This is a genomic window from Streptomyces sp. NPDC001889, from assembly GCF_053594535.1.
In genome coordinates this window covers 1-56,992 of record NZ_JBSFER010000016.1, presented here as the reverse complement: position 1 = coordinate 56,992, position 56,992 = coordinate 1, and the positions used below count along the sequence as shown (strand labels likewise).

Below are 56,992 nucleotides of genomic sequence, written 5' to 3'. Positions count from 1 at the left end.
GACTGGTTCGACACCGGTACCCTCCGGCGCGAGGTCTTCGGCCCGCTGGAGCCGGATGGCAGTGGTCTGGTCCTGCCCGACCTCCGGGACCCCCTGACCGACCGGGCGACCCGCAGCGCACGGGTGGCCCTGCCGGCCGGCGGTGTGCTGCTGCTGTACGGGCCGTTTCTGCTGGGCCAGTGGTTCCCCTTCGACCTGACCGTGCGGATACGGCTGTCGGAGGGGGCGCTGCGGCGCCGCACGGCGGCGGAGGAGCAGTGGACCCTGCCCGCGTTCCGGCGGTACGAGGAGGAAGTGCCGCCGGAGGGAGCGGTGGACGCCCTGGTCCGGGCGGACGACCCGCGCCATCCGGCGTGGAGCGGCTTTCACTGAACGGGCCGGTCGGTGAGGTCCTGGAGGTCCTGGCGGGGCAGGCCGCCGCTCGGCGGCGCGGCGGGCCCGTCGGGCCTGCCGCCGATCACCCTGACCGACTCCGCCCCCGCCCTGCACCCCTCGGCCGCCGCGGCCGGCGCGTCCGCGCCCCGGAGCCGGGCGGTCAGGAAGGCACCGGTGAAGGCGTCCCCGGCACCCGTGGTGTCCACCGCCAGGGACGTGGGCGCCAGCACCCGGGCGCTGAGCCCGCCGGAGTCCGCCACCAGCGCGCCCTCCGCGCCCAGGGTGACGACGGCCAGCGGGAACCTCCTGCTCAGGGCCGTGACAGCCGCGGCGGGGTCGGAGAGCCCGGTGAGACTGCGCGCCTCGCCGGCATTGGGAAGCAGGACATCCACCCCGTCGTAGGCGGACAGCAGCCGGTCCGCGCCGAGGGCCTCGATGAAGCCCGTGGACGCGGGGTCGACACTCACCGGGATGCCGAGCGAGCGGGCCGACCGCACGGCGAGCCGCGCCAGCTGGCGTCCGGTGCCGGAGAAGAACAGATACCCGGAGAGATGGAGATGGCCGACCCCCTCCAGCAGCGCGGGTGACCAGTCGGCGGGGGAGAAGCGCAGCACCGTGCCGCTGTCCGTGAGGAAGGTGGGCTCGGCGTTCGCGTCGACCAGCACGATCACGGTCGTGGTCGGGGCGGTGTCGTCGGGGATGAGCCGCGGGCGGACTCCGGCGGACCGCAGCCGCTCCTCGTGCCACCCGGCGTCCTCCCGGCCGACGCGACCCAGCAGCCGTACATCGGACAGGCCCCAGTGGGCGGCCCAGCAGGCCACATTGGCCCCGGCGCCACCGGGGAGGATGCGGATGCGGGCGGGGGTGTCGGTGCCCGGGGCCAGCGGCTCCGGATGCCGGGCGAGGATATCGGTCACCACATCGCCGATGACGAGCAGCGCGGGTGCTCCACCGGCCCTCCCCGCCACCGGGGCGTCCCCGGTCACAGCTCCGCCGCACGGCATAAGGCCGGGGTCTCGCCGAGGCCCCGGCCGCCGGGGGCGGTGACGGTCGCGGGGGCGCTGCCCCGGGAGCGCGTACGCCCCTCCGGCTCGACCGCCACGGCCCGTTCGGGCGGGCGGGGCGGACCCTGGGGGACGATCGTCGCCTCAGCGGCCGCAACGGGCCGGTGGGCGGCGAGTGTCTCCCGTACTTCCTCGGACACCTCGGTGCACAGCATGTCCCATCCCTGGCACACGGGCGAGCCGCCCAAACCCCCGATCCGGACGCCTGTTCCCGCACCCGCGCGGAAATCCCGTCACGGACTCCCGGGGCCCGGCCCGCGGACCGCCCGGCGGACCGCCAGGGCGGCCATCGGCAGCAGGAGCAGGGCGCCGGCCAGATTGAGCCAGTCGTACCCCGCCCTGGCGACGATCAGCCCGGCCAGCACACCGCTGACACCCGCCGCCGTGTTCATCGCGAGATCGGACACCCCCTGGGCCGCCGCGCGCGCGGGCTGCGGCACGGAGTCCGTGAGCAGCGCCGATCCGGCCACCATCCCCGCCGACCAGCCGAGTCCGAGCAGGAACAGCCCGAGGGCGACCCGGGTGTGGCTGGGGCCCGCCGTACCGGCGAAGAGGGCCGCGGCGGCCAGGAACCCCGCCGCGAGTCCCACCACGGTGAGCCGGCCGAACCGGTCCGCCAGCCATCCCATCACCGGCGAGAAGGCGTACATCCCCGCGATATGGCCGCTGATGACCAGGCCGATCAGCTCGATGTCCGCGCCGTGCCCGCTGAGCGCCAGCGGGGTCATCGACATGATCGCCACCATCGCGGCGTGCGAGACGGCCAGGGTGATCAGGGCCAGCCGGGCCATCGGTGACTCCCCGACCGCCCTGATTCCGGCCCGCAGCGAGCGTCCCCCGGGCGTGTGGTCGCCGGGGGAGAGGGCCCGCGCGGTGATCAGCGGATCGGGGCGCATCAGCGACTGCACCAGCACGGCGGCCAGCAGGAACACTCCGGCCGCCCAGACGAACGGCCCGGCCTCGGGCGGAATGCCCAGACCGGAGACGGTGCGGCCCGCCGGGGCCGTGAGGTTGGGCCCGAGCACCGCACCGAACGTGGTCGCCCAGACGACCAGGGAGATCGCCCGCCCACGCCGTTCGGGTACGGCCAGATCGGCGGCGGCGAACCGCGCCTGGAGGTTCGCCGAGGAGCCGGCACCGAACGCGGCCATGCCGATGAGCAGCAGGGGAAAGCTCTCCACGGCGGCCCCGATGACCACCACCGCCGCGCCGAGCGCGCCGATCGTGTAGGCGAGGACCAGCCCGGGCCGCCGGCCCCGGGCGGTCATCAGCGCGGCCAGTGGCACGGAGAGCAGCGCCGTGCCGGTGACGGTGGCCGTCGGCGCCAGCCCCGAGAGCGCGGCCCTGCCGCTGACCTCCTCGGCCAGCAGGGCGGCCGGTGCGATCCCGGTGGCGACGCCGAGCCCGCCGAGAATCTGACTCAGCACGAGGACGGCGGTGGTCCGGCGGCGCAGCGCGGGCAGCCCGCCCTCCGGCAGCGGCCCGCCCGCCGGGGTCCGGCCCGGGCCGGGCGGCATCGGGGCCGCCGGGGGGCCCGGTTCTCCGGAACCGGATATGTCAGATGTGTCAGGTCTGATGCTCACTCGCGCAGTGTGCCAGCCGCCGTGACAGCACCGAAACCCCGCGCCGGAGCTGTCCGGGTCGTGGTCTGCCAGAGGTCTGGCTGAGGTCTCCCGGAGGGATCTCGGAGGGATCTCTGAGGTCTCTCAGAACAGCGGTCGCGGCAGCACCCCTTCCAGCGCGAGCAGTTGCCGCTTGGTCTCCACCCCGCCGCCGAAGCCGCCCAGCTTTCCGTCCGTCTCCACCACCCGGTGGCAGGGCACCACCAGCGGGAGCGGATTGGAGCCCATCGCGGCCCCCACGGCCTGCGCCGCACCCGGCTGACCGACCCGCGCGGCCAGTTCGCCGTACCCCACGACGGCACCGAAGGGGACACCGGAGGCCAGCTCCCGCAGCACCTGCCGGTTGAAGCCGCCCGACAGCGACCAGTCGAGCGGCAGCGAGAATTCCCGCAGCTCGCCCCGGAAGTAGGCCGAGAACTGCCGTATCGGCTCGGCGAGCAGGCCCGAGGCGGACTCGGTGCCCTCGCTCCCGAGCCGGGCCGACAGCCGGCGCAGCGCCTGCTCCCGGACCGTCCCCTCGGAGTGGAAGGCCACACAGACCAGGCCCTGACCGGTCGCGGCGAGGAACAGGGGTCCGATGTCGCTGCTCACCACGGTCCACTCGAAGCTGTTCATGGAACCACCGTACGGCCGGGCACTGACAGTGCCCGGCCGCACCGGCGCCGTGCGGGGGTTCCCGGGCGGCGGACCGCCGCTCAGCCCACGGCGTCCCGCACGATGTCGGGGTTGTTGGTGATGATTCCGTCGACCCCGAAGCCGTCGGCGCGCACCGCCCCCGCCGCGTCGTTCACGGTCCAGGTGTGCACCTGGAGCCGCTTCCCGTGCGGTCCCTTGAGGCGGTGCGCCGCGGCGACCCAGTCGGCGGTGATCGTGGTGTGCGACGGGTTGATCTGGTCGGCGAAGGCCGCGTACGACGGCAGGTCGGCGACCGCGGGCGTCCCCAGGAACCCGGTGACGACATCGGGGCGCTGCCGGTGCACGGCCTCGACCGTGGCCGCCCCGAAGCTCTGGATCACCAGCTTCCGTTTGACGTGGGAGCGGTCGAGCCAGCCCTCCTCGCCCAGGACCCGCAGGGTGTCCCCCTCGATGCCCGGGTACAGCTCGGGCCGCTTGATCTCCAGCAGCAGCTTCTGATGGTTGCGGTCGACCCGCCGCAGATACTGCGTGAGGGTGGGCACCCGGGCCCCGGCCCACTGCTCGCCGAACCAGCTGCCCGCGTCCAGCGTGGCGATCTCGGCCGCGGTGAAGTCCTTGACCTTCCAGGGCGCGCGCCCCGGGAAGCGCTGCTCCACATCCGTGGTGCGGGTCAGCGAGTCGTCGTGCAGGACGACCAGTTCGCCGTCCCTGGTGCGCTGGACGTCGTTCTCGACCCAGGCGAAACCCATCCGGTCGGCGAGGTCGACGGCGGCGAGCGTGTTCTCGGGCGCGTAGGCGGAGGCGCCCCGGTGGGCGATCACCAGGGGGTCCCCGTGCCGGGCGGTGGCCGGCCCCGGTGCGCCGGCCCGGTCGGCGGCGCTCTGGGCCGCGTGGGCCCGGGCCGGCTGGTTCTGTGCGACGGGGCTCGGGGCGGCGGGGGGCCGGGCGGCGGCCCGGGCCGAGGGGGCCGACACCAGGACCGCGCCCGCGCCGAGAGCGGCGGCGGCCGTTGCTGCGATGAGACGTGCGTACACCGTGACTCCTCAGGGCGTGCGGTGGGCAACGGGGTGAGAGTGACATCCACGGGCCAACGAGGAACAGGCGAAGTGTGGCCAAAACGTGAACAGATCATCCCAGACCGCCGCAGCTGATGGTTTCTCCGGAGATAGAGCGCCATACAAATGTTTGACAAATGGTCTTTAGGTCGTACTGTCGCCCTCTGAAAAGACGTTCCGCCAGCGGCCACAGGGACCACCGCGAGGGAACCGCCGGACCACGGGAGCGAAGGAAACAGCGCATGCAAGGAACCCTCGACGGCTTCACCTATGGCCTTGTCACCCCGGTGGTGGCGTTTGTGATGGCCTGTCTGGGCGGAGCACTCGGGCTCCGCTGTACGACGAGATCGGTACGGACCGAGGGTTCCTTCCGACCCGGCTGGCTCGCCCTGGGCGCCGTCTCCATCGGCTCCGGCATCTGGACCATGCACTTCATCGCCATGATGGGCTTCAGTATCGACGAGGCCCCCATCACCTACGACCGGCCGATCACCTTCGCCAGCCTCGGCGTCGCCATCGTCATGGTCGGCATCGGGATCTTCATCGTCGGATACCGCGGTGCCACCGTGATGGCGCTCGGCACCGGCGGCACGATCATGGGCCTCGGGGTCGCCACCATGCACTACCTCGGCATGGCCGGAATGCGGTTCCAGGGCCGTGTCGACTACAGCACGCCGATCGTCGTCCTCTCCGTGGTGATCGCCGTCGTCGCCGCGACCGCCGCCCTCTGGGCCGCCGTCTCGGTCCACGGCTTCCTCGCCAGCCTCGGCGCGAGTCTGGTGATGGGCGTCGCGGTGACCGGAATGCACTACACGGGAATGGCCTCGGTCAGCGTCCATCTGCACGGAAGCTTCGGCTCCGCCGGAACCGGCGACTCACCGACCTCCCTCCTGGCGCCCATGCTGCTCGGACCGGTGGTCTTCCTGCTGCTCGCCGGAGTGATCGTGATGTTCGACCCGCTGCTGGTGATGGGGGAGCCCGGCTGGGAGAAGTCCCGCGGCGCCACCGCCCCCGGCGTCCCGGCCGGGCGACCGGTGGCCCAGCCCTCCGCCCAGCGGACCGGCACCCCGGACCGGCCCTTCGCGCAGCGGCCCGGGAGCCAGGACCCGTACGCGGCGGCACCCCCCTTCGTGCAGCCCCCCGCGGGCCGGCCCGCCGAGGGCTTCCCGCGCCGTGACCAGCCGTACTCCGACGGCTGGTAACCCCGCTCCGTACCCCTGCTGACCAGGCCCGATGCCCTCCGGCACCGGGCCTGGACCGGTCTGCGCGCCGGGCGCCGCACATCGCTCGGCCCCCGGTTGTCAGTGCGGGGTCGTACGGTGGATTCATGCGGCCCGTTTCCAAGATCGAACGTACGGTGGCGCCCTTCGAGGTCGTCAGCTCCTACCAGCCCAGCGGCGACCAGCCCACGGCCATCGCCGACCTGGAGCGGCGCGTCCGCGCCGGCGAGAAGGATGTCGTCCTGCTCGGTGCGACCGGCACCGGAAAGTCGGCCACCACCGCCTGGATGATCGAGAAGCTCCAGCGCCCCACCCTGGTGATGGCGCCGAACAAGACCCTGGCCGCGCAGCTCGCCAACGAATTCCGCGAGCTGCTGCCCAACAACGCCGTCGAGTACTTCGTCTCGTACTACGACTACTACCAGCCCGAGGCGTACGTCCCCCAGTCGGACACCTACATCGAGAAGGACTCCTCGATCAACGAGGAGGTCGAGCGGCTCCGCCACTCCGCGACCAACTCGCTGCTCACCCGGCGCGATGTGATCGTGGTCGCCTCCGTCTCCTGCATCTACGGCCTGGGCACCCCGCAGGAGTACGTCGACCGGATGGTGCAGCTCAAGGTCGGCGAGGAGATCGACCGGGACCAGCTGCTGCGCCGGTTCGTCGACATCCAGTACACGCGCAACGACACGGCGTTCGCCCGCGGCACCTTCCGGGTGCGCGGCGACACCATCGAGATCTTCCCGGTCTACGAGGAGCTGGCCGTCCGGATCGAGATGTTCGGGGACGAGATCGAGGCGCTCTCCACCCTCCACCCCCTCACCGGCGAGATCCTCAGCGAGGACCAGTCGCTCTACATCTTCCCCGCCACCCACTACGTGGCCGGCCCCGAGCGCCTGGAGAAGGCGGTCAACGGCATCGAGAAGGAGCTGGAGCAGCGCCTCGCCGAGCTGGACAAGCAGGGCAAGCTCCTGGAGTCCCAGCGGCTGCGCATGCGCACCACCTACGACCTGGAGATGATGCGCCAGATCGGCTCCTGCTCCGGTATCGAGAACTACTCGATGCACTTCGACGACCGCGGCCCCGGCACCCCCCCCAACACGCTCCTCGACTACTTCCCCGAGGACTTCCTGCTGGTCATCGACGAGTCGCATGTCACCGTGCCCCAGATCGGCGCGATGTACGAGGGCGACGCCTCGCGCAAGCGGACCCTGGTCGACCATGGTTTCCGGCTGCCGTCCGCGCTCGACAACCGCCCGCTGAAGTGGGAGGAGTTCACCGAGCGGATCGGGCAGACGGTCTATCTGTCGGCCACTCCCGGCACCTATGAGCTCTCCCGGGGCGACGGCTTCGTGGAGCAGATCATCCGCCCCACCGGCCTGATCGACCCGGAGGTCGTCGTCAAGCCCACCGAGGGGCAGATCGACGACCTGGTGCACGAGATCCGGCTCCGCACCGAGAAGGACGAGCGGGTGCTCGTCACCACGCTGACCAAGAAGATGGCCGAGGACCTCACCGACTACTTCCTCGAACTGGGCATCCAGGTCCGCTATCTCCACAGTGATGTCGACACCCTGCGCCGGGTCGAGCTGCTCCGGGAACTGCGCGCCGGGGAGTACGACGTCCTGGTCGGCATCAACCTGCTGAGGGAGGGGCTCGACCTGCCCGAGGTCTCCCTGGTGGCGATCCTCGACGCGGACAAGGAGGGGTTCCTGCGCTCGGGCACCTCGCTGATCCAGACCATCGGACGAGCGGCGCGCAATGTCTCCGGACAGGTCCATATGTACGCGGACAAGATCACCGCGGCGATGGAGAAGGCCATCGAGGAGACCAACCGCCGCCGGGAGAAGCAGATCGCCTACAACACGGAACGGGGCATCGACCCGCAGCCGCTCCGCAAGAAGATCAACGACATCGTCGCCACCATCGCCCGTGAGGAGGTCGACACCGAGGAGCTGCTCGGCACCGACTACCGCAAGCCCGCGGCGCCGAAGGCCGGCAAGGGCGCCAAGGCACCGGTTCCCGCGCTCGGCGGGAAGGCCAGGGGCGCGGCGAAGGGCGGGAAGAAGGAGCCGGGGGCGCTCACGGACCGGCCCGGTGCCGAGCTGGCCGGAATCATCGAGGAGATGACCGAGCGGATGCGGGCCGCCGCCGCCGATCTCCAATTCGAGGTGGCCGCGCGGCTGCGGGACGAGGTCGGCGAACTGAAGAAGGAGCTCCGGCAGATGAGGGAGGCGGGGGTCGCCTGAGGCCGGCGGCTCCGGGCCCCGGCCCGGGGCCACCGGCCGCCGTCGGTCCCGGGCCGGCACCCGGTCCGTCCCGGGTCTCCCGGCGGCGGGTGGCGGGTCCGCGCCGCACCCGTGGAACCCGGCACACCAGGTGTGTTGCAAGAACGACACGAAAACCAGCCAAGCGTGCCGCACCGATGACGCGACTGCGTAGGGTGCTGGGCAGCCGCCCGTACGGCCGGCGGCGCGTCGGCAGACGCCAGGGAGAAGGGGACACGCGCGTGACGGTCAATATGACCAAGGGCCAGGCCATCAGCCTGCGGAAGAGTGACGGGGCGACGCTCACAGCGGTGCGGATGGGGCTCGGCTGGCAGGCCGCCGCCCGGCGCGGTCTGTTCGGCTCGCGCACCAAGGAGATCGACCTCGACGCCTCGGCCGTGCTCTTCGCCGACAAGCAGCCCGTCGACGTCGTCTTCTTCCAGCACCTCGTCAGCGACGACGGCTCCGTGAAACACACCGGCGACAACCTGGTCGGCGGCGCGGGTTCCGGCGGTGACGACGAGGCGATCCTGGTGGACCTCTCCCGGGTGCCCGTCCACATCGACCAGATCGTCTTCACCGTGAACTCCTTCACGGGCCAGACGTTCCAGGAGGTGAAGAACGCCTTCTGCCGCATCGTCGACGAGACCAACGGCCAGGAGATGGCGCGCTACACCCTCGACGGCGGCGGCCACTACACCGCGCAGATCATGGCGAAGGTGCACCGGGTCAAGGACGGCCGTCCCCAGGGCTACAGCAAGGAGCCCACCCCCGGCGGCTGGCAGATGACCGCCATGGGCAACCCCGCCAACGGGCGCACCTTCCAGGACCTGATTCCGTCCATCCTGCCCCACCTGTAGGCCCGCACCGCACCGCAGGCCCCGTGTCCAGGGGCCCGTCAGGCCCGTCAGGACGACCGCGTCCGGCTCCCGGAGGCAACATGGGCGCCGGGGGCTGTACCACTGATGTGGACCGCGCACCACGACGAGCACACCGAGGGGGACTTGGGGATGACGGCCGAGCTGGTCCGGGGGCAGAACCATCCACTGCCCGGCACCCGTCTGGTGATCAGCGTCTCGGCCGGTCACCCGGTCGTGGTCTGTGCCACCTGTACCGACGAGCGGGGGACCGTCTGCGACGAGGCCGTCGCGCACCCCGGCGCCCCGGCGCTGCCCGGTGTCGAGGTCTCCCGCTCCGCCACCGGCACCTCTCGCTGCACCGTCGACCTGGAGGCGGTCCCGGCCTCCGCGCAGCAGGTCAGCCTGCTGCTCGCGCTGCCCGACGGCACCGGGGGCCCGGACCGCTTCGGTGCCACGGCGGCCCCGTTCGTCGCGGTCCTCGCCCAGGACGGGACCGAGGTCGCGGGCTTCACCATCACGGGGCTGGACACCGAGACCGCGCTGGTCGCGGTCGAGCTCTACCGCCGGCACGGCGCCTGGAAGGTGCGCGCGGTCGGCCAGGGATACGCGGGCGGGCTCGCCCAGCTCCTCGGCGACCAGGGCCTGCCTCGCCCCCGGGAACGGGCCGCCCGCATCCAGGAGGCGGCCGTCCCCCGCCCGTCCCGCGCCGAGCCCGCTCCGCTCCGTAGCGGCACCGCCGCCGACGGCGCCCAGATCTCCTCACCGGGCGGCCCGCCCGCCCCGGGGCGGCCCGCGGCCGGCGGCGACCGGAGCGGCCGTACACCCGCACCCGGGCCGGATGCCGCGATTCCGGAAGGGCTCCGGGGCGGTGGTCCGCCGGCCTCCGGCCCCGTGGACCCGCCGACCGCGCCGGGCGGCCCGATCAGCTACACCCATCCGCGCCGCCGTTCGGCCCCGCCGCCGCCACCCCCGCCGCCGCCGTCCTCCGCACCGGCGCCCGAACCGGGCCGTCCCGCCCGTCCCGTCGCGGGTGACGCCACCGGCTGGTCCATGGAGGAGCGGCTCTACAACCAGATCTGGGCCATGTTCGAGGACCTGGCCCGCTCCGTCGCCGCCTACCGCAGCGCCGTGGACTTCGCCGAGACCCGGCTGGACCGGGAGCTCGACCAGGCTCTGAACGACCCGCGCGGCCGTATCGGCGGGGCCGGGGACACCGCCCGGGAGGCCGCCCGCGCCAAGTGCCAGGAGCTCACCGCACGGGCCCGCCAGGCGCTCGACCGGGACCTGGTCCAGCTCGGCGACGAGTCGGCGGTTGTCGAGCCCGCGCTGCCGCCCGCCCTCGCCCGCTGGGACAACCCCGTCTGGCACGCCTACCGGGTGCCCATGGAGACCCCCATGGCGGTGCGCCTCGGCGACCTCCAGCTCCCCGAGGCCCCGGATCTGCTCATTCCGTTCCTGCTGAGACTGCCGCTGGAGCGCGGTCTGTGGGTGGACAGCGGACGCGCCGGTTCCGAGACCGCCATGACCCTGGACGAGCCCCAGCTGCGGAAGCTCGCCATGGACTGCGCGGTCACCCACGCGGCCCGGCTGCTCGCCGTCCACCCGCCCGGGGACTTCTCGGTCCAGGTGATCGACCCCGCCGGTACGGGGGCGTCCTCGCTCGCCCCCCTGGTCGGCTCGGGGGTGCTGGCCGCTCCGCCCGCCGCCGGTGCCCGGGGCGTCACCGGGACGCTCGACCGGCTCACCCGGCGGGTGGATCTGGTGACCATGGCGGTGCGGGCCGGCGCGGCCGACGCGCTGCCGCCCGATCTGGACACCGGGGAGCAGCTGCTGATCGTCAACGACTTCCCGCACGGCTTCGACGACCGGGCCGTCACCCAGTTGCGCTATCTCGCCGACGAGGGCCCGGCCGTCGGCGTCCATCTGATGATGGTCGCGGACCGTGAGGACGCGAGCGCGTACGGGCCGGTGCTGGACCCGCTGTGGCGGTCGCTGCTGCGGATCACCCCGGTTCCGGACGATCACCTGGCCGATCCCTGGGTGCGCCACGCCTGGACGTATCAGCCGCTTTCGGTGCCGGTTGGCAGCGCCGTTCTGGGGCAGGTGCTCGATCAGGTGGCCGCGGCTCGCCGCGCCTGGGGCCGCTGAGGCCCCGCATCGGCTCTCCAAGACCCCCGAAAGACTCTTTCCAGAGCTTCTGAGAAGCGTCTCTGACCTGCGGATTTGAATCTTCCTTTACCAAGCTCTTTACCTTTGCTTGGAGCCTCCTGTACGCTCCAGTGAGCGGAGGGGAGTATTCCCGGCTGCGGCGTACTCGTCAGTACGGATCACCATTGATCCCGGGGCGCCGGCTCGAGCGGCAAGGACTGCTCGGGTGGAAGAGACCTCCGGCAGCGACGACGCTGATCAGTAGCCGTACGACGCCGGAGGCGCAGTGGACGTTTCATTGACCCTGTGGGTGCTGACCATTCTTGGTCTGAGTGCCCTCATCGGAGCCGACTTCTTCATCGGGCGCAAGCCCCATGATGTTTCGATCAAGGAAGCCGGAATCTGGACCATCGTCTGGATCGTCCTTGCCGTGATCTTCGGCATCGGTCTGGCGATCTTCGGCAACAGCCAGGCCTCGGGCGAGTTCTTCGCCGGCTTCATCACCGAGAAATCCCTCAGCGTCGACAACCTCTTCGTCTTCGTTCTGATCATGGCGAAGTTCTCGGTGCCCTCCCACCTCCAGCAGCGGGTGCTGCTGATCGGTGTGCTCATCGCGCTGGTCCTGCGGGCCATCTTCATCGCGGCCGGCGCGGCGATCATCGCCAACTTCTCGTGGGTCTTCTACATCTTCGGCGCGTTCCTGATCTACACCGCCTGGAAGCTCATCCAGGAGGCGCGCTCCGACGACGAGGAAGAGGACTGGGAGGAGAACCGCCTCCTCAAGTCCATCGAGAAGAAGTTCGGCGTCGCCGACCAGTACCACGGCACGAAGCTGTTCATCCAGAAGAACGGCAAGCGCATCATGACCCCGCTGATGGTGGTCATGCTCGCCATCGGCACCACCGATGTGCTCTTCGCGCTGGACTCGATCCCGGCGATCTTCGGTCTGACCCAGGACCCGTACATCGTCTTCACGGCCAACGCGTTCGCCCTGATGGGTCTGCGTCAGCTGTACTTCCTCATCGGCGGACTGCTCAAGAAGCTGGTCCACCTCAGCTACGGCCTCTCGGCGATCCTCGGCTTCATCGGCGTCAAGCTGGTGTTGCACGCACTCCACGAGAGCGGCGTGCACGTCCCGGAGATCTCGATTCCGTTCTCCCTCACGGTCATCGGCGGTGTGCTCATCATCACCACGATCACCAGCCTCATCGCCTCCAAGAAGCAGCGGGAGCGCGAGCTGGCCGAGGGCGGCGGCAACGACGACGGCCCCGGCGACACCCCGAAGGACAAGAACAGCGTCGAAGCCTGACGCACGGTTCCCGGTGGGGGCGGACGGCCTTGCGGCTGTCCGCCCCCACCGGCGTTTCCGGGTGCCGCCGCCCGGGGAGCCGTCTCAGCCGCCCGCCCCGGTTCCGCGCGGCTGATACGCGCGACAGGCCTTCATGGCCTTCTCCATGGCGGCCCGCCTGCTCTGCTCGCGCTGCTGTCTGAGGGTCAGCCGGCCGTCCACGGGGTCGTCCATGGCTATTCCGTTGCTCCTCATGCACCGGGCGAACCGGAGGCCTCGCTCCTGAGGGTCCGGACTCGGCTCGGCGCTGGGGCCACCGCCCCCGCCCTCTCCCTCGCCGGAAGCGCGGCCGGAGGCTCCTCCGGTGGCTTCCCCCGAGGTCCGGTCGGGGGAGGGCGCCCCGCCCGGTCCGCCGCCGTCCGACCCACAGCCGGTCACGGTCACCGCCAGCACCAGCGGCAGCGCCGCCAGGGCGGTACGGGTGCGTCTTCGCATCGGTTGTCTCCTCGCCCGGGCCGGTGGGACTCCGGCCGCTCGGCTCCGATACAACGCACCGCGCGGTTTCCTCCCCGTTTCCTTCTCCCGCGTCCCGCCCGCGAGGAGCGCGGCGGGACGGCACCGGTCACCGCCGTGACCGGGGGAGGGGGCCGCGGATCACCAGCCCCGGGCGCGCCACTCGGGCAGCCGGGGCCGCTCGGCGCCCAGCGTGGTGTCCCTGCCGTGCCCCGGATAGACCCAGGTCTCGTCCGGCAGCACGGCGAAGAGCTTCTCCTCCACCCCGCCGAGCAGCTCGGCGAAGGCGGCCGGGTCCTCGCGGGTGTTGCCGACACCGCCGGGGAAGAGGCAGTCGCCGGTGAAGACATGCGGATGGCCGTGGGGATCGTCGAAGATCAGCACGATCGAGCCCGGAGTGTGGCCCACGAGATGCCGCGCGGTCAGCTCGACCCGGCCGACGCGCAGGACATCGCCGTCGTGGACCGGGACATCCGTCGGAACGGGGATGCCCTCCGCGTCGTACGCCCCCGCATGGGTGCGGGCGCCGGTCGCGGCGACCACCTCGGCGAGCGCCTGCCAGTGGTCGCCGTGGCGGTGGGTGGTGACCACGGAGGCGATGGAGTCCGCCCCGATCAGGGTCAGCAGGGTGTGCGCGTCGTTGGCCGCGTCGATCAGCAGCTGCTCACCGGTGGCCCGACAGCGCAGCAGATAGGCGTTGTTGTCCATCGGGCCCACCGAGACCTTGGAGATCATCAGATCGGTCAGCTCGTGCACATCCGCGGGGCCACCGGGGTTCACCACTCCGCTGTACGTCATGGGGGCAGCCTATAGCGGGGGGAGCGCGGGCAGCCCGGCTTCCGGGGCGCCGGTGCGGATCGCCGGCTCCGCTCCGAAGCCGCGGCCGGCGAGCCAGCCGACCAGCGCCGCCGGGGTGCCGCTGACGGTCACCGGATCGCCCGTCGCGCCGCCGGTGAACCAGTCGTCCGGCTCGCCCGGGGCGACGAGCCTCACCGGCGGGACCTCGGGATGACCGGCGAAGCGGGCGGTGAGGAAGGCGATCTCGCGCAGCAGGAAGTCCCGGGGGAGGTCCTCCAGTTCATAGCCGATGTCCAGATCGACATGGTGCAGCTCGACCTCGACCAGCCTGCGGAAGGGGACGCGGGCCGCCGTGTCCGTGACGCCGTTGCGCAGAGTGAGCGTACGGTTCCAGTCGGCGGGGAGCGCGGACACGGCCCTCAGCCGGGCGTCGCTGTCGAGCAGATCGGCGAGCTGGACATCGAGGGGGCGGGCCGCGCCCTGCTCGATCTCCTCCTCCCGGGCGGCGGCGCTCGCGTACATCGGACGGCCCTGGAGCACCCGGGCGATGGCGTCGGCGTTGCGGGAGACATGGGCCAGCACATGGCCCCGGGACCAGCCGGGCAGACGGGAGGGACCGGCGAGGCGGGCGCTGTCCAGCCCGGCGACCGCGGTGAGGAGTCGCTCGGTGGCCGTGCGTACGGATTCCAGGTCGCGCTGGTAGTCGATCATGCGGCCGACGATAGTCCCGCCACACGATCGGGTGAAGGTGGCCGTCGGCCACCGTAATTCGAATGTGCGTGCTATAGCCTGGAGCGAGGCATCCTTGGTCATACGCTGGAACAGTCCGCCCCTTCCCCCGGGTCGCCCCGGAACGGGCCGGGGCCGTGCTGCCTCCCTGTGATCGACCTGGCTGACCCTGCGTCCCGCCATGACTTCCCAGGAATTTTTCAGGACCTTTCAGGCTTTTCACCAATCTCAGGACCTTCCAGAGTTTCTCCCCCAGATCCTCAAGAACCAGACCCTCAAGAAAGGTGCGGACCCGGCGTGGCCGACCGTCTCATCGTCCGTGGCGCTCGCGAGCACAACCTCAAGAACGTCTCGCTCGACCTTCCCCGCGACTCCCTCATCGTGTTCACGGGGCTCTCGGGGTCGGGCAAGTCCTCGCTCGCCTTCGACACGATCTTCGCCGAGGGCCAGCGCCGCTATGTGGAATCCCTGTCGTCGTACGCCCGCCAGTTCCTGGGGCAGATGGACAAGCCGGACGTCGACTTCATCGAGGGACTCTCCCCGGCGGTCTCCATCGACCAGAAGTCGACCTCGCGCAACCCGCGCTCGACGGTCGGCACCATCACCGAGGTGTACGACTACCTCCGGCTGCTCTTCGCCCGGATCGGCAAGCCGCACTGTCCCGAGTGCGGCCGGCCCATCTCCCGCCAGTCGCCGCAGGCCATCGTGGACAAGGTGCTGGAGCTGCCGGAGGGCAGCCGCTTCCAGGTGCTCTCGCCGCTGGTGCGGGAGCGCAAGGGCGAGTTCGTCGATCTTTTCGCGGACCTCCAGACCAAGGGCTACAGCCGGGCCCGGGTCGACGGGCTGACGATCCAGCTCGCCGAGCCGCCCGCGCTGAAGAAGCAGGAGAAGCACACCATCGAGGTGGTCGTCGACCGCCTCACCGTCAAGGACGGCGCCAAGCGGCGGCTCACCGACTCGGTGGAGACCGCGCTCGGCCTCTCCGGCGGCATGGTCGTGCTCGACTTCGTCGACCTCCCCGAGGACGACCCCGAGCGCGAGCGGATGTACTCGGAGCATCTGTACTGCCCCTACGACGATCTCTCCTTCGAGGAGCTGGAGCCCCGCTCCTTCTCCTTCAACTCCCCCTTCGGCGCCTGCCCCGACTGCACCGGCATCGGCACCCGCATGGAGGTCGACCCCGAGCTGATCGTCCCGGACGAGGAGAAGTCCCTCGACGAGGGCGCGATCCACCCCTGGTCCCACGGCCACACCAAGGAGTACTTCGGCCGGCTGATCGGCGGGCTCTCCCAGGCGCTCGGCTTCGCCACCGACATGCCCTGGGCCGGGCTGCCCCAGCGCGCCAGGAAGGCCCTGCTGTACGGGCACAAGACCCAGGTCGAGGTCCGCTACCGCAATCGCTACGGCAGGGAGCGGGCCTACACCACACCCGCCTTCGAAGGCGCCGTCCAGTTCGTCCGCAGGCGGCACCAGGAGGCGGAGAGCGACTCCAGCAGGGAGCGCTTCGAGGGCTATATGCGCGAGGTGCCCTGCCCGACCTGTGAGGGCACCCGGCTGAAGCCGATCGTCCTCGCGGTCACGGTGATGGAGAAGTCCATCGCCGAGGTGGCCGCCATGTCGATCAGCGAGTGCGCCGAATTCCTCGGCCGGATGCGGCTGAACGCCCGTGACAAGAAGATCGCCGAGCGGGTGCTCAAGGAGGTCAACGAGCGGCTGAGATTCCTGGTCGACGTCGGCCTGGACTATCTCTCGCTCAACCGGGCGGCGGGCACCCTCTCCGGTGGCGAGGCCCAGCGCATCCGGCTCGCCACCCAGATCGGCTCCGGTCTCGTCGGTGTGCTCTACGTCCTGGACGAGCCGTCGATCGGGCTGCACCAGCGGGACAACCACCGGCTGATCGAGACCCTCGTCCGCCTCCGCGACATGGGCAACACCCTGATCGTCGTGGAGCACGACGAGGACACCATCAAGATCGCAGACTGGGTCGTGGACATCGGCCCCGGCGCCGGTGAGCACGGCGGCAAGGTGGTCCACTCCGGGCCCTTGAAGGAGCTGCTCGCCAACAAGGAGTCGATCACCGGGCAGTACCTCGCGGGCAAGAGGGCCATCCCGACGCCCGACATCCGGCGACCCTCGGACCCCGCCCGGAAGCTCACCGTCCACGGAGCCCGGGAGAACAACCTCCGGGACATCGACGTCTCCTTCCCGCTCGGTGTGCTCACCGCCGTCACCGGAGTCTCTGGTTCCGGAAAGTCCACGCTGGTCAACGACATCCTCTACACCCACCTCGCCCGCGAGCTGAACGGCGCGAAGTCGGTGCCCGGCCGGCACACCCGGGTCGACGGCGACGACCTGGTGGACAAGGTCGTCCATGTCGACCAGTCGCCCATCGGCCGGACCCCGCGCTCCAACCCGGCCACGTACACCGGTGTCTTCGACCATGTCCGCAGGCTCTTCGCGGAGACGATGGAGGCGAAGGTCCGCGGTTATCTCCCCGGCCGCTTCTCCTTCAACGTCAAGGGCGGCCGGTGCGAGAACTGCTCCGGCGACGGCACGATCAAGATCGAGATGAACTTCCTGCCGGATGTGTACGTCCCGTGCGAGGTCTGCCACGGCGCGCGCTACAACCGGGAGACCCTGGAGGTCCACTACAAGGGCAAGTCCATCGCCGAGGTGCTGGACATGCCCATCGAGGACGCCCTCGACTTTTTCGAGGCCGTTCCGACGATCGCCCGCCATCTGAAGACGCTCCACGAGGTGGGGCTCGGCTATGTGCGGCTGGGGCAGTCCGCCCCGACGCTCTCGGGCGGCGAGGCGCAGCGGGTGAAGCTCGCCAGCGAACTCCAGAAGCGCTCCACGGGCCGCACGGTCTACGTCCTGGACGAGCCGACGACCGGTCTGCACTTCGAGGACATCAGCAAGCTCATCACCGTTCTCTCCGGCCTGGTCGACAAGGGCAACACGGTGATCGTCATCGAGCACAACCTCGATGTCATCAAGACCGCGGACTGGGTCGTGGACATGGGTCCCGAAGGCGGCAGCGGCGGTGGTCTGGTGATCGCCGAGGGCACGCCCGAGGAGGTCGCGGGGGTGCCGGCCAGTCACACCGGCAAGTTCCTGCGGGACATCCTCGACCCGGAGCGGGTCAGTGACGCGGGCGGCTCACCGAGGCCCGCGGCCGGCCGCAAGCCCGCGCGGAAGACGGCGGCCAAGAAGACGGCGGCGCGGAAGACGGCAGCCACCGCCACCGCCGCCACCGGCCGGACGGCCGCCAAGAAGGCCGCGGTGAAAAACACCGCCGTCAAGAAGGCGGCGGTGAAGAAGACCGCGGCCAAGGGCGCCGCCAAGAAGACGGCGACGGCCCGCGCCCGGAAGGCCTGAGGCCACCGTGCCCCGAGGCGTACCGGACCATCCGTCCGGTACGCCCCGGAGGCCGGGTCCGGTGTCCGGGTCCTCCCGGTCTCCGGGCCCCGGCGCGAGGGTTCTCCCGGGCCCCATGCCAGGGCCCGGAGGGCACGAAGGACCAGGGGGAACGCCAGAGGGCGCGAAGGACCAGGGAGGGAGAACGGAAGGCCCTAACCGTCCAGCTCGTCCGCGTACGGCGGTTCCGCGCCCGGCCGGGAGCAGGTGATCGCCGAGGCCCGGGCGGCGAAGCCCAGCAGATCCCGCCAGGCGGTCTCGCCCAGAGCCGCGAGACCCGGCGCCGACAGGGCGTCCCGCGCGGCCAGCCCGTGCAGCAGGGCCGCGTTCACGGTGTCACCGGCGCCGATGGTGTCGGCGACCGCCACCGGGACGGCCGGAACCGACACCTCCGGGCCGCCCCGGGTCCGTACCGTCAGCCCCTCCCCGCCCCGCGTCAGCACCACGGCCGCCGGGCCGTCCGGACCACCGGGCACCCCGCCCAGCCAGTCGGCGTCCTCCTCCGACAGCTTCAGCAGGGACACGCTCGGCAGCCATCCGGCGAACCGCGCACGGTAGGCGTCCGGGTCCGGGATCAGGCCCGCCCTGATGTTGGGGTCCAGCAGGATGAAGCGCCCGCGTCCGGCCTCCCGGCGCATGAGCTCCTCATAGGCGCTCGCACCCGGTTCGAGCACCAGCGAGCAGGTGCCGAACGCCACCGCCCGCACCGCGTCCGGCAGCGGCGGCGGCAGCTCGAAGAGCCGGTCGGCGGTGCCCTCCGCGTAGAAGCCGTACCCCGCCGAGCCGTTCCCGTCGATCGCGGCGACCGCCAGCGTGGTCGGCTCCGGGCCCCGGGCCACGAGCGAGGTGTCCACCCCGGCCGAGCGCAGGCCGTCGACCAGCGCCGCGCCGAAGGCGTCCGTGGACACCCGGGAGCAGAACGCGGCGCGCGCCCCGAGCCGCCCCAGCGCCACGGCGGTGTTGTACGGGCCGCCGCCGGGGCGCGGCAGCAGCGCGGGCAGGGGCTCCCCGCCGCCCTGCGGGACCAGGTCGATCAAGGACTCTCCGGCGACGACGATCACGGCTCCGAACGTAGTGCATGGCCGCCGCGCGCGGGAGAGAGCCCGCTCGCCCGGCGGCGGCACCCCGTCGGTATTGTCGGTTGTGCCGCCGGGGCCGGCTCCGCCGACGCGGGCGGCCGCGTCTGTGCCGTCCGATCCGTCCGACCCTGCTCTGAACAGTGGAGTTCCCATGCCCGGCCCCTCGTCAGCCGCCCGCCGCACCGTGCTGAAAGGCGCCGCCCTCGCCGGGACCGGCGCCCTCGGGGCCGCGGCCTGCTCCACGGACTCCAAGCTCGGCCGGGCCAAGAACCCCGTCCCGACCGCTCCCGTCGACCTCGGCGCGGTCGACGCCGTACCGGTCGGCGGCGCCAAGCTCTACCGGGAGCAGCGGCTGATCGTGAGCTGCCCGGCGGAGGGGGAGTACAAGGCGTTCAGCGCCCAGTGCACCCACGCGGGGTGTGTCCTCGACAAGATCGTCGGCAATGAGGGCAACTGTCCCTGCCACGGCAGCCGCTTCGACGTCACCACGGGCAAGGCCCTCGTGGGCCCGGCGACCGTGCCGCTCCCGGAGGTCCAGATCAAGGCCGAGGGCGGGAAGCTGGTCGCCGGCCCCGACGCCTGAGACCTCGGTGCCTGAGACCTCGGTGCCTGAGACCCCGACGCCTGAGACCCCGCTGCCTGAGGCCCCGGTGCCTGAGGGGCAGCGGCGCCCCGGGCCGGCCGGGCCCGGCCCCCGGCCGCCCGGCCGCCCCGGCCCCCTGCCGGCAGGCCGGGCCGCCGCTCAGTCCCAGTCCCAGTCGATGCCCAGAATCCCCGGCCGTACGCCCTGTTCGACCAGGTGGACCGTGCGGTGCCGGCCGCTGAGGGTCAGATCGGTCCGGGCACCGCGCGGCGCGCCCGTGGTCGCCTGGGCGAACCGCCGGCACCGCACCGGCAGCGCCCGCTCGTCGAAGGCGACCTGGAGGACGTACTGTCCGCCCGCGTAGGTGAAGCCGCGCACGTACTCGGTGCTCGGGCCGCCGGTCCCGTCCTCGAAGCCGTAGCCGAAGACATGGGTGTCGCCCGCGCGCAGCCGGGCGTCGAAGAGCAGCTCCGCGACGACCACCCCGGTCGGCCGGTGCCAGCGCACCCGCCCCGTGCGGCAGTTCTCCAGCGCGCTGACCCGCACCCGGGCGGGCTCGCACCCAGGGTCCCCGTGGTGGATCGCGATATAGCGGTCGATGCCGTCGCGGTGGGCGCGGACCACATGCCGGGACTCGCGCTCCACCAGCTCCCGGGCCGCCCCTATCCGCACCCGTTCGTGGTGGCCCACGGTGTGCAGCCCGCCGTCCGCCGGGGACTCCAGCTCCGACAGCAGGGCCTCCACCGTGGTGGAGACCTCCGTCAGGGAGCGGTACGGGCGGGCGGACGGGCGCTCGACCTCGCCCTGGCGGCTGCCCTCGCCGATGCCCAGCAGCCGGATCAGGGAGTTCCCCGGCAGCTCCAGAACCTCCTCCAGGGCCCGCACCGCCCGCAGCGACTCCGGGCGCTGGGGCCGGCGCGCGCCCTGCTGCCAGTAACTGAGGCTGGTGACACCCACCTTGATGCCCCGGTGGGCCAGATGGTGCTGCACCCGCTGGAGCGGCAGTCCGCGCACCGCGAGCGCCGCCCGGAGCGCGAGATGGAACGGGCCGGTGTGCAGGGCCTGCGCCAGATCGGCTTCGGTGTGTTCCATGGGAATCCTCCAGCGGCGTGGGACTGCCCCGCGGGTGAGCGGCACGGCGGATGAAACGGCACAACGGGAAACGGCGGCACAACGGGGTGCCACGGCACAACGGGGTACGGCGGAACAGCGTGTGAAACGGCAGAGCGTGTGAATCCGCACGGCGCTCCGTGAACGTTCACGGCGGAGAGGGGCCCGGTGGGCGGGCGGCCAGGGCCGCCCTGGTGAGGCGGGAGGGGCGCGTTCACATCCCGGCCGCCGCGTTCACAGCTCCGTGTCCCCCGCATTGAAGCGTGTTGACCTGCCCCCGACAAGGATCGATGCTCATCCGCAGCGTCCGGACGCGCTCCTCCACCCCCACCCTTCCCTCAGGGAGGAACGCGATGCGCAACCTCAGGAGACGGCTCGCCGCCGTGGCGGCCGTGCTTGCCGCACTCATAGCACTGCCCCTGTCGACGGCGACCGCCGCGACAGCGGCCGACCCCGCCGGCGCGGTCACCACCGCCCAGCCCGCCGGACCGGCCGACGCCCCCCGGGCCGCCCTGGCCTGGAAGCGGCTCAACCTCACCATGCAGGCCCAGCTCAAGACCAACTGGTGCTGGGCTGCCGCCGGCAACACCATCGCCACCTACTACGGCAAGAACTACTCCCAGAACCAGTTCTGCAACGCGGCCTTCAACCGCCAGCAGAACACCGAGTGCCCCAACAACCAGGCAACGCTCGGCAATGTGCAGACCGGGCTGCGCTGGGCCGGCATCAGCCCCGGCTCGTACATCAACAACTGGCTCCAGTACCAGGCCGTACAGACCGAGATCAACGCGAACCGGCCGGTGGAGACCCGTATCCAGTGGTCCAGCGGTGGTGGCCACATGCATGTCATCTACGGCTACGACACGGCCAACAGCTGGGTCTACTGGGGCGACCCGTGGCAGACCAGCGACCGCTACAACTGGGCCTCCCACGCCTGGTACGTGAACAACAACTCCTTCTCCTGGACCCACTCGCTCTACCGGATCGGGGCGTGAACGCGATGAAGCGCATCCCGGCCATCGCCACGGCCTCCCTCCTCGCCTCGCTCGCCCTCGGGACGCTGGGCACCGGCACCGCCGCCGCCTCCGGCACCCCCGGGGCGGTGCCCGCCCCCACCGCCTCCGACGTGAAGGCGGCCCGCACCGCGGCCACCTCCCCCGCGACGCTGGACACCCTCTCCCGCTTCTTCGCCCGGGACGGCGCGGTGGCCCGCTCGGCGGCGGCCCCCCGGGCCGAGGGCACCACCGTCCCGGTGCGCACCCTCGCACCGGAGTTCGTGGCCGGGAAGGCGGGCGCACCCATCGCCCGCACCGAATTCCTCGCCACCAAGGCGGTCTCCTCCGACGGCCAGAAGGCGTCCGTGTGGGCCGCCCGGCAGGGTGCGCGGTGGCAGGTCGTCAACATCGCCACCGGTGACGACGAGTTCCGCTACGCCCGGCAGGGCGAGAGCCTGCTCCCCGGGGGCACGGTCTTCCGCGAGCCGCAGATCGACGCCTGGTACGTCAGCAAGGGCACCAAGGTGCTCCCGCTGGACCAGGACGCGGTACGGGCGGTGGGCGCCAAGGGCACCACGCTGGGCGCCTACCGGACCCGGGTCGCGGACGCCTACGCCGACAAGCTTCCCGGCTCGGCCTACGCCAAGAAGGGCGTGGCCGGGGGGTACGACGGACCGGCCGCGGCCACCGCTCCCGCCGGAGCCGAGGCGACGGTGGCCGCGGCCCCCGGCGCACCGGACAACGCCGCGCTGACCACCACATCGGTCGCCGCCGGAGCGGGCGCGGTCCTCGCCCTCGCCCTGGGCGCGGTGACCGTGCTGAGGCTGCGCCGCAGGGCCTGACCTCCCGGACCGACCGGGAACACCGTCCCCTCCAGGGAACGAGCGCCCGCCGCCCCCACGGGCAGCGGGCGCTCGCCGTGCCCGCCCCGAGAGGTCGCCGTGCCCCCGCCCCGGGAGGTCGCCGGAGTGTCAGTCCCCGCCAGTAGGGTGGACGGCATGGCAGACCCCTCCAGCTACCGTCCCAAACCGGGAGAGATCCCCGACTCTCCGGGGGTCTACAGATTCCGGGACGAACACCGCCGGGTGATCTACGTCGGCAAGGCCAAGAGCCTGCGCCAGCGCCTCGCCAGCTACTTCCAGGACCTGGCCGGCCTCCACCCGCGCACCGCCACCATGGTCACCACCGCCGCGTCCGTGGAGTGGACGGTCGTCTCCACCGAGGTCGAGGCCCTCCAGCTGGAGTACTCCTGGATCAAGGAGTACGACCCCCGGTTCAACGTCAAGTACCGCGACGACAAGAGCTATCCCTATCTCGCGGTCACGCTCAACGAGGAGTTCCCCCGGGTCCAGGTGCTGCGCGGGGCCAAGCGCAAGGGCGTGCGCTACTTCGGCCCGTACGGCCACGCCTGGGCGATCCGCGAGACCGTCGATCTGATGCTCCGTGTCTTCCCCGTGCGCACCTGCTCCGCCGGTGTCCTCAGGAACCACCAGCAGAAGGGGCGCCCCTGCCTCCTCGGCTACATCGGCAAGTGCTCGGCGCCCTGCGTCGGCCGGGTCACCCCCGAGGAGCACCGCGAACTCGCCGAGGAGTTCTGCGACTTCATGGCCGGCCGCGCCGGCACCTACATCCGCCGGCTGGAGAAGCAGATGACGGCGGCGGCCGAGGAGATGGAGTACGAGCGGGCCGCCAGGCTCCGCGACGACATAGAGGCCCTCCGCCGCGCCCTGGAGAAGAACGCCGTCGTCCTCGCCGACGCCACCGACGCCGATCTCATCGCCGTCGCCGAGGACGAGCTGGAGGCCGCCGTCCAGATCTTCCACGTCCGCGGCGGCCGGGTGCGCGGACAGCGCGGCTGGGTCACCGACAAGGTCGAGGCCGTCGACACCGCCGGCCTCGTCGAGCACGCCCTCCAGCAGCTGTACGGGGAGGAGCGCGGCGAGGCCGTCCCCAAGGAGGTCCTGGTCCCCGCGCTCCCCGAGGACAGCGCGACGGTCAGCCGCTGGCTCGGCGACCGCAGGGGCTCCCGGGTGTCCCTGCGCATCCCCCAGCGCGGTGACAAGAAGGACCTGATGGAGACGGTCCAGCGCAATGCCCAGCAGGCGCTGGCCCTGCACAAGACCAAGCGCGCCGGGGACCTCACCACCCGCTCCCGGGCCCTGGAGGAGATCGCCGCGGCCCTCGGCCTCGACTCGGCGCCGCTGCGCATCGAGTGCTTCGACATCTCCCACCTCCAGGGCGAGGACGTCGTGGCCTCCATGGTGGTCTTCGAGGACGGCCTCCCGCGCAAGAGCGAGTACCGCCGCTTCCAGATCAAGACCTTCGCCGGGCAGGACGACGTCCGCTCCATGCACGAGGTGATCAGCCGCCGCTTCCGCCGCTACCTCGCGGAGAAGGACCGTACGGGGGAGTGGATCGGCGCCGACGACCCGGCCGCGCCCCCCGGCGCGCCCGGGGACCCGCTCCAGGGCGCCCCGGAGCCGGACGACGGACGGCCCAAGCGCTTCGCCTACCCGCCCCAGCTCGTGGTGGTCGACGGCGGCAGGCCCCAGGTCGCCGCCGCCCGGCGCGCCCTGGACGAGCTGGGCATCGACGATGTCGCCGTCTGCGGCCTCGCCAAGCGGCTGGAGGAGGTCTGGCTCCCCGGCGAGAGCGACCCGGTGATCCTGCCCCGCTCCAGCGAGGGGCTCTACCTTCTCCAGAGGGTCCGTGACACCGCCCACGACTTCGCCATCCGCTACCAGCGGTCCAAGCGGGCCAAACGCATCCGCACCGGCCCCCTGGACGCGGTCCACGGTCTGGGCGAGACCCGGAAACAGGCACTGATCAAGCATTTCGGCTCGGTGAAGCGGCTGCGGCAGGCGACAATCGAGCAGATCTGCGACGTACCCGGCATGGGCCGGAAGACCGCGGAAGCCGTGGTCACGGCCCTCGCCCAGGCGGCTCCGGCCGCCCCTGCCGTGAATACGGCAACAGGAGAGATCATGGAAGAGAACGACGGGGGCAGCACGACATGACCGAGCACGAGACAGACGGAGCAGCAGACGTGAGTACGGGCACCACCACCGAGCCCGGCGGGACCGCGGAGGCGGCCATCCCCGAGCTGGTGATCATCTCCGGGATGTCCGGAGCAGGTCGGAGCACGGCCGCGAAGTGTCTCGAGGACCTCGGCTGGTTCGTGGTCGACAACCTGCCGCCCGCGCTGATCCCCACCATGGTGGAGCTGGGCGCGCGCTCGCAGGGCAATGTCGCCCGGATCGCCGTCGTCGTCGATGTCCGCGGGCGCCGGTTCTTCGACAACCTCCGCGAATCCCTCGCCGACCTCGACGCCAAGCAGGTCACCTGCCGGATCGTCTTCCTGGAATCGTCCGACGACGCCCTGGTCAGGCGCTTCGAGTCGGTGCGCCGGCCCCACCCGCTCCAGGGCGACGGCCGGATCGTCGACGGGATCGCCGCCGAGCGGGACCTCCTGCGGGAGCTGCGCGGCGACGCCGACCTGGTCATCGACACCTCCAGCCTCAATGTCCACGAGCTGCGCGCCAAGATGGACGCCCAGTTCGCGGGCGACGAGAAGCCGGAGCTGCGGGCCACCGTCATGTCCTTCGGGTTCAAGTACGGACTGCCCGTCGACGCGGACCTCGTCGTGGACATGCGCTTCCTGCCCAACCCGCACTGGGTCCCGGAGCTGCGCCCCTTCAGCGGACTCAACGAGGAGGTGTCGAACTACGTCTTCAACCAGCCCGGCGCCAAGGAGTTCCTCGACCGCTACACCGAGCTGCTCCAGCTCATCGCCGCGGGCTACCGCCGCGAGGGCAAGCGCTATGTGACCGTCGCCGTCGGCTGCACCGGCGGCAAGCACCGCTCGGTGGCCACCTCCGAGAAGCTCGCCGCCCGGCTCTCCGCCGCCGGGGTCGAGACCGTGGTCGTCCACCGGGACATGGGGCGCGAGTGACCGCACGCTCCCTGCGCCTGAGGCGGCTGCGCGGGTCCGCCATGCCCATCGGCCGCCGGCGCGGCGCCGCCCCGAAGGTGGTCGCGCTCGGCGGCGGCCGGGGGCTGTCCGCGTCGCTGGCGGCCCTGCGCCGGATCACCGGCGATCTCACCGCCGTGGTCACCGTCGCCGACGACGGCGGCTCCAGCGGCCGGCTCCGGGAGGAGCTGGGGGTGCTGCCCCCGGGCGATCTGCGCAAGGCGCTCGCGGCGCTCTGCGGCGACGACGACTGGGGGCAGACCTGGTCCCGGGTGATCCAGCACCGCTTCCAGTCCCAGGGCGATCTGCATGAGCACGCGGTCGGCAATCTGCTGATCGTCGCCCTCTGGGAGCAGCTCGGCGACCATGTCCAGGCCCTGGACCTGGTGGGCCGGCTGCTGGGGGCGCACGGCCGGGTGCTGCCGATGTCGGCGGTGCCGCTGGAGCTCCAGGCGCTGGTGCGGGGGCACGATCCGGCGCGCCCGGACGCGGTGGAGACCGTGAGAGGCCAGGCGACCGTGGCGCTCACCCCCGGGGATGTGCAGTCCGTCCACCTCGTGCCGAACGATCCGCCCGCCGTTCCGGAGGCCGTGGCCGCCGTTCTTGACGCCGACTGGGTGGTTCTCGGGCCCGGATCGTGGTTCTCCTCGGTGATCCCGCATCTGCTGGTGCCCGAGCTGCTCGACGCGCTGGTGGAGACCAAGGCCCGCCGGGTTCTCTCCCTCAATCTGGCCCCCCAGCCGGGGGAGACAGAAGGTTTCTCCCCGCAGCGTCATTTGGAGGTTTTGGGACGACACGCGCCTAAACTCACCATGGACGTGGTGTTGGCCGACGAGGCCGCCGTGCCCGACCGCGATTCCCTCGCCGACGCCGCCAAACGCCTCGGTGCCGCGGTCGAGCTGGCCCCCGTGGCCTCGCCCGACAGCGTTTCCAAGCATGATCCGGAGCTGTTGGCCGCCGCGTACGACCGTATTTTTCGGATGCATGGAAGGATCGGCCCATGGCGATGACGGCAGCGGTGAAGGACGAGATCTCCCGGCTTCCCGTCACCCGGACCTGCTGCAGAAAGGCGGAGGTCTCGGCGATCCTGCGGTTCGCGGGCGGGCTGCACCTGGTGAGCGGGCGCATCGTGATCGAGGCGGAGCTGGACACCGGGATCGCGGCGCGCCGGCTCAAGCGCGACATCCTGGAGATCTTCGGGCATACGTCGGAGCTGATGGTGATGGCTCCGGGCGGGCTGCGCCGGGGCTCCCGCTACGTCGTACGGGTGGTGGCGGGCGGCGATCAGCTGGCCCGCCAGACCGGTCTGGTCGACGGCCGGGGCCGACCCATCCGGGGGCTTCCGCCGCAGGTGGTCTCGGGGGCCACCTGCGACGCGGAGGCCGCCTGGCGCGGGGCGTTCCTGGCGCACGGGTCGCTGACCGAGCCGGGGCGGTCGTCCTCGCTGGAGGTCACCTGCCCGGGGCCGGAGGCGGCGCTCGCGCTGGTGGGGGCCGCGCGGCGGCTCTCCATCGCGGCGAAGGCGCGTGAGGTGCGCGGGGTGGACCGGGTCGTCGTGCGCGACGGGGACGCCATCGGGGCGCTGCTGACCCGGCTCGGAGCGCATGAGTCGGTGCTCGCGTGGGAGGAGCGGCGGATGCGGCGCGAGGTGCGCGCCACCGCGAACCGGCTCGCCAACTTCGACGACGCCAATCTGCGCCGCTCGGCGCGCGCGGCGGTGGCCGCGGGGGCGCGGGTGCAGCGGGCGCTGGAGATCCTCGGGGAGGAAGTGCCGGAGCACCTGGCGGCGGCGGGGCGGCTGCGGATGGAGCACAAGCAGGCGTCGCTGGAGGAGCTGGGGGCGCTGGCGGAGCCGCCGCTGACGAAGGACGCGGTGGCGGGGAGGATTCGGCGGTTGTTGGCCATGGCGGACAAGAGGGCGCAGGATTTGGGGATTCCGGGTACGGAGTCCAACCTCACGGAGGAAATGGCCGACGGCCTGGTGGGCTGACCCCTTTCCCGGGGCCCCGCCCCGCCCCCCGCGCCTCAATCGCCGGCGGGGCTCGGTGAGTGCGCCTCAATCGCCTGGGCAAACCCAGCCCGTCCGGCGCTCGAGGACGGACCCTGTGCCACAGGACCCCGCATCCTGCGGGCCACGGTCGGGGGCCAGCCCCCGAACCCCCGCTCCTCAAACGCCGGAGGGGCTGAGGTGGTGCTCCTCAATCGCCGGAGGGGCTGAGGTGGCGCTCCTCGTTCGTCGGCGGGGCTGAGCGAACCCAGCCCGTCCGGCGTTTGAGGACGGACCCTGTGCGACAGTGCGGGTCTCGGTCGGGGGCCGGCCCCCGAACCCCCGCTCCTCAATCGCCGGAGGGGCTGGGGTGGTGCTGCTCAATTCCCGGCGGGGCTCGGTGAGCGCGCCTCAATCGCCCGGGGGGTTGGGGTGGTGCGCCTCAATCGCCCGGGGGGCTGGATTTCCTGCCTCGGCTCTCCGGTGAGGCTGAGCGAACCCAGCCCGTCCGGCGTTTGAGGACGGACCCTGTGCCGCGGGGGCCCGAGGCTGCGGGGCTGGGTACGTGGCGCGCCCGGGTCGTCACCCAGCGTAGCCGCAGGCGCTCATCCGGGAAGCCTCCTGCGCAGGTGAGAGCCGTTCGGGGGGTGTACCGAGGGGTACGGGGTCACGGGTCGCCTTCCAGGCCCTCCGATGTCACCTCAGGGGCCTCAGGGAGGTAGGGTCGTAAGCGGTCGGGGACATCCCATACAACTCGCCGGCAGTCAAAACGCCGGCGTACCAACGAGGAGATCGGTTCGTGACGATCCGCGTAGGCATCAACGGCTTTGGCCGCATCGGTCGTAACTACTTCCGCGCGCTGCTGGAGCAGGGTGCTGACATCGAGATCGTGGCTGTCAACGACCTGGGTGACACTGCGACCACTGCCCACCTGCTGAAGTACGACACCATCCTGGGCCGCCTCAAGGCCGAGGTGTCCCACACCGCCGACACGATCACCGTGGACGGCCGCACCATCAAGGTGCTCTCCGAGCGCAACCCCGCGGACATCCCCTGGGGCGAGCTGGGCGTCGACATCGTCATCGAGTCGACGGGCATCTTCACCAAGAAGGCCGACGCCGAGAAGCACCTCGCCGGTGGCGCCAAGAAGGTCCTGATCTCGGCTCCGGCCAGCGACGAGGACATCACCGTGGTGATGGGCGTCAACCAGGACAAGTACGACCCGGCGAAGCACCACGTCATCTCGAACGCCTCCTGCACCACCAACTGTGTGGCGCCGATGGCGAAGGTCCTGGACGAGAACTTCGGCATCGTCCGCGGTCTGATGACCACGGTCCACGCCTACACCAACGACCAGCGCATCCTGGACTTCCCGCACAAGGATCTGCGCCGTGCCCGCGCCGCCGCGGAGAACATCATCCCGACCACCACGGGCGCGGCCAAGGCCACCGCCCTGGTTCTCCCGCAGCTCAAGGGCAAGCTGGACGGCATCGCCATGCGCGTCCCGGTCCCGACCGGCTCCGCCACCGACCTGGTGGTCGAGCTGGCCCGCGAGACCACCAAGGACGAGGTCAACGCCGCGTTCAAGAAGGCCTCCGAGGGCGAGCTCCAGGGCATCCTGGCCTACACCGAGGACCAGATCGTCTCCTCGGACATCGTCAGCGACCCGGCGTCCTGCACCTTCGACTCCTCCCTGACCATGGTCCAGGAGGGCAACTCGGTCAAGATCCTCGGCTGGTACGACAACGAGTGGGGCTACTCCAACCGCCTCGTGGACCTGACCGTGTTCGTCGGCGGCCAGCTCTGACCAGCATGATGGTGGACCATACGGTTCCCAACAGCTCAGTGAGGTGAGCGGCGGGGCCCGAGCAGCGCACGGCAGCGCGGTTCGGGCCCTGTCGCACGTCCAGCCATCCGAGGAGTCCCGTCCATGAAGACGATCGACCAGCTTCTTGCCGAAGGGGTCGCCGGCCGGCGAGTTTTCGTCCGCGCCGATCTCAATGTGCCGCTCGACGGCACCACCATCACCGACGACGGCCGCATCCGGGCCGTCGTCCCCACGGTGGCCAGGCTCGCCGACGCGGGCGCCCGGGTCATCGTCGCCTCGCATCTGGGCCGCCCCAAGGGCGCCCCGGACCCCGCCTTCTCGCTGGCCCCGGCCGCGGCCCGCCTCGGTGAGCTGCTCGGCACCGAGGTCGCCTTCGCCACCGACACCGTCGGCGCGTCGGCCCGCGCCACCGTCGACGGCCTCGCCGACGGCCGCGTCGCGGTGATCGAGAACCTCCGCTTCAACCCGGGCGAGACCAGCAAGGACGACGCCGAGCGCGGCGCCTTCGCCGACCGGCTCGCCGCCCTCGCCGATGTGTACGTCGGTGACGGCTTCGGCGCCGTGCACCGCAAGCACGCCTCGGTCTACGACCTCCCCGCGCGGCTGCCGCACGCCGCCGGCTACCTCATCGCCACCGAGGTCGGTGTGCTGAGGAAGCTCACCGACGACGTCAAGCGGCCGTACGCCGTGGTCCTCGGCGGCGCCAAGGTCTCCGACAAGCTCGGGGTCATCGACCATCTGCTGGAGCGGGCCGACCGCATCCTCATCGGCGGTGGCATGGCCTACACCTTCCTCAGGGCCCAGGGCCACGAGATCGGCACCTCGCTCCTCCAGGAGGACCAGATCCCGGTCGTCCAGGAGTATCTGAAGCGCGCCGAGGAGAAGGGCGTGGAGTTCGTCCTCCCCGTCGACGTCCTGGTCGCCGGGAGCTTCCCGGATCTGCGGACAAAGGCCCCGGCCCACCCCGACGCCGTCGCCGTGGACTCCGTCCCCGCCGACCGGATGGGGCTGGACATCGGCCCCGAGACCTGCAAGCTGTACGCCTCGAAGCTCGCCGACACGGCCACCGTCTTCTGGAACGGCCCGATGGGCGTCTTCGAGCACCCCGACTACGCCGAGGGCACCAAGGCCGTGGCCCAGGCGCTGATCGAATCCCCGGCCTTCACCGTGGTCGGCGGCGGAGACTCCGCAGCCGCGGTGCGGACCCTGGGCTTCGACGAAAAGGCATTCGGCCACATTTCAACCGGCGGCGGCGCCAGCCTCGAATACCTCGAGGGCAAGACGCTTCCCGGCCTCGCCGCACTGGAGGACTGACACTTTCATGACCACTCGCACCCCGCTGATGGCGGGCAACTGGAAGATGAACCTCAACCACCTTGAGGCCATCGCCCACGTCCAGAAGCTCGCCTTCGCCCTGGCGGACAAGGACCACGAGGCCGTCGAGGTCGCCGTGCTGACGCCCTTCACCGATCTGCGCTCCGTGCAGACCCTGGTCGACGGCGACAAGCTGAAGATCAAGTACGGCGCCCAGGACATCTCGGCGCACGACTCCGGCGCGTACACCGGTGAGATCTCCGGCCCGATGCTGGCGAAGCTGAAGTGCGCCTATGTCGCCGTCGGCCACTCCGAGCGCCGGCAGTACCACGCCGAGACCGACGAGATCTGCAACGCCAAGGTGAAGGCCGCGTTCCGGCACGGCATCACCCCCATCCTCTGCGTCGGCGAGGGACTGGACGTCCGCAAGGCCGGCCGGCAGGTGGAGCACACGCTGGCCCAGCTCGACGGCGGCCTCCAGGACGTCACCGCCGAGCAGGCCGGGACGATCGTGATCGCGTACGAGCCGGTCTGGGCGATCGGCACCGGCGAGGTCGCCACGCCCGAGGACGCCCAGGAGGTCTGCGGCGCGATCCGCGGCCGGCTCGCCGAGCTGTACTCGCAGGAGCTGGCCGACAAGGTCCGCATCCAGTACGGCGGCTCGGTCAAGTCCGGGAACGTCGCCGCGATCATGGCGCAGCCCGATGTGGACGGCGCCCTGGTGGGCGGCGCGGCACTGGACACGGACGAGTTCGTCAAGATCGTGCGCTTCCGTGATCAGTGAGCACGCTCAGTGAGCGGCTCCCGCGACCGGTGAGTATGCCGTAGCGCGGATTCGTCGTACCCTTGCGGGGGCCTGAGGCTTTTGACGAGCCCGGGCCCCCGTCGTCCGTAGATGTTCCACGAGAATTGCCAGGAAGTAGGGTCCAGCCGTGGTTATGGGGTTCTCGATCGCCCTGATCGTCTTCAGCCTGCTGCTGATGCTGCTGGTGCTGATGCACAAGGGGAAGGGCGGCGGCCTCTCCGACATGTTCGGTGGCGGTATGCAGTCGTCCGTCGGCGGCTCATCGGTCGCCGAGCGCAACCTCGACCGGATCACCGTGGTGATCGGTCTGCTGTGGTTCGCATGCATTGTCGTACTTGGTCTGCTGATGAAGCTGGACAGCTGACACACAGGTTTCCCCGTCCGGGTTCGGATGTAACTCCAATCCCTGGACGGGCGTTGGGCCTTACGTAGACTGGGGCACCGCGGCGCAGCCGCTGTGAGACGCTGTACAGCACCATCACGCAGGGAGTTACGACCGTGGCAAGTGGCAACGCGATCCGGGGAAGCCGGGTCGGGGCGGGGCCGATGGGCGAGGCCGAGCGTGGCGAGTCCGCGCCGCGCCTGCGCATCTCCTTCTGGTGCTCGAACGGGCACGAGACACAGCCGAGCTTCGCCAGCGACGCGCAGGTCCCTGACACCTGGGACTGCCCCCGCTGTGGATTCCCGGCCGGACAGGACCGGGACAATCCCCCGGACCCGCCACGCACGGAGCCGTACAAAACACATCTCGCCTATGTGCGCGAGCGGCGCAGCGACGCGGACGGCGAGGCGATTCTCGCCGAGGCGCTCGCCAAACTGCGCGGCGAGATCTAGGACTTGCGGTCCGGCCGGACACTTTCGAGTGGCCGGCCGGATTCTTTTGTTCCCTCGGGCTCCGCTCACAGCCGACGCGGCTTCGCTTTCACGTCACCAGTACTCCTGATCAATTAGGTTGGGAGGTGGCGGAGCGCAGCCAGGTACGAGGAGAAGTGAGCTGATGTCCGAGTGAACACACGTGGCCGTAGCAGGCTGGACCAGATGCCCGAGTGGACCGCGCTCGGCAGGCACCGGGAGCAGTTGGGGCAGCCCCTGCTGCGGGAGCTGTTCGCGGCCGACGGGGAGCGGGGCACCGCCTTCGCCCTGCGCGTCGGCGATCTGCGTCTCGACTACTCCAAGCACCTGGTCACCGGGGAGACCCTGGCGCTCCTGCGCGATCTGGCCGCCGCGACGGACGTGGCGGGGCTGCGGGACGCGATGTTCCGCGGCGAGAAGATCAACACCACCGAGGACCGTGCCGTCCTGCACACCGCCCTGCGCGCCCCCCGGGACGCCGTGATCGAGGTCGACGGCGAGAACGTGGTGCCGGCGGTGCACGCCGTGCTCGACCGGATGGCGGCGTTCTCGGAGAAGGTCCGATCCGGTGCGTGGACGGGGCACACCGGAAAGCCGATCAGGAATATCGTCAACATCGGTATCGGCGGCTCCGATCTCGGTCCGGCGATGGCGTACGAGGTGCTCCGCTCCTACACCGCGCGCGATCTCACCCTCCGTTTCGTCTCGAATGTGGACGGTGCCGATCTGCACGAGGCGGTACGCGGCCTGGACGCGGCCGAGACGCTCTTCATCGTCGCCTCCAAGACCTTCACCACCATCGAGACCATCACCAACGCGACCTCCGCCCGCGACTGGCTCCTCGGCGGGCTGAACGCGGGCCAGGAAGCCGTCGCCAAGCACTTCGTGGCGCTGTCCACCAATGCCGGCGAGGTCGCCGGCTTCGGTATCGACACGGCGAACATGTTCGAGTTCTGGGACTGGGTCGGCGGGCGTTACTCCTACGATTCCGCCATCGGGCTCTCCCTGATGATCGCGATCGGCCCGGAGCGTTTCCGGGAGATGCTCGACGGATTTCATCTGATGGACGAGCACTTCCGCACCGCCCCGCCGGAGGCCAACGCCCCGCTGCTGCTGGGACTGCTGGGTGTCTGGTACGGCGCCTTCTTCGACGCCCAGTCGCACGCGGTCCTGCCGTACTCGCACTATCTGAGCAAATTCACCGCCTATCTCCAGCAGCTCGACATGGAGTCCAACGGCAAGTCCGTGGACCGCGCGGGCGACCGGGTCGACTGGCAGACCGGGCCCGTGGTGTGGGGCACCCCCGGCACCAATGGGCAGCACGCCTACTACCAGCTGCTCCACCAGGGCACCAAGCTGATCCCCGCCGACTTCATCGGCTTCGCCCGGCCGGTCCCCGACCTGCCGGAGGGGCTGGTCGCCCAGCACGATCTGCTGATGGCCAACTTCTTCGCCCAGACCCAGGCGCTCGCCTTCGGCAAGACCCCGGAGGAGGTACGGGCGGAGGGCGTCCCGGAGGAGCTGGTGGCCCACAGGACCTTCCCCGGGAACCACCCCACGACCACGATCCTCGCCGACGCACTGACCCCCTCCGTGCTCGGCCAGCTCATCGCGCTCTACGAGCACAAGGTCTTCGTCCAGGGCGCCGTCTGGAACATCGACTCCTTCGACCAGTGGGGCGTCGAGCTGGGCAAGGTGCTCGCCCGCGCGATCGAGCCGGTGCTCACCGAGGGCACGGGCGCGGAGCGGCTCGACAGCTCGACCGCGGCGCTCACCGCGGCCTACCGCGCGCTCCGGGGGCGTTGAGCCGGTGACGGAGAGGGAGGGGACCGTACGGCTGCGCCCGCCGAACAACCCGCTCGACGGACGGGCGGTGCGCTGGTGGCGGGCGCGGTCGCTGATCGTCACCGCCCTGGGCACGGCGGTGCTCGCGATACCGGGCTGGCTGATAGCCCCCGCACGGACCTGGCTGCTGGCCGCGGCCGGCGCGGTGGCGCTGCTGGGGCTGGTGGAGGCGGCGGTGCTGCCCCGCTGGCGGTACCGGGTGCACCGCTGGGAGGCCACGGACGAGGCGGTCTATGTCCGCACCGGTGCCTTCTGGCAGGAGTGGCGGATCGCGCCGATGTCCCGCATCCAGACCGTGGACACGGTACGGGGGCCGCTGGAGCGGGCGTACCGGCTGGCCACGGTCACCGTCACCACGGCCTCCTCCAAGGGGGCCATCAGGATCGAGGGCCTGGACCACGAGGTGGCGGCCGATCTCGCGGAGCGGCTGACCCGCATCACCCGGGCGACGCCGGGGGACGCGACATGAGCGCCGAGCCCGGTCCGGCCCGCGTCGCCGGGCCCGCCGCCGCGGAGCCCACCGCTTCGGCCGCCGCTCCGGGGCCCGCCGCCCTCCCGTCCGCCGACCCCGCCGACGGCTGGCGGCGGATCGATCCCAAGGCCCTGCTCGTCACCGCGGCGGTCTGGGGCTCGGTGGCCGCCGGTGTCTGCCTCCCCGTACTGCTCGGCCTCTCCGGCGGCGCCTGGTTCGCCCACGCCTCCCGGCGCGGCGCCGGGCTGCTCCCGCTGTTCGGCGCCGCCGCCCTGGTGGTCCTGGCCGCCGTCGGCGCCGAGTACGTCAAGTGGCGCAAGACCCGCTACCGCGTCGGCCCCGAACGGGTGGAACTCCACACCGGGCTGGTGCTGGTCAAACGGCGCTCGCTGGCCCGCGAGCGGATACGCACGGTCGATCTGACCGCCCATCCGCTGCTGCGGGTCCTCGGTCTCGTCACGGTCCGCATCGGCACCGGGGAACAGGCCGGGAGCGGCGAGTCCACCCTGGAACTCAACCCGGTCTCCCGGGCCGAGGGCGAACGGCTCCGCCGTGACCTCCTCGACCGCCCGCCGGCCGCCGGGCCCCGCGTCGACCACGACGGGAACCTCGCCGGTCTCGACCCGCGCTGGATGCGGTACGCCCCGCTCTCCTTTGTCGCCCCGCTGCTGGGCGGCGCGGCGGCGGGCGCCGTGATGCAGGTCAGCGACTGGTTCGGAGCCCAGGGAACGGTCATCGACTGGGTCGGCGACCGCTTCCGGGACACCTCCGTCGCGGTGCTGGTCCTCACGCTCGTCCTCGCCGCCCTGGTCGCGGGGGTCGTCGGAGCCCTCGGTCTCTGGGTGGAGATGTGGTGGAACTACCGGCTGGAGCGCGAGCCCGGCGGCACCCTGCGGGTGCGGCGCGGACTTCTCACCGTCCGCTCGATCTCCGTGGAGGAGCGCCGGCTCCGCGGTGTCGAGCTGGTCGAGCCCCTGGGCGTACGGCTGGCCGGCGCCGCCCGGGTGGACGCCGTCGCCACCGGGATAGGCCAGGACGACGAGGACAAGCACGTCGACCTCCAGGTGCTGCTGCCGCCCGCGCCGCGCGCGCTCGCGGGCGAGGTGGCGGCGCGGGTGCTCCGCGAGAGCGTCACCCCGACCGACGCGCCCCTGACCCGCCACCCGGGCGCGGCCCGCACCCGCAGGCTGCGCTGGGCGCTCGCCGCCGTCCTCGGCCCGCTCGCGGTGCTCACCCTGCTGGGTCTGCGGCTGACCCCGGTCCTGCTGTACATCGCCGCCGCCGCCGCGTCGGTGGCGGTCCCGGCGGCGGTGCTGCTGGCCCTGGACGCCTACCGCAGCCTCGGCCACACCCTCAGCGGCGACTATCTCGTGGCCCGCTCCGGCACCGCCCGCCGCTCGACCGTGGCGCTCCGGCGCTCCGGGGTCATCGGCTGGGTGGTCAGGCAGTCGTTCTTCCAGCGGCGCGCCGGGGTGCTGACCGTGACCGCGACCACGGCGGCCGGTTCGGGGGCGTACTCCGTGTACGACGCGGAGGCGGCCGAGGGGATCGCCTTCGCGGCGGCGGCGGTGCCGGGGCTGCTGACGCCCTTCCTGGAGCCGCCGCCGGAGCGGTGATCACCGGGACCGATGGAGAGGCGGAATCAGCCCCGGGTGATCATTGATCATGACTGAAGCAAGCCGCCGCACCATACTGACCGCTTTCGCGACCGCCGCCGTGGGCACCACCGCGCTGGCGGAGACCGCCACCGCCGCGCCCGGAACCGCGCACGCCACCGGAGCCGTGGCCGCGCCCGCCGCGGTGGCCGAGCCCGAGTCGCACACGGAGATCTACACGAACACGGCCCTGGTCGAGGGCCGTGACTACTCCAGACGGTTCAGGCGCGCCGATCCCAACCTCGCCCCCCACTTCACCCGCACCACCGTCATGGCGATCCACGGAGGCGGCATCGAACCCGGGACCTCGGAACTCTGTCTGGGGATCGCCGGATTCCACACCTCCCCGGTCGCTCCCGCCGGCCGGGACGGTCTGCCGCTCCACGACTACTGGATGTTCGAGGGACGGAAGACCAGCGGCAACGCGGACGCCTTCCATGTCACATCGTCGAAGGCGGACGACCGGGTCGCCCTCTCCATGGCGGGGAGCAGCCTCAACGTCGTGAGCGTGCACGGCTGCGACTGGCAGCGGGTCACCACCCCGGACAACAAGCAGGCCGTGGTCGTCGGGGGCCTGAACGTGCCGTTCAAGAACCTGCTGAAGGCACAGCTGACGGCGGCCGGATTCCAGGTCATCGACGGAGCCGGCACGAATCTGGCGGGGGAGCAGCCCAACAACATCTGCAACCGGACGATCCTCAGGATGGGCGCCCAGCTGGAGCTGACCGGTGAACTCCGGGCAGCCATGTTCACCGTCAACACCGGCGCCGGGCGGGCCACCAGCACCACCCAGGTCTTCCACGACTTCGTGGCCGCCACCCGCAAGGCCATCCATCTCCAGGAGCAGGCCCCCGAGCAGATCGTCCACTGAATCCGTCCGGAAGACGGAGGGGCCCCGGTGAGCCGCCACGACGGCTCACCGGGCCCCTCCGCTCCCACCGGGCGCTACGCCAGCGCCGGCGGGTAGAGATCGCGCGGCAGCTCGGAGGCCGCAGCGGCGTCCAGCAGCCACAGGGTGCGGCCGCGGCCACGTGCCCCGGCCGCCGGGGCCTGGACCTCTCCCGCGCCCGACAGCGCCATCGCCGCCGCCTTGGCCTTGTCCTCGCCGGCGGCCAGCAGCCACACCTCACGGGCCGACCGGATGGCCGGCAGCGTCAGCGAGATACGCGTCGGCGGAGGCTTGGGCGCGCCGTGCACACCCACCACCGTGCGCTCGGTCTCCCGTACCGCCGGAAGCTCCGGGAAGAGCGAGGCGACATGGGTGTCGGGGCCGACGCCCAGCATGAGCACATCGAAGGACGGCACCGCGCCGTGGTCCTCGGGACCCGCCGCCGCGGCCAGTTCGGTGGCGTACGCGGCGGCCGCGGCCTCCACATCACCGCCGTACGCGCCGTCCGACGCGGCCATCGGGTGCACCCGCGCCGGGTCCACCGGGACGCTGTCGAGCAGCGCCCGGTGGGCCTGGGTCGCGTTGCGCTCCGGGTCCCCCTCGGGGAGGAACCGCTCATCGCCCCACCACAGGTCGAGACGGCGCCAGTCGATCGCGTCCCGGGCCGGGGAGGCCCCGAGCGCGGCCAGCACGGCGCTGCCGTTGCGGCCACCCGTCAGGACCACCGACGCCGAGCCGCGCGCGGCCTGGGCGTCCACGATCCTGGTGATCAGCCGGGCCGCGGCGGCCTGCGCCATCAGCTCCTTGTCGCGGTGGACGACCAGCTGGGGAGCGCTCACTTGGCCGCCGCCTTCTTCGTGGCGGCCTTCTTCGCCGGAGCCGGAGCCGGAGCCGGAGCCGGATCGGTGGCGGCGGCCGGAGCGGCGGACCCGCCATCGGGCGAGCCCGCGTCCGATGAAGCGGCGGAGGAAGCGGCGGAGGAAGCGGTCTTCCGCCCCGCCGCGCCACCACGGCCGCCCGAGGGCGCCGTCGCCCGGCTCTCGTCACCCAGCCGGTCCACCCCGAAGCGCAGGGCCGACGCGTAGGTGTCGTCCGGGTCCAGCCGCCGCAGCTCCTCCGCGATCAGCTCGGCGGTGTCCCGCCGCTTCAGCGCCACCGCCCGGTCCGGCTGCCCGTGGATGGAGAGGTTCGCCAGCGAACCGTCCGCCCGGTCCAGCACGATCGGGCCGCAGCTCGTCTCCATCCGCACCGCCGTGAGCCCCGGGCCCGCCGACAGGGCCCGGATGACCGGGACCTTCAGCCGGTCCGCCAGCCACATGGCCAGCAGCTCCACGCTCGGGTTGAACTCCTCGCCCTCCACCTCCACCGAGGTGACCTCGCAGACCACCTGGTCGAGCGCGGCGGCCAGCATCGAACGCCAGGGAGTGATCCGGGTCCAGGAGAGATCCGTGTCGCCGGGGGTGTACGCCTCGGCGCGCGCGCTCAGCTCCTGGACCGGGTGCTCGGACGCGTAGGTGTCCGTGACCCGGCGCTGGGCCAGCGCGCCCAGCGGGTCCTTCGCCGGGTCGAGCGGGGCGCTCACCGGCCACCAGACGACGACCGGCGCGTCGGGCAGCAGCAGCGGCAGCACGACCGACTGGGCGTGCTCGCTGACCTCCCCGTACAGCCGCAGGATCACCGTCTCACCGGTGCCGGCCTCCGCGCCCACCCGCACCTCGGCGTCCAGGCGCGCCTGCGCCCGGGCGCGCGGGGTGCGCGAGACCCGCTTGATGACCACGAGGGTGCGCGAGGGGTGCTCGCGCGATGCCTCGTTGGCGGCCTTCAGCGCGTCGTAGGCGTTCTCCTCGTCGGTGACGATGACCAGGGTCAGCACCATGCCGACGGCCGGGGTGCCGATCGCCCTGCGCCCCTGCACCAGCGCCTTGTTGATCTTGCTGGATGTGGTGTCCGTCAGATCGATCTTCATGGCCGGCGCCAGCTCCGTCCGTCTCGTGCGAGCATTTCGTCCGCCTCGACCGGGCCCCACGTTCCCGACGCGTACTGGGCGGGCTTGCCGTTCTCGTCCCAGAACCGCTCGATCGGGTCGAGGATCTTCCACGACAGCTCGACCTCCTCCACCCTCGGGAAGAGGTTGGAGTCGCCGAGCAGCACATCGAGGATGAGCCGCTCGTACGCCTCGGGGCTGGACTCGGTGAAGGACTCGCCATAGGCGAAGTCCATCGACACGTCCCGCACCTCCATCGAGGTGCCCGGGACCTTGGAACCGAACCGCAGGGTCACGCCCTCGTCCGGCTGGACGCGGATGACCAGGGCGTTCTGGCCCAGCTCCTCGGTCGCGGTGTGGTCGAAGGGGGAGTGCGGAGCGCGCTGGAAGACCACCGCGATCTCGGTGACCCGACGGCCCAGCCGCTTGCCGGTGCGCAGATAGAACGGCACCCCCGCCCAGCGGCGGTTGTCGATCTCCAGCTTGACGGCCGCGTAGGTGTCGGTCGTCGACTCGGGGTCGATCCCGTCCTCCTGGAGGTAGCCGACGGCCTTCTCGCCGCCCTGCCACCCCGCCGCGTACTGCCCGCGCACGGTGTTCTCACCCAGGTCCTTCGGCAGCCGCACGGCACCGAGGACCTTGGTCTTCTCGGCCGCGAGCGCGTCCGCGTCGAAGGAGGCGGGCTCCTCCATCGCGGTCAGCGCCAGCAGCTGGAGCAGATGGTTCTGGATGACGTCACGGGCGGCGCCGATGCCGTCGTAGTACCCGGCACGGCCGCCGATACCGATGTCCTCGGCCATGGTGATCTGCACATGGTCGACATACGACCGGTTCCAGATCGGTTCGAAGAGGGTGTTGGCGAACCGGAGCGCCAGAATGTTCTGGACGGTCTCCTTGCCGAGGTAGTGGTCGATCCGGAAGACCTCGTTGGACGGGAAGACCTCGTGCACCACCTGGTTCAGCTCCATCGCGGAGACCAGATCGTGCCCGAACGGCTTCTCGATGACCGCCCGGCGCCAGGAGCCCTCCTTGGGGTCGGCCAGCCCGTGCTTCTTGAGCTGCTGGACGACCTTGGGGAAGAACTTCGGCGGCACCGAGAGGTAGAAGGCGAAGTTGCCGCCCGTGCCCTGCTCCTGATCCAGCTCGGCGATCGTCTTCTTCAGCGTCTCGAAGGCGTCATCGTCGTCGAAGTCGCCCTGGACGAAACGCATCCCCTGGTTGAGCTGCTGCCAGACCTCCTCGCGGAAGGGGGTCCTGGCGTGCGCCTTGACGGCGTCGTGGACCTCCTGGGCGAAGTCCTCGTCCTGCCACTCCCTGCGGGCGAAGCCGACCAGGGAGAAACCCGGCGGCAGCAGTCCGCGGTTGGCCAGGTCGTAGATGGCGGGCATCAGCTTCTTGCGGGACAGATCGCCCGTGACGCCGAAGATGACCAGGCCCGACGGCCCCGCGATGCGCGGGAGCCGTCGGTCTGCGGTGTCACGAAGCGGATTGGCCTCGCCGGTACCGGACACGGTGGTCAGCCCTCCGAGGGGGCGAGGCGCTTCAGCTCCGCCTCGGTCGACGTGAGGAGGTCGTTCCAGGCGGACTCGAACTTCTCGACGCCCTCGTCCTCCAGCAGCTGGACGACGTCGTCGTAGGAGATGCCGAGGGCCTCCACGGCCGCCAGCTCCGCCCGCGACTGCTCGTAGGTGCCGCGCACGGTGTCACCGGTGATCCGGCCGCGGTCGGCGGTGGCCTCCAGGGTCGCCTCGGGCATGGTGTTCACCGTGCCGGGAGCGACCAGGTCGTCCACGTACAGCGTGTCCTTGTACGCCTTGTCCTTGACCCCGGTCGAGGCCCAGAGCGGGCGCTGGCGGTTGGCCCGCGCCCGGTCCAGCACCTCCCAGCGGTCCGAGGAGAAGACCTCCTCGTACGCCTCGTAGGCGAGCCGGGCATTGGCGAGACCGGCCTTGCCGCGCGCGGCCCTGGCCTCGGCGGTGTCCAGCGCGTCGATGCGCTTGTCGATCTCCGCGTCCACCCGGGAGACGAAGAAGGAAGCCACCGAATGGATCTTCGAAAGGTCGAGTCCGCGCTCCTTGGCCTGCTCCAGGCCGGCCAGGTACGCGTCCATCACCTCGCGGTACCGCGCCAGCGAGAAGATCAGCGTCACATTGACGCTGATCCCGCGGCCGATGGTCTCGGTGATCGCCGGCAGGCCCGCCCGGGTGGCCGGGATCTTGATCAGCGTATTGGGGCGGTCCACCAGCCAGGCGAGCTGCTTGGCCTCGGCGACCGTCGCCAGGGTGTTGTGGGCCAGCCGGGGGTCGACCTCGATGGAGACCCGGCCGTCCTGGCCCCCGGTGGCGTCGAAGACCGGCCGCAGAATGTCGGCGGCGTCGCGGACGTCCGCCGTCGTGATCATGCGGATGGCTTCCTCGACGGTCACCCTGCGCGCGGCCAGCTCCGTGAGCTGCTGCTCGTAGCCGTCACCGCTGCTGATCGCCTTCTGGAAGATCGACGGGTTGGTGGTCACACCGACCACGTGCTGCTGGTCGATCAGCTCGGCGAGATTGCCGGAGGTGATCCGCTTGCGCGACAGGTCGTCGAGCCAGATCGCGACACCTTCGTCGGAAAGGCGCTTGAGTGCGTCTGTCATGAGAATGGCAACTCCTGCGTAGTACGTATATCGGCGTCAGCGCGCGGCGGCGGCGAGAGATTCCCGCGCGGCGGCCGCGACCGCCTCGGCGGTGAACCCGAACTCGCGGAACAGCACCTTGCCGTCCGCCGAGGCACCGAAGTGCTCCAGCGAGACGATGCGGCCCGCGTCGCCGACGAACCGGTGCCAGGTGAGCCCGATACCGGCCTCCACCGCCACCCGCGCCCGCACGGACGGCGGCAGCACCGCGTCCCGGTACTCCTGGTCCTGCTCCTCGAACCACTCCACCGACGGCATCGAGACCACCCGCGCCGGCACCCCGGCGGCCTGGAGCCGTTCCCGCGCCTCCACGGCCAGCTGCACCTCGGAACCGGTGCCGATGAGCACCACCTGGGGCTCACCGCCCTCGGCCTCGAACAGGACATAGCCGCCCCGGGCCGCGTCCTCGTTGCGCTCGTACGTCGGCACACCCTGGCGGGTCAGCGCCAGACCGTGCGGAGCACCCACGCCGAACTCCTTCGTGTACCGCTTCAGGATCTCGCGCCAGGCGATCGCCGTCTCGTTGGCATCCGCCGGACGGACGATGTTCAGGCCCGGGATGGCCCGCAGCGACGCCAGGTGCTCCACCGGCTGATGGGTCGGGCCGTCCTCGCCCAGACCGATCGAGTCGTGCGTCCAGACATAGGTCACCGGCAGGTGCATCAGCGCCGACAGCCGCACGGCGTTGCGCATGTAGTCGGAGAAGACGAGGAAGGTGCCGCCGTAGATACGGGTGTTGCCGTGCAGCGCGATGCCGTTGATCACAGCGGCCATCGAGTGCTCGCGGATGCCGTAGTGGACCGTGCGGCCGTACGGGTCGGCCTCGGGCAGCGGGTTGCCCTTCGGCAGGAACGACGACGTCTTGTCGATCGTCGTGTTGTTCGATCCCGCGAGGTCGGCGGAGCCGCCCCACAGCTCGGGCACGACCGCGCCCAGCGCCTGGAGGATCTTCCCCGAGGCGGCGCGGGTGGCGACACCCTTGCCGGTCTCGAACTCCGGCAGGTGCTCCTCCCAGCCCTCGGGCAGCTCGCCGGAGCGGATGCGGTCGAACTCGGCGGCGCGCTCGGGGTTGGCGGTGCGCCACGCGGCGAAGGTCTTCTCCCACTCGCCCCTGACCTCACGGCCCCGGTCCAGCGCGGCGCGGGTGTGCCCGATCACCGCGTCGGAGACCTCGAAGCTCTGCCCGGGGTCGAAGCCGAGGACGCGCTTGGTGGCCGCGACCTCCTCATCGCCGAGCGCCGAGCCGTGCGCGGCCTCGGTGTTCTGGGCGTGCGGGGCGGGCCACGCGATGATCGACCGGGCCGCGATGAAGGAGGGGCGCTCGGTCTCGGCCTGCGCGGCCCTCAGCGCCCGGTACAGACCCGCGGGGTCCAGGTCGCCGTTGGCCTGCTGCTCGACCCGCTGGACGTGCCAGCCGTACGCCTCGTACCGCTTGAGGGTGTCCTCGGAGACCGCGGTCTCGGTGTCGCCCTCGATCGAGATGTGGTTGTCGTCCCAGAGCAGGACCAGATTGCCCAGCTTCTGGTGCCCGGCCAGCGAGGAGGCCTCGGCGGAGATGCCCTCCTGGAGGCAGCCGTCACCGGCGATGGCCCAGATGGTGTGGTCGAACGGCGAGGTGCCGGGCGCCGCCTCCGGGTCGAACAGACCGCGCTCGTAGCGGGCGGCCATCGCCATGCCCACGGCGTTGGCGACGCCCTGGCCCAGCGGGCCGGTGGTCGTCTCGACGCCCACGGTGTGGCCGTACTCCGGGTGGCCCGGGGTCTTCGAGCCCCAGGTGCGGAACGCCTTCAGATCGTCCAGCTCCAGGCCGTACCCGGCCAGGTAGAGCTGGATGTAGAGGGTCAGCGACGAGTGGCCCGCGGAGAGGACGAACCGGTCACGGCCGGTCCAGTCCGCGTCGGCGGGGTCGTGCCGCATCAGCTTCTGGAAGAGAACGTACGCGGCGGGCGCGAGGCTCATGGCCGTACCGGGGTGGCCGTTGCCGACCTTCTGTACGGAATCCATGGCCAGGACGCGGGCGGTATCGACGGCCCGCTGGTCCAGATCGGTCCACTCAAGGTCTGTGGTGGTCGGCTTGGTGCTCACCCTGGGTCAGGGCTCCTCTCCACATGTCTCCATGTCATGCCCCGGTGACACGGAAGCACCGGGCCCTGCCGAGCCTACCCGCGACAGGCCCGGCGGCCGGTCCCCACGGTGGTGACCGGGGGCGGGGCCGGACCCCAACACGACCCCACCCCCGTGCGGGGCGACGCGGGAGCAGCCTCTAAAGTGACGTCGTACGCGCAAGTCTTCACCGGCCCCATGGATGTCCTGATGCGGCCCGGGAGCTTGCTGGGAGTCTCTGTCAGGGGTGTGCGTGACGGCCGTCGAATCCCGTCCAGCCGGGGTGCTTGGGGCGAGCCCGGTCAACCGGCCGTTCGGGGCCCGCGTCAAGGCGTTCGTGGCGCTGACCAAGCCGCGGATCATCGAGCTGCTGCTGATCACTACAGTGCCGGTGATGTTCCTCGCCGCGCAAGGGGTGCCCGATCTCGGACTGGTGCTGGTCACCTGCCTCGGCGGTTATCTCTCCGCCGGCGGTGCCAACGCCCTGAACATGTACATCGACCGCGACATCGACGCGCTGATGGACCGCACGTCCCAGCGCCCGCTGGTCACCGGCATGGTCTCGCCGCGCGAGGGGCTGGTCTTCGGCCTCGCCCTCGCGGTGATCTCCACGCTCTGGTTCGGCCTGCTGGTCAACTGGCTCTCCGCCTGGCTCTCGCTCGGCGCGCTCCTCTTCTACGTCGTCGTCTACACGATGATCCTCAAGCGGCGCACCTCGCAGAACATCGTCTGGGGCGGGATCGCGGGCTGCATGCCGGTGCTCATCGGCTGGTCCGCCGTCACCAACTCCATGTCGTGGGCCGCGGTCATCCTCTTCCTGGTCATCTTCTTCTGGACGCCGCCGCACTACTGGCCGCTGTCGATGAAGGTCAGGGAGGACTACGCCCGGGTGGGCGTGCCGATGCTCCCGGTGGTCGCCTCCAACAGGGTGGTGGCCCGCCAGATCGTCCTCTACAGCTGGGTGATGGTCGCCGTCTCCCTGCTGCTCACCCCGCTGGGGTACACCGGCTGGTTCTACACCGCCGTGGCCCTGGCCACCGGTGGCTGGTGGCTCTGGGAGGCGCACGCCCTCCAGGCCCGCGCCAAGGCCGGGGCGACGGGCGCCAAGCTCAAGGAGATGCGGCTGTTCCACTGGTCGATCACCTATGTGTCGCTGCTCTTCGTGGCGGTGGCGGTCGACCCCTTCGTGGGCTGACCCTCCCCCTCCGGGGCCCGGGCCGTGGCCCACGCCACGCCCCGGCGCCATGGTCCCCGCCCGGTACCCGCCAGTAGCATCCGGGCATGTCCCACACCACCAAGCACGCCGAGCGCAAGGCCGCCAAGCTCTCCCGGGAGATGGCGGCCTTCTCCCGTTCCCACGGCGGAGCCGAGGCGCAACTCGCCCATCTCGGCCAGGCCGGTACCCGGATCGTCCTCGTCGGCGAGGACGGCGCCTGGGGCGACCTGGTCGCCCCGGACCACGCCATCGCCACCGCCGCCGTCGAGAAGGCCGGCCTCACCGTCCACGAGTCCTTCGACGGCGCCCTCGCGGCCAAGGTCCGCACAGGGCCGTACGAGTGGACCCGGATGGCCGGCATCCAGCTCGGCGGCCCCGCCAACCCCTCCCGCCCGGCCGGGCCCTCCCACGGCTGAGCCGCCCGGGGAACGGCGCGTCGGCGGTACGGAGCCACCGGTGACCGGGGCCGTACCGCCGACGGGCGGGACGCGGGGGGCTCGTCGTCCCTCCCGGATCTCGCCGGGCTCGCGAGCCCGGCGAGATCCCAGAGGGACTCCCTAGGCGACGTTGGAGAGCGCGGGGCCGGCCGGGGCCGGTACCGGGACCCGGGCGTGCGGGCGCTCCCGCAGGCTCAGCGCGAGCCGCAGCACCGCGATCCACATCAGGGCCGAGCCGAACATGTGCACGCCGACCAGGATCTCGGGGACCCCGGTGAAGTACTGGAGATAGCCGATCGCGCCCTGCGCCAGCAGCACGATCAGCAGCTCACGGGCGCGCGCCCGGATGTCGTTCGGAGCGTCCACCACCCGCAGCACCAGCCACATGGCGACCGCCAGCGCACAGACCAGCCAGGCCGACGCGGCGTGCAGATGGGCCGCGTTCGACCAGTCCCACGGCATCCGGGGCACATCGCTGCTGTCGCCCGCGTGCTTGCCCGAACCGGTCACCCCGGTGCCCAGGGTGATGAGCGCCCCGGAGGTGATGACGATCGCCCAGGAGAGCTTGCGGACCGGGCGCGGGACGCGCGGGCGCGGCGGCTCGTCGCCCTCGCCGGTGCGGTGCCAGGTGAGCACGGCGACCGTCAGCAGGGCGTTGGCGAGGAGGAAGTGACCCGCCACGGTCCAGGGGTTGAGACCCGCCCAGACGGTGATCCCGCCGAGGACGGCGTTGCCGAGCACGATCCAGAACTGGAGCCACCCCATCCGGAGCAGCCCGCGCCGGAGCGGCTTGGTGGAGCGCAGCGAGACGATGGCCCAGCCGACCGCCGCCGACAGCACATAGGTCAGCAGCCGGTTGCCGAACTCGATCGCGCCGTGCAGCCCCTGCTCGGGGGTGGCGAAGAGACTGTCGTCCGTGCACTTGGGCCAGGTGTCGCAGCCGAGACCTGAACCGGTGAGCCGGACGGCGCCGCCGGTGACGATGATCAGCACCGTCATGGCGACGGCCGAGAACGCGGCGCGCCGGACCGTCCGGGGTTCGGGCGTCCAGCGCCGGGCGATGAGAGCGAGGGGGGTCAGCACGGGAACAATCGTAGGACGGCCCTTGTGCATGTTTTCACGAGGGGTCGCCCGGGCGCGTCCCCCCGCCCGCCGGGACCCGCGGATACGCGCACCGGAAGCGGGCCCCCGCGAGCTGGTCCTCCTCCTCCCACCACACCGCGAGCCGCCACCGCGCCGGGGCCGGCGGCCTCCCCGGCGCGTGCAGGAACGCGTCGGTCAGCTCGGCCGCGACCGCCGCCGCGCTCCGGTCGGTGACCGCGTCCGTCCCCCGCCAGGGGTACGCCAGCGGGGTCCAGGGCGCCCCATCGGCCTCCCGGACGTCGAACCGCCACACCGCCCGCCAGGAGCGGGCCCGCAGCAGCCGCCGCACCTCCGCGCCCTCCAGCGCCAGACCCGCGGCGATGGCGTCCGGCTCCGCCCCCTCGATCCTGGCGGCCACCACCGCCAGCGGAAGCAGCCGCTCCGGGAGCAGCCCGCCGGAGCGCAGCCGGGTCAGCCCGCCCCGGAAGGGGCAGCGCCGCAGCCGGCGCTCGATCTGCTCCCCCAGGTGCTCCAGCGCCGTGGCGTACCGGGACTCCGGCTCCGCCCCGTCCCGGACGGCCAGCTCCCGGAACCGGCGCTCCGCGCGGACGGCCCAGGCGGCGGCCTCCACCGGGTCGCCCAGCTCCTCCAGCCGGTCGCCGAGAAAGGCCTCGGACTGCGCGAGCCCCTCCCCGTTGCGCGGGTCCGCCGGGTCCAGGCCGCGCCAGACCTCCATGGCCCGCCGGGTGGTGGTCAGCGCCGCGAGCCCGTCCGCGCGGGCGCCGGCCGGCGGGCGGTCGCCCGTGGGCTGGAAGGCGTACCGGGGCAGCCCCAGCTCGTCGCTGAGCGGCTCGGCGAGATAGACGGCCTGGCCGAGCAGGGCCCTGGCGTACCAGCGGGCGTGCTCCGGATCGTGCCGGGCGGGCTCGGCGCAGCGGCGCACGGCCTCGTGCGCGGCGGTGAGGGCGTCGGCGCGCCGCCCCGCGTCGAAGTGGTGCCGGGCGAGATCGGCCCAGCGCAGGCTCAGCCGGGCGGCGAGCGGCGGATCGGCGTCGGCGAGCGGGGTGAGGGCGGCTATCAGCTCCCGCAGCAGCCGTTCCCGCTCCCCGGGCGGGACACCGGCCCTGCCGGATCTGATCCTGGCCCACTCCGCGTCCAGTCGCAGTGCCGCCGTCCGCTCCATCGTGGCCTCCACGCGCCGCTCACGCCGACCGGGCCACCCGAACCGCCGATCTTGCGCAGGCTCATAGTGGCGTGTGGCGGGGGCCGGCGGAAGACGGACGGCGCGAGTCCCCGCGCGGCGCGGGGCGCTGCTACTCCCAGCGGAAGAAGCGGCCCGCCGCGCCGAGACCGGCCACCGCCCACACGGCGAGGATGCCCAGCTGCTCCCACGGCAGCGCGGCGCCGTCCCGCAGCACATCGCGCAGCCCCTCGGAGAGCGCGGAGATCGGCAGCAGCGCGAGCACCGACTGCGCGCCCTCGGGGAACTTCTCCAGCGGCACGATCACCCCGCCGCCCACCAGCAGCAGCAGAAAGACCAGATTCGCGGCGGCGAGCGTCGCCTCGGCCCGCAGGGTGCCGGCCATCAGCAGCCCCAGTCCGCTGAAGGCGGCGGTGCCGAGCACCAGGAGCAGCAGAACGGAGAGCGGGCCGCCCTCCGGGGACCAGCCGAGAGCGAGGGCGATCACCGTCAGCAGCGCGATCTGGAGCACCTCGGTGACCAGCACGGAGAGCGTCTTGGCGCACATCAGGGCCCAGCGGGGGAGCGGGGAGGCGCCGAGCCGCTTCAGGACTCCGTACCGCCGTTCGAAGCCGGTGGCGATGGCCTGGCCGGTGAAGGCGGTGGACATCACGGCGAGGGCGAGCACCCCGGGCGCCAGGAAGTCCACCGGGTCGCCGGCCCCGGTGTCAATGACGTCGACGGTGGAGAAGAGCACGAGCAGCAGGGACGGGATGACGACGGTGAGCAGCAGCTGCTCGCCGTTGCGCAGCAGCATCCTCGTCTCGAAGGCGGTCTGCGCCGCGATCATGCGGCCCAGCGGAGCCGCACCCGGCTTCGGGGTGTGCGTACCGGCGCTCATGGGCGCAGCTCCTTGCCCGTCAGTTCGAGGAAGACGTCCTCCAGCGTGTGCCGCTCGACCGAGATGCCGTCGGGCATGACCCCGTGCTGCGCGCACCACGAGGTGACCGTCGCCAGCAGCAGCGGGTCGACCTGTCCGGCTATCCGGTACGTCCCCGGGACCGGTTCGGCGGCCTGGGTGCCGTCGGGCAGCGCCTTGAGCAGGGAGCCGACGTCCAGTCCGGGCCGGCCGGTGAAGCGCAGGGTGTTCTCGGCGCCGCCCCGGCAGAGCTGCTCCGGGGTGCCCCGGGCGATGACCCGGCCCGCGTCGAGGATCGCGACCTCGTCCGCCAGCTCCTCGGCCTCGTCCATGAAGTGGGTGGTCAGCACGGCGGTGACGCCGTCGGCGCGCAGCTCGCGCACCAGCTCCCAGGTGGCGCGGCGGGCCTGGGGGTCGAGCCCGGCCGTCGGCTCGTCCAGGAAGACCAGCTCGGGCCGGCCGACGACGGCGAGCGCCAGCGCGAGCCGCTGCTGCTGGCCGCCGGAGAGCCGGCGGTAGGCGGTGCGCCCGCAGCCGCCGAGGCCGAGCCGCTCGATCAGGGCGTCCACGTCCAGCGGGTGGGCGTGCAGCCTCGCCATGTGGCGGAGCATCTCGCCGGCCCGCGCGCCGGAGTAGACGCCACCCGACTGGAGCATCACCCCGACGCGGGTCCGCAGCCGGGCCGCGTCGGCGACGGGGTCGAGGCCGAGGACCCGCACGGTGCCCCCGTCGGGGCGGCGGTAGCCCTCGCAGATCTCGACGGTGGTGGTCTTGCCGGCGCCGTTGGGGCCGAGGACGGCGGTGACCTGGCCGGGGGCGACATCGAGATCGAGGCCGTCCACAGCGGTTCTCGTTCCGTACCGCTTGACCAGGCCCCTGATCCGGACGGCGGGCTCGCTAAGCATGCCCGCGAGTCTAGGCGGGCGCCCGGGGGGCTCGGTGCGAGGGGGCCGGGGGGTCCGTGCGCGGGGGCGCGGGTCCCCGCGCACGTGCCGCGCGCGCTCTGCGCCGTACGGGGCACCTGTCCGGCGTGGTGCGCATGGCACGGACGTGGCATGTATCTGCCAGTGAAGCGCCGGTCCCGCAGGGGGCGGACGGAGGTCGCACAGCCCCCTGATCGGGGGTAAAATCGCTGGTCAGACCAAGTGTGAACCCCCCTCCGGAAGCCCTTTCCTTAGGTAACCCTAAGTGACGAAGCGCACCGCGCCCCGGGGTGGACGGCGGTTGTCACCCTCCCGTGAATTACGCAACAATGGTGTTGTGAAAAACGTTGGCGAGCCCCCTCAGGAGGAACTCGCGACCGGGACACGCGCCGATCATCCGACGCGCAACCGGGTCGCGCGCTCCGTCCTGGACCACGGCCCGTCCACGGTGGCCGATCTGGCCGCCCGTCTCGGGCTCACCCAGGCGGCCGTCCGCCGGCACCTGGACACCCTGGTCGCCGAGAACGTCGTCGAGGCCCGTGAGCAGCGGGTCTACGGCGCCCGCACCCGGGGCAGGCCCGCCAAGGTCTTCGCCCTGACCGCCTGCGGCCGGGACGCCTTCGACCAGTCGTACGACTCCCTGGCCGTCGACGCCCTGCGCTGGATCGAGCAGGCCGCCGGCGGCGGCACGGCGGGCGGGAAGGCGGTCGCCGCCTTCGCGCGCCACCGCGCCGAGACCCAGGCCGGGCCCTATCGCGAGGCCGTCGAGGCGGCGCCCCCCGAGGAGCGCACCGAAGCGCTGGCGAAGGCCCTCAGCGCCGACGGGTACGCTGCTACGGCGCGCAGCGCCCCCACCCCGCAGCAGGGCGAGCAGCTCTGCCAGCACCACTGCCCGGTCGCCCATGTCGCCGAGCAGTACCCGCAGCTGTGCGAGGCGGAGACCGAGATCTTCTCCCGTCTGCTCGGGACCCATGTGCAGCGTCTCGCCACCATCGCCCACGGCGACGGAGTGTGCACGACGTTCATTCCGCGCAGCACCACCACACCATCAGCATCTGGAAGCACGGCCGGGAGGAACCCCGCATGACTCTCCCCACGGAGACTGCCCACCCCGAACTCGAAGGGCTGGGCACGTACGAATTCGGCTGGGCCGACTCCGACGCGGCAGGTGCCGCGGCCAAGCGCGGACTCTCCGAGGATGTCGTCCGCGACATCTCGGGGAAGAAGAACGAGCCGGAGTGGATGCTGAAGCTGCGCCTCAAGGGCCTGCGGCTGTTCGACAAGAAGCCCATGCCGAGCTGGGGCTCGGATCTGTCGGGCATCGACTTCGACAACATCAAGTACTTCGTCCGCTCCACGGAGAAGCAGGCGGCCTCCTGGGAGGACCTGCCCGAGGACATCAAGAACACCTACGACAAGCTCGGCATCCCCGAGGCGGAGAAGCAGCGCCTCGTCGCCGGTGTCGCCGCGCAGTACGAGTCGGAGGTCGTCTACCACCAGATCCGTGAGGACCTGGAGGAGCAGGGCGTCATCTTCCTCGACACCGACACCGCGCTGAAGGAGCACCCCGAGCTCTTCCAGGAGTACTTCGGCACCGTCATCCCGGTGGGTGACAACAAGTTCGCCTCGCTGAACACGGCGGTCTGGTCCGGCGGCTCGTTCATCTACGTGCCCAAGGGCGTCCATGTGGACATCCCGCTCCAGGCCTACTTCCGGATCAACACCGAGAACATGGGCCAGTTCGAGCGGACGCTGATCATCGTCGACGAGGACGCCTACGTCCACTACGTCGAGGGCTGCACCGCCCCGATCTACTCCTCCGACTCGCTGCACAGCGCCGTGGTGGAGATCATCGTCAAGAAGGGCGGCCGCTGCCGCTACACGACGATCCAGAACTGGTCGAACAACGTCTACAACCTGGTGACCAAGCGCGCCGTCGCCTACGAGGGCGCGACCATGGAGTGGGTCGACGGCAACATCGGCTCCAAGGTCACCATGAAGTACCCGGCCGTCTACCTGATGGGCGAGCACGCCCGCGGCGAGACGCTGTCCATCGCCTTCGCGGGCGAGGGCCAGCACCAGGACGCCGGCGCCAAGATGGTCCACATGGCCCCCAACACCTCCTCGAACATCGTCTCCAAGTCGGTGGCGCGAGGCGGCGGCCGGACCTCCTACCGCGGTCTGATCGAGATCGGCGAGGGCGCGCCGGGCGCGAAGTCCAATGTGCTCTGTGACGCGCTGCTGGTCGACACCATCTCGCGCTCCGACACCTACCCCTATGTGGACGTCCGCGAGGACGATGTCTCCATGGGCCACGAGGCCACCGTCTCCAAGGTCTCCGAGGACCAGCTCTTCTATCTGATGAGCCGCGGCATGACCGAGTTCGAGGCGATGGCGATGATCGTCCGCGGCTTCGTCGAGCCGATCGCCAAGGAACTGCCGATGGAGTACGCGCTGGAGCTGAACCGGCTGATCGAGCTCCAGATGGAGGGTTCGGTCGGCTGACCCCGGCGACCTCCGCGGGACGGGCGGCGCCGCCGCCCGCCCCGCCAGCGACAGATTTCTTGACCCAGAAGGCAGAGAGAGAGCACGACGACAGCCATGGCTGAGGCTCAGAACATTCCGGCGGGCTCCACCACCGCCGGCGCGATCGCGGTGGCCGCCGAGTCGACCGTCGCCACCCGTATGAGTGCGCCCCCGTCCTTCGACGTGGCGGACTTCCCGGTTCCGCACGGCCGTGAGGAGGAGTGGCGCTTCACCCCGCTGGAGCGCCTCGCCGGCCTCCACGACGGCACCGCCGTCGCCACCGGCGACGGCGTCAAGGTCGTCATCGACGCGCCCGACGGCGTCGTCGTCGAGACCGTCGGCCGGGACGACGCCCGCCTCGGCCGGGCCGGCACCCCCGTGGACCGGGTCGCCGCACAGGCGTACACCTCCTTCGAGCAGGCGTCGGTCGTCACCGTTCCCAAGGAGACCGTGCTCACCGAGCCGATCCGGATCGCGGTGCACGGCCAGGGCGGTGTCGCCTACGGCCACCAGGTCATCGAGCTGGCCCCCTTCGCCGAGGCGGTCGTGGTCATCGACCACACCGGCGACGCGGTCCTCGCCGCCAATGTGGACTACCTCATCGGCGACGGCGCCAAGCTCACCGTGGTCTCGGTCCAGGACTGGGACGACAAGGCCGTCCACGTCGGGCAGTACAACGCCCTCGTCGGCCGGGACGCCTCCTTCAAGTCCGTCATCGTCACCTTCGGCGGCGATCTCGTACGGCTCCAGCCGAGGGTCGCCTACGCGGCCACCGGCGGCGAGGCGGAGCTGTTCGGGCTCTACTTCACCGACCGGGGCCAGCACCAGGAGCACCGCCTCCTGGTCGACCACAACAACCCGCACAACACGTCGAACGCCGTCTACAAGGGCGCTCTCCAGGGCGAGAACGCCCACGCGGTCTGGATCGGCGATGTGCTGATCCGGGTCAACGCCGAGGGCACCGACACCTACGAGATGAACCGCAACCTCGTCCTCACCGACGGCGCGCGGGTCGACTCGGTACCCAATCTGGAGATCGAGACCGGTGAGATCGTCGGCGCCGGCCACGCCTCCGCCACCGGTCGCTTCGACGACGAGCAGCTCTTCTATCTGATGGCCCGCGGCATCCCGGAGCAGGACGCCCGCCGTCTGGTCGTCCGCGGATTCTTCGCCGAGCTGGTCCAGCAGATCGGTCTGCCGGACGTCGAGGAGCGCCTGATCACCAAGATCGAGGAAGAGCTGGAGGCGTCGGTCTGATGAGCTTCGTCCGAGCCTGTGGGCTGAGCGAGCTGGACGAGGACACCCCGCTGCGGGTGGAACTCGGCGGCACCCCCGTCTCGGTCGTCCGCACCGAGGGCGAAGTCTTCGCGATCCACGACATCTGCTCGCACGCGAATGTCTCGCTCTCGGAGGGCGAGGTGGAGGACTGCCAGATCGAGTGCTGGCTGCACGGCTCCGCGTTCGACCTCCGTACCGGCAAGCCGTCCGGGCTGCCCGCGACGCGCCCCGTCCCCGTATACCCCGTAAAGATCGAAGGGGACGATGTGCTCGTCTCCGTCACCCAGGAGTCCTGAGTCACCCATGGCAACGCTTGAAATCCACGACCTGCACGTCTCCGTCGAAGCCGACAACGGCTCCCGGGAGATCCTCAAGGGCGTCGACCTGACCGTGAAGCAGGGCGAGACCCACGCCATCATGGGCCCCAACGGCTCCGGCAAGTCCACCCTCGCGTACTCGCTGGCCGGCCACCCCAAGTACACGATCACCGGCGGCCAGGTCACCCTGGACGGCGAGGACGTCCTGGAGATGAGCGTGGACGAGCGGGCCCGCGCCGGGCTCTTCCTCGCCATGCAGTACCCGGTCGAGGTCCCGGGCGTCTCGGTCTCCAACTTCCTGCGCACCTCCGCCACCGCGATCCGCGGCGAGGCCCCCAAGCTGCGCACCTGGGTGAAGGAGGTCCGCGAGGCCATGGAGCGCCTCAACATGGACCCGGCCTTCGCCGAGCGCAATGTGAACGAGGGCTTCTCCGGCGGTGAGAAGAAGCGCCACGAGATCCTTCAGCTGGAGCTGCTCAAGCCGAAGATCGCGATCCTGGACGAGACCGACTCCGGCCTCGACGTCGACGCCCTGCGCGTCGTCTCCGAGGGCGTCAACCGCGTCCGCGAGTCCGGTGAGGTCGGCACCCTGCTGATCACGCACTACACCCGCATTCTCCGGTACATCAAGCCCGACCACGTCCATGTCTTCGCGGCCGGGCGGATCGCCGAGTCCGGTGGCCCCGAGCTGGCGGACAAGCTGGAGGCGGAGGGCTACGAGGCTTACGTGAAGGGTGGCGCATCCCAGTGACCGACCCCCGTCAGGGGCTCCCCGGCCTCCCCGGCCTCCTCGACACAGAGGCGATCCGCAAGGACTTCCCGATCCTCGACCGGGTGATCCACGGTGACAAGAAGCTCGTCTATCTGGACAGCGCGGCCAGCTCGCAGAAGCCGCGTCAGGTGATCGACGCGCTCAGCAATTACTACGAGCAGCACCACGCCAATGTCCACCGCGGAGTGCATGTCCTCGCCGAGGAGGCCACCGCGCTGTACGAGGGCGCCCGCACCAAGGTGGCGTCCTTCATCAACGCGCCCAGCCGCGACGAGGTGATCTTCACCAAGAACGCCTCGGAGTCGCTGAACCTGGTCGCCAACATGCTCGGCTGGGCCGATGAGCCCTACCGCGTGGACCGCGACACCGAGATCGTCATCACCGAGATGGAGCACCACTCCAACATCGTTCCGTGGCAGCTGCTCGCGCAGCGCACCGGCGCGAAGCTGAAGTGGTTCGGTCTCACCGACGACGGCCGGCTCGATCTGTCCAACATCGAGGAGGTCATCACCGAGAAGACGAAGATCGTCTCCTTTGTGCTGGTCTCCAACATCCTGGGCACGGTCAACCCGGTCGAGGCGATCGTGCGCCGCGCCCAGCAGGTCGGCGCGCTGGTGCTGATCGACGCCTCCCAGGCGGCCCCGCACGCCCCGCTGGACGTGCAGGCGCTCCAGGCGGACTTCGTGGCCTTCACCGGCCACAAGATGTGCGGTCCGACCGGTATCGGGGTGCTCTGGGGCCGGCAGGAGCTGCTGGAGGACCTGCCGCCGTTCCTCGGCGGCGGCGAGATGATCGAGACCGTGTCGATGCACTCGTCCACCTACGCGCCCGCGCCGCACAAGTTCGAGGCCGGTACGCCGCCGGTCGCCCAGGCCGTGGGCCTCGGCGCGGCGGTGGACTATCTCAACGCCATCGGCATGGAGAAGATCGCGGCGCATGAGCACGCGATCACCGAGTACGCGGTCCGGCGCCTCCTGGAGGTCCCGGATCTGCGGATCATCGGCCCGGTTTCGGCCGAGGACCGCGGCGCCGCGATCTCCTTCACGCTCGGTGACATCCACCCCCACGACGTGGGCCAGGTCCTGGACGAGCAGGGCATCGCGGTCCGGGTCGGCCACCACTGCGCGCGGCCGGTCTGTCTGCGGTACGGAATTCCTGCGACCACGCGGGCGTCGTTCTATCTGTACTCCACGCCCGGTGAGGTCGACGCGCTGGTCGACGGGCTGGAGCACGTCCGTAACTTCTTCGGGTAGAGCGGAGCCCTTGTGAAGCTTGATTCGATGTACCAGGACGTCATCCTCGACCACTACAAGCACCCCCACGGGCGCGGTCTGCGGGACGGTGACGCCGAGGTGCACCACGTCAATCCGACGTGCGGCGACGAGATCACCCTGCGCGTGAAGTACGACGGCTCGCGCGTCGAGGACGTGTCGTACGACGGCCAGGGCTGCTCCATCAGCCAGGCCAGTGCGTCGGTCCTCAACGAGCTGCTGGTCGGCAAGGAACTGGCCGAGGCGCAGAAGATCCAGGCGACCTTCCTGGAGCTGATGCAGTCGCGCGGCCAGCTCGAACCGGACGAGGCGATGGAGGAGGTGCTGGAGGACGCGGTCGCGTTCGCCGGTGTCTCCAAGTACCCGGCCCGGGTGAAGTGCGCGCTGCTCAGCTGGATGGCGTGGAAGGACGCGACCGCCCAGGCTCTGGGTGAAAGCCCTGAGAGGAAGACGGCATGACGGAGAACACAGGAGCGGCCCTGAAGCCGGCCTCGGAGGAAGAGGTCCGCGAGGCGCTGTACGACGTGGTCGACCCCGAGCTGGGGATCGACGTGGTCAACCTCGGGCTGATCTACGGTATCCACATCGACGACGCGAACATCGCGACGCTGGACATGACGCTGACGTCGGCGGCGTGTCCGCTGACGGATGTGATCGAGGACCAGGCGAAGTCGGCGACGGACGGGATTGTCAGCGAGCTGAAGATCAACTGGGTCTGGATGCCGCCGTGGGGGCCCGACAAGATCACGGATGATGGGCGCGAGCAGTTGAGGGCGCTCGGGTTCAACGTCTGAGAGGTCTTGAGGACGCACGGGACACGGCCGCGCCCACCGGTACCACCGGCCGGTACCGAGGCGATCCGGGCCAGGCTCAGCGAGATCGACGAGAAGCTGTCGGGTGTCACTGGCCTGCCCCCGATCGACCCTGTGT

General features: G+C 71.3%; 52 protein-coding genes (1 of these 52 cut by a window edge). 33 read left to right on the top strand and 19 right to left on the bottom strand.

Features of this window, described 5'->3' with window-relative positions:
- Positions 1-372, top strand: the 3' portion of a protein-coding gene (locus ACWCRA_RS19765) for a uridine kinase (RefSeq protein ID WP_451068172.1). It extends 267 nt beyond the left edge of the window; only the last 372 of its 639 coding nucleotides appear in the window; the start codon falls outside the window, past its left edge; the stop codon is at positions 370-372.
- Here the strand turns inward: ACWCRA_RS19765 and ACWCRA_RS19760 are convergent.
- The 5 genes from ACWCRA_RS19760 to ACWCRA_RS19740 form a co-directional block, all read right to left on the bottom strand.
- Positions 366-1,379, bottom strand: a complete 1,014-nt coding sequence (locus ACWCRA_RS19760; protein WP_451068171.1) for a carbohydrate kinase family protein — start codon at positions 1,377-1,379, stop codon at positions 366-368. The genes ACWCRA_RS19765 and ACWCRA_RS19760 overlap by 7 nt on opposite strands.
- The gene (locus tag ACWCRA_RS19755) at positions 1,358-1,594 is read right to left on the bottom strand and encodes a pseudouridine-5'-phosphate glycosidase (protein WP_351549117.1); all 237 of its coding nucleotides are present in this window, start codon (positions 1,592-1,594) and stop codon (positions 1,358-1,360) included. The genes ACWCRA_RS19760 and ACWCRA_RS19755 overlap by 22 nt, the downstream gene beginning before the upstream one ends.
- A 78-nt stretch (positions 1,595-1,672) precedes the next feature.
- Positions 1,673-2,956, bottom strand: a complete 1,284-nt coding sequence (locus ACWCRA_RS19750) for an MFS transporter (RefSeq protein ID WP_351549192.1) — start codon at positions 2,954-2,956, stop codon at positions 1,673-1,675.
- A gap of 189 nt (positions 2,957-3,145) precedes the next feature.
- Entirely contained in the window at positions 3,146-3,676 is a 531-nt protein-coding gene (locus ACWCRA_RS19745; protein ID WP_451068170.1) for a methylated-DNA--[protein]-cysteine S-methyltransferase, read from the bottom strand.
- 80 nt (positions 3,677-3,756) lie between these two features.
- Entirely contained in the window at positions 3,757-4,731 is a 975-nt protein-coding gene (locus ACWCRA_RS19740; protein ID WP_451068169.1) for a glycerophosphodiester phosphodiesterase, read from the bottom strand.
- Positions 4,732-4,994: 263 nt separating this feature from the next.
- On the opposite strand from ACWCRA_RS19740, the gene ACWCRA_RS19735 reads away from it, so the two are divergent.
- From ACWCRA_RS19735 to ACWCRA_RS19715, 5 genes are all read left to right on the top strand, one after another.
- Positions 4,995-5,954, top strand: coding sequence for an MHYT domain-containing protein (locus tag ACWCRA_RS19735; protein WP_451068168.1), 960 nt, complete (start codon positions 4,995-4,997; stop codon positions 5,952-5,954).
- A gap of 125 nt (positions 5,955-6,079) precedes the next feature.
- A complete protein-coding gene (gene uvrB / locus ACWCRA_RS19730) occupies positions 6,080-8,221 on the top strand; it encodes an excinuclease ABC subunit UvrB (protein ID WP_351549106.1) in 2,142 nt (713 codons plus the stop codon).
- A gap of 260 nt (positions 8,222-8,481) precedes the next feature.
- Positions 8,482-9,099 carry a TerD family protein gene (locus ACWCRA_RS19725; RefSeq protein ID WP_351549189.1) on the top strand — a complete coding sequence of 206 codons (618 nt, stop codon included), beginning with the start codon at positions 8,482-8,484 and terminating at the stop codon, positions 9,097-9,099.
- Positions 9,100-9,249: 150 nt separating this feature from the next.
- On the top strand, positions 9,250-11,247 hold the full coding sequence (locus ACWCRA_RS19720; protein WP_451068222.1) for a TerD family protein: 1,998 nt from the start codon (positions 9,250-9,252) through the stop codon (positions 11,245-11,247).
- Positions 11,248-11,533: 286 nt separating this feature from the next.
- A complete protein-coding gene (locus ACWCRA_RS19715) occupies positions 11,534-12,556 on the top strand; it encodes a TerC family protein (protein ID WP_351549103.1) in 1,023 nt (340 codons plus the stop codon).
- An 84-nt stretch (positions 12,557-12,640) separates the two neighbouring features.
- Here the strand turns inward: ACWCRA_RS19715 and ACWCRA_RS19710 are convergent, their stop codons facing one another.
- The 3 genes from ACWCRA_RS19710 to ACWCRA_RS19700 form a co-directional block, all read right to left on the bottom strand.
- Positions 12,641-13,030 (bottom strand): hypothetical protein, encoded by a 390-nt coding sequence (locus ACWCRA_RS19710; protein WP_451068167.1) that lies wholly within the window; start codon positions 13,028-13,030, stop codon positions 12,641-12,643.
- 159 nt (positions 13,031-13,189) lie between these two features.
- A complete protein-coding gene (locus ACWCRA_RS19705) occupies positions 13,190-13,846 on the bottom strand; it encodes an MBL fold metallo-hydrolase (protein ID WP_351549097.1) in 657 nt (218 codons plus the stop codon).
- A gap of 9 nt (positions 13,847-13,855) precedes the next feature.
- Positions 13,856-14,557 carry a maleylpyruvate isomerase family mycothiol-dependent enzyme gene (locus ACWCRA_RS19700; protein WP_351549094.1) on the bottom strand — a complete coding sequence of 234 codons (702 nt, stop codon included), beginning with the start codon at positions 14,555-14,557 and terminating at the stop codon, positions 13,856-13,858.
- Positions 14,558-14,872: 315 nt separating this feature from the next.
- Here ACWCRA_RS19700 and uvrA point away from each other — a divergent pair, with 315 nt between their 5' ends.
- Positions 14,873-17,956: an excinuclease ABC subunit UvrA gene (uvrA, locus tag ACWCRA_RS19695; RefSeq protein WP_451068166.1), complete on the top strand. Its 3,084-nt coding sequence runs from the start codon at positions 14,873-14,875 to the stop codon at positions 17,954-17,956.
- Positions 17,957-18,150: 194 nt separating this feature from the next.
- On the opposite strand, the gene ACWCRA_RS19690 is transcribed toward uvrA, so the two are convergent.
- A complete protein-coding gene (locus ACWCRA_RS19690) occupies positions 18,151-19,056 on the bottom strand; it encodes a carbohydrate kinase family protein (RefSeq protein ID WP_451068165.1) in 906 nt (301 codons plus the stop codon).
- Between the two features lie 169 nt (positions 19,057-19,225).
- Between ACWCRA_RS19690 and ACWCRA_RS19685 the strand changes: the two genes are divergently transcribed.
- Entirely contained in the window at positions 19,226-19,657 is a 432-nt protein-coding gene (locus ACWCRA_RS19685) for a Rieske (2Fe-2S) protein (protein WP_351549085.1), read from the top strand.
- Positions 19,658-19,816: 159 nt separating this feature from the next.
- On the opposite strand, the gene ACWCRA_RS19680 is transcribed toward ACWCRA_RS19685, so the two are convergent.
- Complete coding sequence (locus ACWCRA_RS19680; RefSeq protein ID WP_451068164.1) at positions 19,817-20,749, bottom strand: hypothetical protein; 933 nt, start codon at positions 20,747-20,749, stop codon at positions 19,817-19,819.
- A 371-nt stretch (positions 20,750-21,120) separates the two neighbouring features.
- Between ACWCRA_RS19680 and ACWCRA_RS19675 the strand changes: the two genes are divergently transcribed.
- The 15 genes from ACWCRA_RS19675 (at position 21,121) to ACWCRA_RS19605 (ending at position 37,361) form a co-directional block, all read left to right on the top strand.
- Positions 21,121-21,762 (top strand): papain-like cysteine protease family protein, encoded by a 642-nt coding sequence (locus ACWCRA_RS19675; protein ID WP_351549080.1) that lies wholly within the window; start codon positions 21,121-21,123, stop codon positions 21,760-21,762.
- Between the two features lie 5 nt (positions 21,763-21,767).
- Positions 21,768-22,604 carry a hypothetical protein gene (locus ACWCRA_RS19670; RefSeq protein ID WP_351549184.1) on the top strand — a complete coding sequence of 279 codons (837 nt, stop codon included), beginning with the start codon at positions 21,768-21,770 and terminating at the stop codon, positions 22,602-22,604.
- Between the two features lie 156 nt (positions 22,605-22,760).
- A complete protein-coding gene (gene uvrC / locus ACWCRA_RS19665; protein WP_351549077.1) occupies positions 22,761-24,779 on the top strand; it encodes an excinuclease ABC subunit UvrC in 2,019 nt (672 codons plus the stop codon).
- Positions 24,776-25,714, top strand: coding sequence for an RNase adapter RapZ (gene rapZ / locus ACWCRA_RS19660; protein ID WP_351549075.1), 939 nt, complete (start codon positions 24,776-24,778; stop codon positions 25,712-25,714). Before uvrC ends, rapZ begins: the two co-directional genes overlap by 4 nt.
- A complete protein-coding gene (locus ACWCRA_RS19655; RefSeq protein ID WP_351549073.1) occupies positions 25,711-26,742 on the top strand; it encodes a gluconeogenesis factor YvcK family protein in 1,032 nt (343 codons plus the stop codon). The genes rapZ and ACWCRA_RS19655 overlap by 4 nt, the downstream gene beginning before the upstream one ends.
- Entirely contained in the window at positions 26,733-27,722 is a 990-nt protein-coding gene (whiA, locus tag ACWCRA_RS19650) for a DNA-binding protein WhiA (RefSeq protein ID WP_351549070.1), read from the top strand. The genes ACWCRA_RS19655 and whiA overlap by 10 nt, the downstream gene beginning before the upstream one ends.
- A 796-nt stretch (positions 27,723-28,518) precedes the next feature.
- Positions 28,519-29,526 (top strand): type I glyceraldehyde-3-phosphate dehydrogenase, encoded by a 1,008-nt coding sequence (gap, locus tag ACWCRA_RS19645; protein WP_351549068.1) that lies wholly within the window; start codon positions 28,519-28,521, stop codon positions 29,524-29,526.
- 123 nt (positions 29,527-29,649) lie between these two features.
- Positions 29,650-30,861: a phosphoglycerate kinase gene (locus ACWCRA_RS19640; RefSeq protein WP_351549065.1), complete on the top strand. Its 1,212-nt coding sequence runs from the start codon at positions 29,650-29,652 to the stop codon at positions 30,859-30,861.
- 7 nt (positions 30,862-30,868) lie between these two features.
- Positions 30,869-31,645: a triose-phosphate isomerase gene (tpiA, locus tag ACWCRA_RS19635; RefSeq protein ID WP_351549062.1), complete on the top strand. Its 777-nt coding sequence runs from the start codon at positions 30,869-30,871 to the stop codon at positions 31,643-31,645.
- A gap of 154 nt (positions 31,646-31,799) precedes the next feature.
- On the top strand, positions 31,800-32,030 hold the full coding sequence (secG, locus tag ACWCRA_RS19630; protein ID WP_351549181.1) for a preprotein translocase subunit SecG: 231 nt from the start codon (positions 31,800-31,802) through the stop codon (positions 32,028-32,030).
- Positions 32,031-32,164: 134 nt separating this feature from the next.
- Positions 32,165-32,500, top strand: coding sequence for an RNA polymerase-binding protein RbpA (locus tag ACWCRA_RS19625; RefSeq protein ID WP_003957010.1), 336 nt, complete (start codon positions 32,165-32,167; stop codon positions 32,498-32,500).
- Positions 32,501-32,704: 204 nt separating this feature from the next.
- Positions 32,705-34,324 (top strand): glucose-6-phosphate isomerase, encoded by a 1,620-nt coding sequence (gene pgi / locus ACWCRA_RS19620; RefSeq protein WP_451068163.1) that lies wholly within the window; start codon positions 32,705-32,707, stop codon positions 34,322-34,324.
- Between the two features lie 4 nt (positions 34,325-34,328).
- A complete protein-coding gene (locus ACWCRA_RS19615; protein ID WP_351549056.1) occupies positions 34,329-34,832 on the top strand; it encodes a PH domain-containing protein in 504 nt (167 codons plus the stop codon).
- A complete protein-coding gene (locus ACWCRA_RS19610) occupies positions 34,829-36,451 on the top strand; it encodes a PH domain-containing protein (protein WP_451068162.1) in 1,623 nt (540 codons plus the stop codon). The genes ACWCRA_RS19615 and ACWCRA_RS19610 overlap by 4 nt, the downstream gene beginning before the upstream one ends.
- A gap of 49 nt (positions 36,452-36,500) precedes the next feature.
- Positions 36,501-37,361: a poly-gamma-glutamate hydrolase family protein gene (locus ACWCRA_RS19605; RefSeq protein WP_451068161.1), complete on the top strand. Its 861-nt coding sequence runs from the start codon at positions 36,501-36,503 to the stop codon at positions 37,359-37,361.
- 74 nt (positions 37,362-37,435) lie between these two features.
- Here the strand turns inward: ACWCRA_RS19605 and pgl are convergent, their stop codons facing one another.
- From pgl to tkt, 5 genes are read right to left on the bottom strand one after another with little or no spacing between them, the layout of a single operon-like run.
- A complete protein-coding gene (gene pgl / locus ACWCRA_RS19600) occupies positions 37,436-38,218 on the bottom strand; it encodes a 6-phosphogluconolactonase (RefSeq protein ID WP_351549047.1) in 783 nt (260 codons plus the stop codon).
- Positions 38,215-39,345, bottom strand: a complete 1,131-nt coding sequence (gene opcA, locus ACWCRA_RS19595; RefSeq protein ID WP_451068160.1) for a glucose-6-phosphate dehydrogenase assembly protein OpcA — start codon at positions 39,343-39,345, stop codon at positions 38,215-38,217. The genes pgl and opcA overlap by 4 nt, the downstream gene beginning before the upstream one ends.
- Complete coding sequence (gene zwf / locus ACWCRA_RS19590) at positions 39,342-40,874, bottom strand: glucose-6-phosphate dehydrogenase (protein ID WP_351549041.1); 1,533 nt, start codon at positions 40,872-40,874, stop codon at positions 39,342-39,344. The genes opcA and zwf overlap by 4 nt, the downstream gene beginning before the upstream one ends.
- A gap of 5 nt (positions 40,875-40,879) precedes the next feature.
- On the bottom strand, positions 40,880-41,998 hold the full coding sequence (tal, locus tag ACWCRA_RS19585) for a transaldolase (protein WP_351549038.1): 1,119 nt from the start codon (positions 41,996-41,998) through the stop codon (positions 40,880-40,882).
- Between the two features lie 36 nt (positions 41,999-42,034).
- Positions 42,035-44,122: a transketolase gene (tkt, locus tag ACWCRA_RS19580; protein ID WP_351549035.1), complete on the bottom strand. Its 2,088-nt coding sequence runs from the start codon at positions 44,120-44,122 to the stop codon at positions 42,035-42,037.
- Positions 44,123-44,387: 265 nt separating this feature from the next.
- Here tkt and ACWCRA_RS19575 point away from each other — a divergent pair, with 265 nt between their 5' ends.
- Together ACWCRA_RS19575 and ACWCRA_RS19570 are read left to right on the top strand one after the other, a co-directional pair.
- A complete protein-coding gene (locus ACWCRA_RS19575; protein WP_351549032.1) occupies positions 44,388-45,335 on the top strand; it encodes a heme o synthase in 948 nt (315 codons plus the stop codon).
- An 86-nt stretch (positions 45,336-45,421) separates the two neighbouring features.
- Positions 45,422-45,772, top strand: coding sequence for a hypothetical protein (locus ACWCRA_RS19570; RefSeq protein WP_351549030.1), 351 nt, complete (start codon positions 45,422-45,424; stop codon positions 45,770-45,772).
- Between the two features lie 141 nt (positions 45,773-45,913).
- On the opposite strand, the gene ACWCRA_RS19565 is transcribed toward ACWCRA_RS19570, so the two are convergent.
- The 4 genes from ACWCRA_RS19565 to ACWCRA_RS19550 all read right to left on the bottom strand — a co-directional run bounded on the left by ACWCRA_RS19565 (position 45,914) and on the right by ACWCRA_RS19550 (position 49,880).
- Positions 45,914-46,906 (bottom strand): COX15/CtaA family protein, encoded by a 993-nt coding sequence (locus ACWCRA_RS19565; protein ID WP_351549027.1) that lies wholly within the window; start codon positions 46,904-46,906, stop codon positions 45,914-45,916.
- A gap of 4 nt (positions 46,907-46,910) precedes the next feature.
- Complete coding sequence (locus tag ACWCRA_RS19560) at positions 46,911-48,071, bottom strand: hypothetical protein (RefSeq protein ID WP_451068159.1); 1,161 nt, start codon at positions 48,069-48,071, stop codon at positions 46,911-46,913.
- Between the two features lie 118 nt (positions 48,072-48,189).
- Positions 48,190-48,957, bottom strand: coding sequence for an ABC transporter permease (locus tag ACWCRA_RS19555; protein WP_351549021.1), 768 nt, complete (start codon positions 48,955-48,957; stop codon positions 48,190-48,192).
- Entirely contained in the window at positions 48,954-49,880 is a 927-nt protein-coding gene (locus ACWCRA_RS19550; RefSeq protein ID WP_351549018.1) for an ABC transporter ATP-binding protein, read from the bottom strand. Before ACWCRA_RS19550 ends, ACWCRA_RS19555 begins: the two co-directional genes overlap by 4 nt.
- Before the next feature lie 355 nt (positions 49,881-50,235).
- Between ACWCRA_RS19550 and ACWCRA_RS19545 the strand changes: the two genes are divergently transcribed.
- The 8 genes from ACWCRA_RS19545 to ACWCRA_RS19510 all read left to right on the top strand — a co-directional run bounded on the left by ACWCRA_RS19545 (position 50,236) and on the right by ACWCRA_RS19510 (position 56,856).
- Complete coding sequence (locus ACWCRA_RS19545) at positions 50,236-50,985, top strand: helix-turn-helix transcriptional regulator (protein WP_351549016.1); 750 nt, start codon at positions 50,236-50,238, stop codon at positions 50,983-50,985.
- A complete protein-coding gene (gene sufB / locus ACWCRA_RS19540) occupies positions 50,982-52,403 on the top strand; it encodes a Fe-S cluster assembly protein SufB (RefSeq protein ID WP_351549014.1) in 1,422 nt (473 codons plus the stop codon). The genes ACWCRA_RS19545 and sufB overlap by 4 nt, the downstream gene beginning before the upstream one ends.
- 96 nt (positions 52,404-52,499) lie before the next feature.
- The gene (gene sufD / locus ACWCRA_RS19535) at positions 52,500-53,681 is read left to right on the top strand and encodes a Fe-S cluster assembly protein SufD (protein ID WP_351549012.1); all 1,182 of its coding nucleotides are present in this window, start codon (positions 52,500-52,502) and stop codon (positions 53,679-53,681) included.
- Positions 53,681-53,998 carry a non-heme iron oxygenase ferredoxin subunit gene (locus ACWCRA_RS19530; RefSeq protein ID WP_351549009.1) on the top strand — a complete coding sequence of 106 codons (318 nt, stop codon included), beginning with the start codon at positions 53,681-53,683 and terminating at the stop codon, positions 53,996-53,998. Before sufD ends, ACWCRA_RS19530 begins: the two co-directional genes overlap by 1 nt.
- A gap of 7 nt (positions 53,999-54,005) precedes the next feature.
- Positions 54,006-54,770, top strand: a complete 765-nt coding sequence (gene sufC, locus ACWCRA_RS19525) for a Fe-S cluster assembly ATPase SufC (protein WP_451068158.1) — start codon at positions 54,006-54,008, stop codon at positions 54,768-54,770.
- Positions 54,767-56,044 carry a cysteine desulfurase gene (locus ACWCRA_RS19520; RefSeq protein ID WP_351549003.1) on the top strand — a complete coding sequence of 426 codons (1,278 nt, stop codon included), beginning with the start codon at positions 54,767-54,769 and terminating at the stop codon, positions 56,042-56,044. The genes sufC and ACWCRA_RS19520 overlap by 4 nt, the downstream gene beginning before the upstream one ends.
- A 12-nt stretch (positions 56,045-56,056) precedes the next feature.
- Positions 56,057-56,521 carry a Fe-S cluster assembly sulfur transfer protein SufU gene (gene sufU, locus ACWCRA_RS19515; protein WP_351549000.1) on the top strand — a complete coding sequence of 155 codons (465 nt, stop codon included), beginning with the start codon at positions 56,057-56,059 and terminating at the stop codon, positions 56,519-56,521.
- On the top strand, positions 56,518-56,856 hold the full coding sequence (locus ACWCRA_RS19510; protein WP_351548997.1) for a metal-sulfur cluster assembly factor: 339 nt from the start codon (positions 56,518-56,520) through the stop codon (positions 56,854-56,856). Before sufU ends, ACWCRA_RS19510 begins: the two co-directional genes overlap by 4 nt.
- The last annotated feature ends 136 nt before the right edge of the window (positions 56,857-56,992 follow it).

Coding starts and splice junctions, on each gene's coding strand:
- ACWCRA_RS19760 (WP_451068171.1), bottom strand. CDS start 1,379: ATGCCGTGCGGCGGAGCTGTGACCGGGGACGCCCCGGTGGCGGGGAGG.
- ACWCRA_RS19755 (WP_351549117.1), bottom strand. CDS start 1,594: ATGCTGTGCACCGAGGTGTCCGAGGAAGTACGGGAGACACTCGCCGCC.
- ACWCRA_RS19750 (WP_351549192.1), bottom strand. CDS start 2,956: ATGCCGCCCGGCCCGGGCCGGACCCCGGCGGGCGGGCCGCTGCCGGAG.
- ACWCRA_RS19745 (WP_451068170.1), bottom strand. CDS start 3,676: ATGAACAGCTTCGAGTGGACCGTGGTGAGCAGCGACATCGGACCCCTG.
- ACWCRA_RS19735 (WP_451068168.1), top strand. CDS start 4,995: ATGCAAGGAACCCTCGACGGCTTCACCTATGGCCTTGTCACCCCGGTG.
- uvrB (WP_351549106.1), top strand. CDS start 6,080: ATGCGGCCCGTTTCCAAGATCGAACGTACGGTGGCGCCCTTCGAGGTC.
- ACWCRA_RS19720 (WP_451068222.1), top strand. CDS start 9,250: ATGACGGCCGAGCTGGTCCGGGGGCAGAACCATCCACTGCCCGGCACC.
- ACWCRA_RS19710 (WP_451068167.1), bottom strand. CDS start 13,030: ATGCGAAGACGCACCCGTACCGCCCTGGCGGCGCTGCCGCTGGTGCTG.
- ACWCRA_RS19705 (WP_351549097.1), bottom strand. CDS start 13,846: ATGACGTACAGCGGAGTGGTGAACCCCGGTGGCCCCGCGGATGTGCAC.
- ACWCRA_RS19700 (WP_351549094.1), bottom strand. CDS start 14,557: ATGATCGACTACCAGCGCGACCTGGAATCCGTACGCACGGCCACCGAG.
- ACWCRA_RS19685 (WP_351549085.1), top strand. CDS start 19,226: ATGCCCGGCCCCTCGTCAGCCGCCCGCCGCACCGTGCTGAAAGGCGCC.
- ACWCRA_RS19680 (WP_451068164.1), bottom strand. CDS start 20,749: ATGGAACACACCGAAGCCGATCTGGCGCAGGCCCTGCACACCGGCCCG.
- ACWCRA_RS19675 (WP_351549080.1), top strand. CDS start 21,121: ATGCGCAACCTCAGGAGACGGCTCGCCGCCGTGGCGGCCGTGCTTGCC.
- ACWCRA_RS19670 (WP_351549184.1), top strand. CDS start 21,768: ATGAAGCGCATCCCGGCCATCGCCACGGCCTCCCTCCTCGCCTCGCTC.
- uvrC (WP_351549077.1), top strand. CDS start 22,761: ATGGCAGACCCCTCCAGCTACCGTCCCAAACCGGGAGAGATCCCCGAC.
- rapZ (WP_351549075.1), top strand. CDS start 24,776: ATGACCGAGCACGAGACAGACGGAGCAGCAGACGTGAGTACGGGCACC.
- whiA (WP_351549070.1), top strand. CDS start 26,733: ATGGCGATGACGGCAGCGGTGAAGGACGAGATCTCCCGGCTTCCCGTC.
- ACWCRA_RS19640 (WP_351549065.1), top strand. CDS start 29,650: ATGAAGACGATCGACCAGCTTCTTGCCGAAGGGGTCGCCGGCCGGCGA.
- tpiA (WP_351549062.1), top strand. CDS start 30,869: ATGACCACTCGCACCCCGCTGATGGCGGGCAACTGGAAGATGAACCTC.
- secG (WP_351549181.1), top strand. CDS start 31,800: ATGGGGTTCTCGATCGCCCTGATCGTCTTCAGCCTGCTGCTGATGCTG.
- pgi (WP_451068163.1), top strand. CDS start 32,705: ATGCCCGAGTGGACCGCGCTCGGCAGGCACCGGGAGCAGTTGGGGCAG.
- ACWCRA_RS19610 (WP_451068162.1), top strand. CDS start 34,829: ATGAGCGCCGAGCCCGGTCCGGCCCGCGTCGCCGGGCCCGCCGCCGCG.
- ACWCRA_RS19605 (WP_451068161.1), top strand. CDS start 36,501: ATGACTGAAGCAAGCCGCCGCACCATACTGACCGCTTTCGCGACCGCC.
- opcA (WP_451068160.1), bottom strand. CDS start 39,345: ATGAAGATCGATCTGACGGACACCACATCCAGCAAGATCAACAAGGCG.
- tal (WP_351549038.1), bottom strand. CDS start 41,998: ATGACAGACGCACTCAAGCGCCTTTCCGACGAAGGTGTCGCGATCTGG.
- ACWCRA_RS19570 (WP_351549030.1), top strand. CDS start 45,422: ATGTCCCACACCACCAAGCACGCCGAGCGCAAGGCCGCCAAGCTCTCC.
- ACWCRA_RS19565 (WP_351549027.1), bottom strand. CDS start 46,906: ATGCACAAGGGCCGTCCTACGATTGTTCCCGTGCTGACCCCCCTCGCT.
- ACWCRA_RS19555 (WP_351549021.1), bottom strand. CDS start 48,957: ATGAGCGCCGGTACGCACACCCCGAAGCCGGGTGCGGCTCCGCTGGGC.
- ACWCRA_RS19550 (WP_351549018.1), bottom strand. CDS start 49,880: ATGCTTAGCGAGCCCGCCGTCCGGATCAGGGGCCTGGTCAAGCGGTAC.
- sufB (WP_351549014.1), top strand. CDS start 50,982: ATGACTCTCCCCACGGAGACTGCCCACCCCGAACTCGAAGGGCTGGGC.
- sufD (WP_351549012.1), top strand. CDS start 52,500: ATGGCTGAGGCTCAGAACATTCCGGCGGGCTCCACCACCGCCGGCGCG.
- ACWCRA_RS19530 (WP_351549009.1), top strand. CDS start 53,681: ATGAGCTTCGTCCGAGCCTGTGGGCTGAGCGAGCTGGACGAGGACACC.
- sufC (WP_451068158.1), top strand. CDS start 54,006: ATGGCAACGCTTGAAATCCACGACCTGCACGTCTCCGTCGAAGCCGAC.
- ACWCRA_RS19510 (WP_351548997.1), top strand. CDS start 56,518: ATGACGGAGAACACAGGAGCGGCCCTGAAGCCGGCCTCGGAGGAAGAG.